At 63.3% G+C, this 57,671-nt stretch carries 46 protein-coding genes (1 of these 46 only partly in view); 14 read left to right on the top strand and 32 right to left on the bottom strand.

The window, feature by feature from the left end; genetic code table 11:
- Positions 1-1,383, bottom strand: partial view of a cation-translocating P-type ATPase gene (locus tag RLO07_RS06560; RefSeq protein ID WP_462291336.1) — the 5' portion only. It extends 1,308 nt beyond the left edge of the window; 1,383 of the gene's 2,691 nt are visible here — the first part of the coding sequence; the start codon lies at positions 1,381-1,383; its stop codon lies off the left edge, out of view.
- Between the two features lie 181 nt (positions 1,384-1,564).
- Here RLO07_RS06560 and RLO07_RS06565 point away from each other — a divergent pair, with 181 nt between their 5' ends.
- The 5 genes from RLO07_RS06565 to RLO07_RS06585 all read left to right on the top strand — a co-directional run bounded on the left by RLO07_RS06565 (position 1,565) and on the right by RLO07_RS06585 (position 8,958).
- Positions 1,565-2,842 (top strand): O-acetylhomoserine aminocarboxypropyltransferase/cysteine synthase family protein, encoded by a 1,278-nt coding sequence (locus RLO07_RS06565; RefSeq protein WP_462291337.1) that lies wholly within the window; start codon positions 1,565-1,567, stop codon positions 2,840-2,842.
- A gap of 145 nt (positions 2,843-2,987) precedes the next feature.
- Positions 2,988-4,709, top strand: coding sequence for an aminotransferase class III-fold pyridoxal phosphate-dependent enzyme (locus RLO07_RS06570; protein WP_462291338.1), 1,722 nt, complete (start codon positions 2,988-2,990; stop codon positions 4,707-4,709).
- A complete protein-coding gene (locus tag RLO07_RS06575; protein WP_462291339.1) occupies positions 4,706-7,417 on the top strand; it encodes a glycosyltransferase in 2,712 nt (903 codons plus the stop codon). Before RLO07_RS06570 ends, RLO07_RS06575 begins: the two co-directional genes overlap by 4 nt.
- 3 nt (positions 7,418-7,420) lie before the next feature.
- Positions 7,421-8,323 (top strand): archaetidylserine decarboxylase, encoded by a 903-nt coding sequence (asd, locus tag RLO07_RS06580; protein WP_462291340.1) that lies wholly within the window; start codon positions 7,421-7,423, stop codon positions 8,321-8,323.
- A gap of 17 nt (positions 8,324-8,340) precedes the next feature.
- Positions 8,341-8,958: a hypothetical protein gene (locus tag RLO07_RS06585; RefSeq protein WP_462291341.1), complete on the top strand. Its 618-nt coding sequence runs from the start codon at positions 8,341-8,343 to the stop codon at positions 8,956-8,958.
- 19 nt (positions 8,959-8,977) lie between these two features.
- Here RLO07_RS06585 and RLO07_RS06590 read toward each other — a convergent pair whose 3' ends face one another.
- From RLO07_RS06590 to RLO07_RS06620, 7 genes are all read right to left on the bottom strand, one after another.
- Positions 8,978-9,853, bottom strand: a complete 876-nt coding sequence (locus RLO07_RS06590; protein ID WP_462291342.1) for a DUF2971 domain-containing protein — start codon at positions 9,851-9,853, stop codon at positions 8,978-8,980.
- Positions 9,854-9,896: 43 nt separating this feature from the next.
- On the bottom strand, positions 9,897-11,888 hold the full coding sequence (locus RLO07_RS06595) for an acetyl/propionyl/methylcrotonyl-CoA carboxylase subunit alpha (RefSeq protein ID WP_462291343.1): 1,992 nt from the start codon (positions 11,886-11,888) through the stop codon (positions 9,897-9,899).
- Between the two features lie 5 nt (positions 11,889-11,893).
- Positions 11,894-12,736 (bottom strand): enoyl-CoA hydratase/isomerase family protein, encoded by an 843-nt coding sequence (locus RLO07_RS06600; protein ID WP_462291344.1) that lies wholly within the window; start codon positions 12,734-12,736, stop codon positions 11,894-11,896.
- A 2-nt stretch (positions 12,737-12,738) separates the two neighbouring features.
- On the bottom strand, positions 12,739-14,373 hold the full coding sequence (locus RLO07_RS06605) for an acyl-CoA carboxylase subunit beta (RefSeq protein ID WP_462291345.1): 1,635 nt from the start codon (positions 14,371-14,373) through the stop codon (positions 12,739-12,741).
- Positions 14,374-14,401: 28 nt separating this feature from the next.
- The gene (locus tag RLO07_RS06610) at positions 14,402-16,228 is read right to left on the bottom strand and encodes an acyclic terpene utilization AtuA family protein (protein WP_462291346.1); all 1,827 of its coding nucleotides are present in this window, start codon (positions 16,226-16,228) and stop codon (positions 14,402-14,404) included.
- Positions 16,229-16,346: 118 nt separating this feature from the next.
- Positions 16,347-17,093 (bottom strand): helix-turn-helix domain-containing protein, encoded by a 747-nt coding sequence (locus RLO07_RS06615; RefSeq protein WP_462291347.1) that lies wholly within the window; start codon positions 17,091-17,093, stop codon positions 16,347-16,349.
- Between the two features lie 26 nt (positions 17,094-17,119).
- The gene (locus RLO07_RS06620; protein WP_462291348.1) at positions 17,120-19,525 is read right to left on the bottom strand and encodes an acyl-CoA dehydrogenase; all 2,406 of its coding nucleotides are present in this window, start codon (positions 19,523-19,525) and stop codon (positions 17,120-17,122) included.
- Between the two features lie 228 nt (positions 19,526-19,753).
- On the opposite strand from RLO07_RS06620, the gene sodB reads away from it, so the two are divergent.
- Complete coding sequence (gene sodB, locus RLO07_RS06625; protein WP_462291349.1) at positions 19,754-20,335, top strand: superoxide dismutase [Fe]; 582 nt, start codon at positions 19,754-19,756, stop codon at positions 20,333-20,335.
- A gap of 49 nt (positions 20,336-20,384) precedes the next feature.
- Here the strand turns inward: sodB and RLO07_RS06630 are convergent, their stop codons facing one another.
- Positions 20,385-20,834, bottom strand: coding sequence for an Lrp/AsnC family transcriptional regulator (locus RLO07_RS06630; RefSeq protein ID WP_462291350.1), 450 nt, complete (start codon positions 20,832-20,834; stop codon positions 20,385-20,387).
- A 170-nt stretch (positions 20,835-21,004) separates the two neighbouring features.
- Here RLO07_RS06630 and RLO07_RS06635 point away from each other — a divergent pair, with 170 nt between their 5' ends.
- Positions 21,005-22,678, top strand: coding sequence for an aminotransferase class V-fold PLP-dependent enzyme (locus tag RLO07_RS06635; RefSeq protein WP_462291351.1), 1,674 nt, complete (start codon positions 21,005-21,007; stop codon positions 22,676-22,678).
- 4 nt (positions 22,679-22,682) lie between these two features.
- Here RLO07_RS06635 and RLO07_RS06640 read toward each other — a convergent pair whose 3' ends face one another.
- On the bottom strand, positions 22,683-24,434 hold the full coding sequence (locus RLO07_RS06640; RefSeq protein ID WP_462291352.1) for an amidohydrolase: 1,752 nt from the start codon (positions 24,432-24,434) through the stop codon (positions 22,683-22,685).
- A gap of 177 nt (positions 24,435-24,611) precedes the next feature.
- On the opposite strand from RLO07_RS06640, the gene RLO07_RS06645 reads away from it, so the two are divergent.
- Positions 24,612-26,219, top strand: a complete 1,608-nt coding sequence (locus tag RLO07_RS06645; protein WP_462291353.1) for an AbgT family transporter — start codon at positions 24,612-24,614, stop codon at positions 26,217-26,219.
- Between the two features lie 222 nt (positions 26,220-26,441).
- Positions 26,442-26,711, top strand: coding sequence for a hypothetical protein (locus RLO07_RS06650; protein WP_462291354.1), 270 nt, complete (start codon positions 26,442-26,444; stop codon positions 26,709-26,711).
- On the opposite strand, the gene RLO07_RS06655 is transcribed toward RLO07_RS06650, so the two are convergent.
- The 3 genes from RLO07_RS06655 to RLO07_RS06665 form a co-directional block, all read right to left on the bottom strand.
- Entirely contained in the window at positions 26,712-26,999 is a 288-nt protein-coding gene (locus RLO07_RS06655; RefSeq protein WP_462291355.1) for a DUF1244 domain-containing protein, read from the bottom strand.
- A gap of 46 nt (positions 27,000-27,045) precedes the next feature.
- The gene (locus RLO07_RS06660) at positions 27,046-28,149 is read right to left on the bottom strand and encodes a helix-turn-helix transcriptional regulator (RefSeq protein ID WP_462291356.1); all 1,104 of its coding nucleotides are present in this window, start codon (positions 28,147-28,149) and stop codon (positions 27,046-27,048) included.
- A 106-nt stretch (positions 28,150-28,255) separates the two neighbouring features.
- A complete protein-coding gene (locus tag RLO07_RS06665; RefSeq protein WP_462291357.1) occupies positions 28,256-29,278 on the bottom strand; it encodes a TIGR03617 family F420-dependent LLM class oxidoreductase in 1,023 nt (340 codons plus the stop codon).
- 136 nt (positions 29,279-29,414) lie between these two features.
- Here RLO07_RS06665 and RLO07_RS06670 point away from each other — a divergent pair, with 136 nt between their 5' ends.
- Positions 29,415-30,242 (top strand): SDR family NAD(P)-dependent oxidoreductase, encoded by an 828-nt coding sequence (locus tag RLO07_RS06670; RefSeq protein ID WP_462291358.1) that lies wholly within the window; start codon positions 29,415-29,417, stop codon positions 30,240-30,242.
- A 51-nt stretch (positions 30,243-30,293) separates the two neighbouring features.
- Here RLO07_RS06670 and RLO07_RS06675 read toward each other — a convergent pair whose 3' ends face one another.
- The 19 genes from RLO07_RS06675 to rpsB form a co-directional block, all read right to left on the bottom strand.
- Complete coding sequence (locus tag RLO07_RS06675) at positions 30,294-31,067, bottom strand: SDR family NAD(P)-dependent oxidoreductase (RefSeq protein ID WP_462291359.1); 774 nt, start codon at positions 31,065-31,067, stop codon at positions 30,294-30,296.
- Positions 31,068-31,081: 14 nt separating this feature from the next.
- Complete coding sequence (locus tag RLO07_RS06680; protein WP_462291360.1) at positions 31,082-32,293, bottom strand: MFS transporter; 1,212 nt, start codon at positions 32,291-32,293, stop codon at positions 31,082-31,084.
- A 13-nt stretch (positions 32,294-32,306) separates the two neighbouring features.
- Positions 32,307-33,098 carry an SDR family oxidoreductase gene (locus RLO07_RS06685; protein ID WP_462291361.1) on the bottom strand — a complete coding sequence of 264 codons (792 nt, stop codon included), beginning with the start codon at positions 33,096-33,098 and terminating at the stop codon, positions 32,307-32,309.
- Positions 33,099-33,256: 158 nt separating this feature from the next.
- The gene (gene dnaE / locus RLO07_RS06690) at positions 33,257-36,745 is read right to left on the bottom strand and encodes a DNA polymerase III subunit alpha (RefSeq protein ID WP_462291362.1); all 3,489 of its coding nucleotides are present in this window, start codon (positions 36,743-36,745) and stop codon (positions 33,257-33,259) included.
- Positions 36,746-36,754: 9 nt separating this feature from the next.
- Positions 36,755-37,363 (bottom strand): ribonuclease HII, encoded by a 609-nt coding sequence (gene rnhB / locus RLO07_RS06695; protein WP_462291363.1) that lies wholly within the window; start codon positions 37,361-37,363, stop codon positions 36,755-36,757.
- Positions 37,347-38,513, bottom strand: coding sequence for a lipid-A-disaccharide synthase (gene lpxB / locus RLO07_RS06700; protein WP_462291364.1), 1,167 nt, complete (start codon positions 38,511-38,513; stop codon positions 37,347-37,349). Before lpxB ends, rnhB begins: the two co-directional genes overlap by 17 nt.
- Positions 38,513-39,283, bottom strand: a complete 771-nt coding sequence (gene lpxA / locus RLO07_RS06705; protein WP_462291365.1) for an acyl-ACP--UDP-N-acetylglucosamine O-acyltransferase — start codon at positions 39,281-39,283, stop codon at positions 38,513-38,515. The genes lpxB and lpxA overlap by 1 nt, the downstream gene beginning before the upstream one ends.
- A gap of 3 nt (positions 39,284-39,286) precedes the next feature.
- Positions 39,287-39,715 (bottom strand): 3-hydroxyacyl-ACP dehydratase FabZ, encoded by a 429-nt coding sequence (gene fabZ, locus RLO07_RS06710; protein WP_462291366.1) that lies wholly within the window; start codon positions 39,713-39,715, stop codon positions 39,287-39,289.
- Between the two features lie 24 nt (positions 39,716-39,739).
- Positions 39,740-40,753, bottom strand: coding sequence for a UDP-3-O-(3-hydroxymyristoyl)glucosamine N-acyltransferase (lpxD, locus tag RLO07_RS06715; protein ID WP_462291367.1), 1,014 nt, complete (start codon positions 40,751-40,753; stop codon positions 39,740-39,742).
- A gap of 8 nt (positions 40,754-40,761) precedes the next feature.
- On the bottom strand, positions 40,762-41,280 hold the full coding sequence (locus RLO07_RS06720; RefSeq protein WP_462291368.1) for an OmpH/Skp family outer membrane protein: 519 nt from the start codon (positions 41,278-41,280) through the stop codon (positions 40,762-40,764).
- Positions 41,281-41,310: 30 nt separating this feature from the next.
- Positions 41,311-43,878: an outer membrane protein assembly factor BamA gene (bamA, locus tag RLO07_RS06725; protein WP_462291453.1), complete on the bottom strand. Its 2,568-nt coding sequence runs from the start codon at positions 43,876-43,878 to the stop codon at positions 41,311-41,313.
- Positions 43,879-43,980: 102 nt separating this feature from the next.
- Positions 43,981-45,336, bottom strand: a complete 1,356-nt coding sequence (rseP, locus tag RLO07_RS06730) for an RIP metalloprotease RseP (RefSeq protein WP_462291369.1) — start codon at positions 45,334-45,336, stop codon at positions 43,981-43,983.
- Positions 45,336-46,547, bottom strand: a complete 1,212-nt coding sequence (gene ispC / locus RLO07_RS06735; protein ID WP_462291370.1) for a 1-deoxy-D-xylulose-5-phosphate reductoisomerase — start codon at positions 46,545-46,547, stop codon at positions 45,336-45,338. The genes rseP and ispC overlap by 1 nt, the downstream gene beginning before the upstream one ends.
- A 2-nt stretch (positions 46,548-46,549) precedes the next feature.
- Positions 46,550-47,386 (bottom strand): phosphatidate cytidylyltransferase, encoded by an 837-nt coding sequence (locus tag RLO07_RS06740; RefSeq protein ID WP_462291371.1) that lies wholly within the window; start codon positions 47,384-47,386, stop codon positions 46,550-46,552.
- A complete protein-coding gene (gene uppS, locus RLO07_RS06745) occupies positions 47,379-48,152 on the bottom strand; it encodes a polyprenyl diphosphate synthase (protein ID WP_462291372.1) in 774 nt (257 codons plus the stop codon). Before uppS ends, RLO07_RS06740 begins: the two co-directional genes overlap by 8 nt.
- A gap of 13 nt (positions 48,153-48,165) precedes the next feature.
- Positions 48,166-48,723, bottom strand: coding sequence for a ribosome recycling factor (frr, locus tag RLO07_RS06750; protein ID WP_462291373.1), 558 nt, complete (start codon positions 48,721-48,723; stop codon positions 48,166-48,168).
- Between the two features lie 29 nt (positions 48,724-48,752).
- A complete protein-coding gene (gene pyrH, locus RLO07_RS06755; protein WP_462291374.1) occupies positions 48,753-49,478 on the bottom strand; it encodes a UMP kinase in 726 nt (241 codons plus the stop codon).
- A gap of 155 nt (positions 49,479-49,633) precedes the next feature.
- Positions 49,634-50,491 carry a translation elongation factor Ts gene (tsf, locus tag RLO07_RS06760; protein WP_462291375.1) on the bottom strand — a complete coding sequence of 286 codons (858 nt, stop codon included), beginning with the start codon at positions 50,489-50,491 and terminating at the stop codon, positions 49,634-49,636.
- Between the two features lie 115 nt (positions 50,492-50,606).
- Positions 50,607-51,365, bottom strand: a complete 759-nt coding sequence (gene rpsB / locus RLO07_RS06765) for a 30S ribosomal protein S2 (RefSeq protein WP_462291376.1) — start codon at positions 51,363-51,365, stop codon at positions 50,607-50,609.
- 361 nt (positions 51,366-51,726) lie between these two features.
- On the opposite strand from rpsB, the gene map reads away from it, so the two are divergent.
- The 4 genes from map to nth are packed head-to-tail and all read left to right on the top strand — an operon-like array spanning position 51,727 to position 57,050.
- The gene (map, locus tag RLO07_RS06770) at positions 51,727-52,500 is read left to right on the top strand and encodes a type I methionyl aminopeptidase (RefSeq protein ID WP_462291377.1); all 774 of its coding nucleotides are present in this window, start codon (positions 51,727-51,729) and stop codon (positions 52,498-52,500) included.
- Positions 52,487-55,192 (top strand): [protein-PII] uridylyltransferase, encoded by a 2,706-nt coding sequence (glnD, locus tag RLO07_RS06775; protein WP_462291378.1) that lies wholly within the window; start codon positions 52,487-52,489, stop codon positions 55,190-55,192. The genes map and glnD overlap by 14 nt, the downstream gene beginning before the upstream one ends.
- Positions 55,193-55,198: 6 nt before the next feature.
- The gene (gene dapC, locus RLO07_RS06780; RefSeq protein WP_462291379.1) at positions 55,199-56,389 is read left to right on the top strand and encodes a succinyldiaminopimelate transaminase; all 1,191 of its coding nucleotides are present in this window, start codon (positions 55,199-55,201) and stop codon (positions 56,387-56,389) included.
- A gap of 4 nt (positions 56,390-56,393) precedes the next feature.
- Entirely contained in the window at positions 56,394-57,050 is a 657-nt protein-coding gene (gene nth / locus RLO07_RS06785; protein ID WP_462291380.1) for an endonuclease III, read from the top strand.
- The last annotated feature ends 621 nt before the right edge of the window (positions 57,051-57,671 follow it).

Raw genomic sequence — 57,671 nt, forward strand, 5'->3', positions numbered from 1 at the left:
GAGCAGCTTTTCCGGGCTACCCTTGACGTGCAGGACAAACGCATGCTCCTCGCCCACATTGAGGCTGCCGCTGAGTGCGCGTTCGGACTCATAGGGAATCAGCTCCAGCTGCGCGCGCTGGGCGCGGATCTCGCTGAGCGACAAGCCCAGCTTCTTCGCCAGAATCAGAAAGGCGACATCGACGATATCGCCATTGGACACCCACTCGCCGCCGGAATAATCGAGATGGCTCTCGTTGGCCAGCAGGCCAGTGATGCACAAGTCCCGCAGCAGCTCGGGATCGTCGCCCAGTACTGCACCGCCCGGCGCAACGCCTTCCCCGGTCACTTCGAAGGTGGCACCGTCCGGAAGCACGGCCTGGCGCACGGTCAGCTCGTTGACCGTCAGGGTGCCGGTCTTGTCGGAACAGATAAAGGTGCAGGAACCGAGGGCTTCGACGGCCACCAGCTTGCGGATGATCACCTTGTGCGCCGCCATGCGGCGCATGCCGATGGCCAGCGCCACCGTCAACGCCGCCGGCAATCCCTCGGGAATCGCTGACACCGCCAGGCCAATCGCCATCAGGATCATGCCCTCGGCGCCATAGCCGCCCCGGAACAGCATCAGCGCCACCAGCAACAGGATGGCGATGCCGATGGCCCCGGCCATCTGGTAGGTGAACAGCCGGATGCGAATCAGCAGTGGCGGATCGGCGGATTCCCGGCCCAGCACATGGTCGGCGATGTGGCCGAGTTCCGTCTCCAGACCGGTTGCGGTAACTACGCCCTGGGCGCGGCCATGGGTGACGGTGCTGCCGGCAAAACACTGGTTGAAGCGGTCCGCCAGGGGTGCATCGTCCGCCACCTGGGCGTGGGCGTTCTTGGTGGTTGCCAGGGATTCCCCGGTCAGCATGGACTCGTCCACGCTGAGGCTGTCACTGGTTTCCAGCAGGACATCCGCGGGCACCTTGTCGCCAGAGGACAACAGGACCAGATCCCCCGGCACCAGCTCTTCTACATCGATTCTTCCGGCCACGCCGTCGCGGACAACATGGGCAACACCGCGCACCATGTTGCGAAGCGCCGCCGCCGAGCGCTGGGCGGAAAATTCCTGGATGGTGCCGATCACGGCGTTCAACAGCAGCACGGCCATGATGAAAACCGCGTTGGCCATCTGGCTCAAGGCCCAGGAAACGATGGCCGCCACCAGCAGGATATAGATAAACGGACTGAGAAACTGGCGCAGGAAAATGACATGCAGGCCGGGCAACGGCGGTTGCGGCAACTGGTTGCGGCCATATTCCTGCAGGCGCTGACGCGCTTCCGCGGACGTCAGTCCGCGGCTACCGCTCTGGAGTCCCGTCTTCCCTGGCAGCGATGGCTGCCCGCCGTCTTCCGTTGTCATCCAGATATCTCCCTGAAGCCAGTGTGAACAAGGAACAGACCGTAGTCTATAAATGAAATATGCAGATTTTTGCGCAGTTGATCGGGCGGCCCCACCTCGGCGGCCCCACCCCATCTTGCCATCCCCGCAGGGTCTGGTACGCTCCCGCGCTGGACAATTGCACCCAGAATGGACCGATACCATGAAACCAGCAACTCTCGCCCTGCACGCGGGCTACGATGGCGACCCCGCGACCAATGCCGCCACTGCGCCTATTTACCAGACCACCTCCTATACTTTCAATGACACCCAGCACGGTGCCGACCTGTTCGACCTCAAGGTGCCGGGGAACATCTACAGCCGCATCATGAATCCGACCAATGCCGTGCTGGAAGCGCGTCTCACTGCGCTGGAAGGAGGCATCGGCGCCCTCGCCGTCGCCTCGGGCATGGCGGCGATTCGCTATGCGGTCGAGGCCATCGCCGAGGTGGGCACCAATATCGTCAGCACCTCGCAACTGTATGGCGGCACCTATAATCTCTTTGCCCACACGTTCCCGCGCCAGGGTATCGAGACCCGCTTCGCCAAGGCGGACGATTTCGACCGCGTCGCCTCGCTGATCGATGACAATACCCGGGCCCTGTTCTGCGAATCCATCGGCAACCCGGCCGGCAATGTGGTCGATATCGAACGCTGGGCCGAGATCGCCCATGCCGCTGGCGTACCCCTGATCGTCGACAATACCGTCGCCACCCCGCTGCTGTGCCGGGCCTTTGACCATGGCGCCGATATCGTGGTGCATTCGCTGACCAAGTACATTGGTGGTCATGGCACGACTATCGGCGGCGCCATCGTCGATTCCGGCAAGTTTGACTGGGCGGCGCAGCCCGAGCGCTTTGCCATCATGAACACGCCGGACCCCTCCTATCACGGCGTCATCTACACCGAAGCCATGGGCCCCGCGGCCTTTATCGGCCGTTGCCGGGTAGTTCCCCTGCGCAATACCGGCGCCGCGCTTTCGCCGCACAGCGCCTTCCTCCTGATGCAGGGCCTGGAGACCCTGGACCTGCGCATGGAGCGCCACTGCAGCAACGCGGAGAAGGTTGCGGCGTACCTGGACCAACATCCGCAGGTGCGCTGGGTCAACTATGCCGGCCTTGAGGACAGTCCCTTCCGGGAGACCTGCAAAAAAATCTGTGGCGGCAAGGCCTCGGGCATTCTCAGCTTTGGCATTGACGGTGGCCGCGAGGCCGGCGGGCGCTTCATCGATGCGCTGCAACTGATCCTTCGCCTGGTCAATATCGGCGATGCCAAATCCCTGGCCTGCCATCCGGCCACGACCACCCACCGCCAGCTGAACCCCGAGGAACTCGCAGCAGCGGGTGTCAGTGAAGACATGGTGCGTATCTCGGTGGGCATCGAGCATATCGACGACATCATCGCCGATATCGAACAGGCGCTGGCTGCCAGCAAGCGTTGATCGCCGTGGCCTGCGCCCGGCGCAGGCCATCCCCACTGCAACAAAAGCTTCCCGAAACTGTAAGACCCCTGCAATCAAACCAGCGCATGGTGGACCAAACCAACGGTAACCGCGTGCTGCGTGGTTACCAATGCGCGGGAAGCCCATGCACAACAGTATCGAGATGTATCTCCTGCTCATACCAGCGGTACTGGTATTCGCCTACCTGCTGTGGATCAGGCTGCGCCTGTCACTGGCAAAACACCCCTCCCTGCGTGGCCACGCCAAATGGTCGCGCCGCATGGCCAGACTGGTTCCGTACTACAGCTTTGGCCCAGAATGTTTTTTCAGCAGCGACGGAGCGCCACCAGAGGTTGCGGACCAACGCCGGGCGGGCATTGACAGGCTTTTGCGTCAACTGCACGCCCGCTCACCCAGAAGCATTGAATTCGGCGCCACGCTGGAAGACAGGATTTCCGATGTAAACTTCACCAGCGCCTATCGGGTACCCTTCCCCTACAGGGAGGGTCTTGCCAAAGCGCTGCGACAGGGTTCCATCGTCGACCGCAGTGAAGGAGTGCGCCTGCGCGATATCGACGGCAACTGGCGCTACGACCTGTCGGGCTCCTATGGCGTGAACGTGTTCGGCTACGATTTCTACAAGGACTGCCTTACCGAGGCGGAGCGTATTGCCGGCCCGCTGGGCCCGGTACTGGGCCCCTACCACCCAGTGATTCGGGACAATGTGGAACGGTTGCAGGCCATTTCCGGATTGGATGAAGTGTCCTTCCACATGTCCGGCACCGAGGCAGTGATGCAGGCCGTGCGTCTCGCCCGCTATCATACCGGGCGCTCCCACCTGGTGCGCCTGTGCGGCGCCTACCACGGCTGGTGGGACGGGGTGCAACCCGGCGTCGGCAACCAGCGCAAGACCAGCGACGTCTATACACTGCGCGACCTCAGCGAACGTACTCTCAAAGTGCTGGAGACCCGCAGGGACATCGCCTGCGTGCTGATCAACCCGTTGCAGGCCCTGCACCCCAACGCCGACGCAGCCGGTGATGCCACCCTGGTGAGCAGCAGTCGCAGCGCGCATTTTGACCGGGCCAGCTACACTCGCTGGCTGCAGCAACTGCGCGAAGTCTGCACGCGCCGTGGCATCATCCTGATCTTCGACGAGGTCTTCACCGGCTTCCGGCTTGCCCATCGCGGCGCACAGGAATACTTCGGCATCCAGGCTGATATGGTGACCTATGGCAAGACCCTGGGCGGCGGCCTGCCTGTGGGGGTGCTTTGCGGCCGCCATCAGTTGATGCAACGATTCAAACAAGCGCAGCCTGCGAATATTGCTTTCGCCCGCGGCACCTTCAACTCCCACCCCTATGTGATGGCCGCCATGAATGTCTTCCTGCAGCGGGTGCAGGAGCCGTATTACCAACGCCTGTATCGCGCTGCAGATGACCTCTGGAACGAGAGAGCAAGGCAGCTGAATGATCAGCTCGCCGCTGCCCAGCTGCCACTGCGGGTAGCCAATATGCACAGCATCTGGACCGTTCTCTATACAGTGCCCTCGCGCTACAACTGGATGTACCAGTTCTACCTGCGCGACCAGGGCCTGGAGCTTTCCTGGGTCGGCAGCGGTCGCCTGATCATGAGCCTGAACTACTCCGACGATGAATTTGCCGCGGTGATGCAGCGATTCATCGAGGCGGCCCGGCAAATGGCCATGGACGGCTGGTGGTGGCAATCGGAGCAACTCACCCAGCGCGGTATCCAGCGACAGCTGGCAACCGAGATGCTGCGAGCGCGCTTCGGCCTGCAGCCGGTCGCCAGTCGCCCACCCGCAACAAGCGACACCATCACTGCCATCACCGGGAGAACGCCATGACTGTCACTCATCTTGATCGCGCCCGCCAGGCTGACTTCCGCCCATCACTCGCGAGCGGCTTCGACAGCTTCCTGCAGGAAGAGGAGAGACGCTTTGCAGCGGAAAACAGGCTCCGCATCGATCTGCATTGCCACGACCTCAACAGCGACCAACCGGATGAGCTCTGGGGGCGGATTCTGCGCCTGCCAGAGACCTGGCTGGAGAGCAAGAAACTGGTGAAATGCCTGCGCCAGCATGGCAGTGATGTCATTACCGTAACCAACCACAACAACGCGCGCTCATGCTGGCAGCTGCTGGAAAAGGGCGAGGATGTTCTGGTCGGCGCCGAATTCACCTGCCACTTTCCCGATCGCGACCTGTTTGTCCATGTACTGACCTATGGCTTCAGCCCCGCCCAGGAGGAAATACTCAACCGCCTGCGTCGCGACATCTACCAGTTTCTCCGTTACACGGCAGAGCACGAACTCCCTGTCATCCTGCCACACCCTCTGTATCTGTATGCCCACACTGGCAAGGTCGATCCCGCGGTATTCGAACTGCTGGCGCTTTTGTTCCAGCGAGTCGAAGTCCTGAACGGCCAGCGCGATCTCTGGCAGTCAACGCTGACGCTCAACTGGGCCCGAGGCATAACCCCGGAAAAAATGCGGGCCTGGGCACGCAAGCATCGCCTCAACCCCGGCGATTTTGCCGTCGACCCCGAGCGCCCTAAGGTATTGACCGGGGGCTCTGACGATCACATGGGGGTCTTTGCCGGACAGTGTGGCTCGTTCCTCGAAGTTCCCAACCTGCAACAGCGCCTGCAACATGAAAAGGCCTCGGTACTGGCACTGGAAGCGATTCGCGAGGGGCGCATTGCGCCGTTCGGCCACGTCGGCGAGAACCAGAAGCTGAATATCGCGCTGCTGGATTATTTTTCCCAGGTGGCGACACGTATCCAGGATCCGGGTTTGCTGCGCATATTTCTGCACCGCGGTGAGACCCGCGACAAGCTTGCCTGCCTCGCGATCAGCAATACCATGCTGGAACTGCAGAAGAAAAAAAACGCGCGCAAATTTTTCGAGTTCATCCACGATGCCCTGCAAGGCAAGAAACCCAACCGCATGCTGAAGTGGAAGGTACCGAAAAAGTATCGCTTCTGCCTGACCCATCTACAGCGCATTGCCGCCAGCAAGCAGGGAACACCGGAGCATTTCGTCGCTACCGTGAACCAGTCCATTGGCGAGCTGTTTACCGATCTGAACCGGCTGATGATAGCCAAAGTCGAAAAATCCGGGCTGCTGACAGCGGACAACCGGGCCCTCAGGTTCTCTACCGAAGAACTGACGCGCAATTTCGAGATCCCGGCACAAATAAGCGCCCTGGCATTCGGTGGCGACAATCCCCACCGCCACACCGATGGTCGCAAAATCACGGACCTGTTGGACAGCGTTTCCTTTCCGCTGATGATCGCGGCGGTTCTGGCGGGGGCGACCGTGGCGAGCACACGCCTGCTCTATCAGAACCGCCAGTTTCTCAACGATTTTTCCCGGCACCTGGGCAGCAACAGCCACAACTGCAGGGCTCTGCACCTGACCGATACACTGTTCGACAGAAATGGCGTGTCCAACTCGTTGACCGGCAAGCTGCGCCAGATCCAGCACAGGGACCTGCCCATCGACCTGCTGGTCTGTGACAGCGAGCGCAGCCCGGAACCTCATCTGCTGGTATTCAAGCCGCTGGCCAGTTACACCCTGCCCGATTCCGGTGGCCAGCAGTTGAGGATTCCCGATCTGCTGCAGATTGCCCGTGCCTTCTACGAAGGTGGCTATGATCGCGTTGTCTGCTCCACCGAGGGTCCCATGGTCCTGGTCGCGCTGCTTCTCAAGTACATGTTCAATGTGCCCTGTTACTTTTTCATGCACAGCGACTGGCTCGAGTACATCAAGGCAACCACCGACGCCACGCTTCACGAGCGCGATCGCATTCGGCGTCTGCTGCGTCTGCTGTACCAACAGTTCGATGGCGTTTTCGTGCTGAACAGCGAGCACAAACGCTGGCTGACCAGCCACGAAATGGAACTCGACCCCGCACGGGTATTCCTCACCGCCCATCAGGCACCCGCCGCCGCGCCGAACATCGTTCCGGTGCAAAAACAGGAACTGTTTGCCGATGCCAGCGCGGAGACTCCGGTCCTGTTCGTAGCCTGTCGTCTCAGCCGGGAAAAGGGCCTGCGGGATTTGCCGCGGATCCTCGCCAGGGCGCGCCAGTCACTGCCGAATCTGCGACTGGTGATCGCGGGCTCCGGCCCGGAAGAGGAGGCGCTGCGAACGCTATTGCCCGACGCCGTGTTTCTCGGCTGGACCGAGCAAACCCGACTGGCGCAACTCTACCAGGGCCTGGACCTGTTCGTGTTCCCCTCGCGTTTCGACACTTTCGGCAATGTGTTGCTGGAGGCGTTTGCCCACGGCATGCCTGCGGTGGCCTACCGCACCAAGGGGCCAGCGGATATTATCGAGCCCGGCGCCAGTGGCTATCTGGCCGCGAACGAGGAAGAGATGGCTGCCCATATTGTCGCTCACTTCCAGCAACCGGGCATGCATGCAGCAATGCGAGCCGGCGCGCGAGCCCGCGCTGCGGACTACGAGGGCACTGCCATCATGGACGAGTACCTGCAGAATCTCGGCCTGCCCACGGCCGCGCCTCCGCTGCGGCAGCGCTCGGTGGCCTGAGACATGAACCAGCTTGTCCGCCAACTGAGCCAGCAGGAGCAACTCAACTTCCTCTTGACCAACCGCATACCGCGTCGGCTTGCGACGCAGTTCATGGGCTGGTTCAGCCGCATCGAGAGCCCGCTGCTGACCCGATGTTCCATCGCCCTGTGGCGCCTGTTCGCGGGTGATCTCGATCTGGAGGAAGCGCAGACACAGCAATTCAACAGCTTGCAGGCGTGCTTCACCCGGGAACTCAAGCGCGGCGCCCGCACCGTGGATACACACCCGGATATTGTCACCAGCCCCTGCGATGCCATTGTCGGTGCCCGCGGCAGAATCATGGGCACGACCCTGTTCCAGGCCAAGGGCTTCCCCTATGAACTGTCGGACCTCATCCCTGACCCTGCGTTACAAGAGCAATACCGGGACGGCGTGTTCGTTACCCTGCGACTCACCTCCGGCATGTACCATCGCTTCCACGCACCGGCGGACTGTACGCTGCAACGGATCATCTACATTTCCGGGGATACCTGGAACGTCAACCCTATCGCGCTAAAGCGTATAGAAAGGCTGTACTGCAAGAATGAGCGGGCGGTACTGCCCCTGGAGACCGGACATGCCGACAGCGCCCTATGCCTGGTACCGGTCGCTGCCATCCTGGTTGCCAGCATCAAGCTGCATTGCCTCGATACGGCACTGGACATGAATTACCGCGGCCCGCAGCGCCTGAATTGCAACGTGAGCCTGCGCAAGGGCGACGAGCTGGGTTATTTCCAGCACGGCTCCACCATCATCCTGTTTGCCAGTGGCAACCATCAGTTCCGCCCCGACACCGAGACCGGCAGCCGCATCCAGATGGGGCAGGCCCTGCTGCAGCGCCATGCTGGCGCTGACCACTTCCCACCCACCCCCAAAACGGCGTAGCCAACGGAGATTGCGTCATGACCTTTGCTGAAGAACTGCACCAGCAGCGCTGGGACGACCATCGCTACTACCACCACAACCGCATCAACCAGTCGCTGCACCTGCTCAGTGCCTGTTGTTTTATCGCCAGCTATCTGCTGCTGTTGATTGATCCGGTCGTGGCGGTGATGATTGGCTGGCTGCTGGCCATGGTCCTGCGCCAGACAGGCCACTTTTTCTTTGAACCGAAGACCTGGGACGAGGTCAACCAGGCCAGCCACGAGTACAAGGAAAGCGTCAAGGTCGGCTACAACCTGCAGCGCAAAGTGGTGCTGCTGTCGATCTGGTTAGCCCTGCCCGTCCTGCTCTCGCTGAGCCCGAACCTCCTTGGCCTGCTCACGGAGCATCAGGTCGGCAAGGGCTTCCTGCACAACACCGCGATTCTCTGGTTCTTTACCGGTGTCGGGGCGGTGCTGGTCCGTACTGTGCAACTATTTTTCCTTAAAGGTGTGCAATCGGGCCTGGTATGGGCGACCAAGATCATCACCGACCCCTTTCATGACATCAAGATCTACCACACAGCGCCGCTGTATCTGCTGAAAGGCGAACTGTACGACGACATGAGCCAGTGGTATCGGGAACGTCCCGCAGAGTAAACGCGACCCCGGGCAGGGTTCAGCGCTTGCGATAGGGGATATCGCAGTAGGTGATCTCGCGGCGCGGGGCTGCGGCGCGGCTCTGCAGGTACAGCGCCAACGAGTTCATCGACAGGTCGATGTTGCTGGTAGGGCCGAGGTAAGCGTGGTCAATCGCCAGCGTGCCCTGTTCGTCCCGCAGGTCGAGGGGAAACCAGGGAATCAGCATGGAGTTGCCTTCGCGGAACTGCACCTTGCCGGTGGCCGCGTCACCGATCATTGGCGAGACGATGCGCCACTCCTGCTCCTCCTCGAACGCGGGGTGCTTGAGCACGGCGGCAATGCGCAGCAAATCGCCCTCGATAGTCTGAAACCGGCGCACCCAGTGCCGACTTTGGCTCGCGGACTCCTCCTCCCCGACGCTGTCCGCGGCCAGTGCCTCCACTGCATCGACAATCTCATCGATCATTTTTTCCTGCTGCGAGGGCGCGTAGACGCAGCGCCCAACCTCGAAGTGCTGGCGCCGGGCGCAGTCCAGGATGTGTTCCGGCGCAAAGCCCAGGCTCACGCCCTTGCCGTGAACGCTGTAGCCACGCCACTGACTCAGCAGGTTGCCGTTGCCGCGAAAGGACGCACAGAACAGCATCGGGCCGCTCACCACGCGGTAGGTGAGCCAGTCGAGAAAGGTCGTCAGCAGCGCCGGCTGGTCGACCCCGGCAACAAGGCGCCGGGTCACCTGCTCCCCCAGCAGGTCCAGGGTGTGGCGCAGCTCGGTGGAGTCGTTCATGTAGCGGATATCGCTGCAGCGCAGCTCGGCGCTGTCGACTATACCCAGCAGGCCGCTCAGGGTCGTGTAGTGATACAGGGGTTCCCGGGGCGGCGTTGCAAACAGGCGCTGTGAAATGACATCGAACATGCTGCTATTGTTGCCAGCAAAGATGACCGGCGCAAGCGCCGGTTCAGGATTCGTTGATCTCCAGCACTATGGCACCTGCCACAGCCTGGGTACCGGCCTGCACATGCACCGCACTGACCTCGCCGCTGACCTGGGCCAGTAGCCTGTGCTCCATTTTCATCGCCTCCATCACCAATAGTTCCTGGCCCGGGCTGACGCGGTCGCCCACAGTCACCAGCACCGACAGCACATTGCCGTGCATGGGCGCCTTGACAATACCGCTGCCGGCTGACGCCTGGTCTCCACGGGTAAACGCAAGCTCGTTGACAAGATCGCAGGCGGCGTCACCCAGTTGCAGGCTGATGGCGCCGCGACCCGCGGGGGCGTGGCAAAGACGGTGAGCGACCCCATCGACCAGCACCTGCGCGGTGCCCGCCAGATCGTCACCCTGCCACTGCAGCCGGTGATGGCTTGCGCCGGTACTGCAGTGATAGTCACCTGGCCCGACCTGCTGCACATGGACGTCGACAAACTCGTCCTCTGTTTTCCGGTAGCGGTAATGCACACTGATGTCACGCAGCCCGGACCAGCCGCGCAGCGCGGTTTCGGCAACAACACGCAGCCGCTCCGATGCGGCCACGCTGTCGCGGTACTGCAGTACCGCGGCACAACAGTATTGTACCAACTGAGGCACTGGCGCCTGCACGCCCTGCGGAAATTGCTCGGCAATAAACGCCGTGGTGGCGGTGCCCGCCTGGAACGCCTCATTCTCAACCACATCCAGCAGGAACTGCCGATTACTGGCCGGCCCGAACAATACCGTGGTTTGCAGCGCCCGCTGCAGGCGCCGGCAGGCGGTGGTCCGATCTTCGCCCCAGGCAATGATCTTGGCGATCATGGGGTCATAAAAAGGTGACACCTCCTGACCTTCCACAAGATCGTGGTCGACGCGGATGCCCTCGCCGTGGGGCGGGTGCCAGCGATACACGGTACCGCTGGCGGGAAGAAAATCGTTGACGGTATCCTCGGCATACAGGCGCACCTCCAGCGCATGCCCGTGCAACGCCACATCGGCCTGGGACAGGGGCAAGGGATAGCCCTGGGCCACCTGCAGTTGCAGCGCAACCAGGTCCAGGCCGGTGACCATTTCGGTAACCGGGTGCTCCACCTGCAGGCGGGTATTCATTTCCAGGAAATAAAACCGCTGGTCGACATCGAGCAGGAATTCCACGGTGCCGGCTCCACAGTAATCGATGCTGCGAGCCGCATTGACCGCCGCCTCACCCATGGCCACACGCAGCTCGGGGGTCATCACCGGACAGGGTGATTCCTCCACCACCTTCTGGTGACGGCGCTGTATGGAACAGTCGCGCTCCCCCAGGTGAACATGATTGCCATGGCTGTCACTGAACACCTGGATTTCAACGTGCCGTGGCTGCAGCAACGCCTTTTCAAGAATGAGCTCGCCACTGCCAAAGGCGTTTTCGGCCTCGGAGCGGGCCGCGGCCAGTGCCGCTGGCAGGTCGACAGGATCGAGTACCAAACGCATGCCCCGGCCACCACCACCCGCCGCCGCCTTCACCATCAGCGGTGTGCCGATCCGTTGTGCGGCCTCCACCAGCGCGGTGTCGGACTGGTCCTGGTCCTGGTAGCCGGGAATGCAGGGGACATCGGCGGCCAGCATCAGGCGCTTGGCGGCAGCCTTGTTGCCCATGAGTTCAATGGCGCGGGCAGAGGGGCCGATAAAGACCATACCCGCATCCTCACAGGCGCGGGCAAAAGCGGCGTTCTCCGACAGAAAGCCATAGCCCGGGTGGATCGCACCGGCCCGGGTAGCCGCAGCCGCCGCCAGAATACGCTCGGGATCGAGATAGGACTCCCTGACCGGAGCCGGGCCGATCAGCACTGCCTCGTCTGCCAGCAGCACATGGGGCGCTGCGGCGTCGGCTTCCGAATACACGGCGATAGTCCGATAACCCTGTGCCTTCGCAGAGCGAATGACCCGCACTGCGATCTCGCCCCGGTTGGCCACCAGAACACTGTCAAACTGTGGCATTGCCCTTACTCCCCTGTGTCACTGTGGCTGCGGGCTTGAGCCCAATAAGGCAGGCGCTTGCCGGCAAAGGCCGCCATGCCCTCGCGCGCTTCGCTACCGAGCATGGCATCGGCAAAGCGCTCGGCGGCAAACTGCACCAGGGCATCGGGCTCCAGGTGTGCACTGGCGTCGATGATTTCCTTGGTCAGGGCAATCGCGCCCGGAGCACCGTGGCGGGCATGCTCGAGCAATGTAGCCAGTGCCTCGTCCAAAGCAGCACTGTCAGCCACTACCTGATGGGCAAAGCCGAGCCGCCGCGCCTCGCTGCCGTCGAAGCGCTGCGCGGTAAGCAACAGGCGGCGGGCCTCGGAAGCCCCCACCCGCTGGATCACCAGCGGGGTGATCTGCGCCGGCGGAATACCCAGCGTGACCTCACTGAGCGCAAAGCGGGCGTTCGCCGTGGCAATCACCACATCGGCGATGCAGGACAAACCGAGCCCCCCTGCCATCGCCGCGCCCTCAATCGCGACCACAAACAGCTGCGGCAGGGCGCGTACGCCGCGCAGCAGGCGACCGAAGCTGGCATTGGAGTCCACGATATCCTCGCGGCTGGCGCCACCCTGGAACACCGTGCGAAACATCGACAGGTCTCCGCCGGAGCAAAAACTGCCACCCTTGCCGCGCAGGACCACAAAGCGCAGGTCCCGCGCCTGTGGCAAAACCTCCAGCACCGCAGCCAGCTCCGCGGTCATGCGCGCCGACAGGGCGTTGCGGGTCTCCGGACGATTGAACCAGATGGTGAGGGTGTCCGCGTCGCGTTCCAGGAGCAGGTCCTGTACCTCCGGCCAGGCTATCGGGGTGATTTCCATGGCTACATCCTCCCCACGCCGAAGGTGTTGGGGAACACCCGGCGCTGGCGCGCCTCCCAACAGGTCTGCAGGACCATGCCCAGTACCTTGCGACTGTCGCGCGGATCGATCAGGCCGTCGTCCAGCATGCGCCCCGAGGTATAAAAAGCGCTGGACTGGCGGTCGTAATGGGCAATCACTTTGGCTTCCTGGGCCGCAATCAGCGCCTCATCCACCGCCACACCCTTGCGCGCGGCGCCGGCCCGGAATACTTCGCTCATGGTTCTGGCCGCCTGCTCGCCGCCCATGACGCCAATCTGGGTATTGGGCCAGCTGAACAGGAAATCGGGATCGTAACCCTGGCCGCACATGCCGTAGTTGCCGGCGCCAAAACTGGCCCCGATCATCAGGGTGATGCGCGGCACCCGGACGTTGGTCACCGCCTGGATCATCTTGCTGCCGTGCTTGATCATGCCGGCCTGCTCGTAGTCCGTGCCCACCATGTAGCCGGTGATGTTCTGCAGGAACAGCAGTGGCGTGTCGGACTGGTCGCAGAGCTGGATAAACTGGGCCACCTTGGTGGCGGCGTTGGGATCAATGGGGCCGTTGTTGGCGACAATGCCAACCGGGATGCCGTAGACCGCCGCCTGCAGGCACAGGGTCGCCGGGCCGTAGTCCGGCTTGAACTGCAGGAAGGCAGACCCGTCCACCAGCCGCGCCACGACTTCGCGCGCCTCGTAGGGCTGGCGGTAATCGACGGGCACGATTCCGGGCAGCTCTTCCGGGCTGTACAGCGGTTCCTCGAAGCTGCGCGGCGCCGGTTGCGGGCAGTGCCGGTTCCAGCCCAGGCTGGCGATGACCTGGCGGCAGATGGCGAGACCGTGGGCATCGTCCTCGGCCAGGTACTCCACCAGGCCGGACACGGTGGCGTGCATGCTGGCGCCTCCCAGAGGCTCATCCTCGGCTACCTCGCCGGTGGCAGCCTTCAGCAGCGCGGGCCCCGCCAGATAGGCCTTGCCGTTGCCCTTGACGCCAATCACATAGTCGCTCAGGCCCGGCATGTAGGCGCCACCGGCCGCAGAGGCGCCGTGCAGCACTGTGACAACCGGCACCCCGGCAGCGCTCAAGCGCGCCAGCCGGGCAAACACGCCGCCACCCTCCATCCACATCTCCACCTGGTATTCCAGCAGGTTGGCCCCGGCGCTTTCCACGAGGTGTACAAAGGGCAGCTTCTGCTGCAGGGCGATATCCATGACCCGAGTCGCCTTGCGGGTGGAGGTGGTGGTCATGGCACCGGCGTTGATGCCGGAGTCATCCACCGTCACCATGCAGCGGACACCGTTGATGTAACCGATGCCACAGATATAGGCGGCGCCGGGCACCGACCGTTCAGGGTCGTCACTGTCCACCAAAAAACCGGCCATGTTGCCGATTTCCAGGAAGGGACTGCCGGGGTCCAGCAGTCGCGCCAGCCGCTCCCGCGGCAGCAACTGCCCGCGCTTGTCGAAGCGGGGTTTGGACGCATTCGACAGGGCCGCAGTGCGCGCCAGCGCCGCGCGCATACGCTCGATCAATTCACCCTGCTGCTGCAGATTGCGCAGATAGCGCTCACTGTCAGGGACAACAGTGGATTCGAAAACGGGTACGACGTCGGTCATGATTCAGGCAGTCCCTTGTTGTCTTGAGTCAGGTTGTCATGTGCAGCAACTCTGCCGGAACCGGCACAGGCACGGTCAGCAGCAACTGGGCATAGCCCTTGCCCTGTGGATCGGTGCGCAGGCTGGCGATTCCGCCACCGGCCAGCACATCGTGCAGCAGGAAGTTCAGGGCGTGGCTGCCGGGCAGATAGAATCGCTGCACCGGCTGCGCCTGTTCGGGGCGCAGGAAGTGGTCGAAGAAAGCGGCCACCCGCGCTTCCGTCAGCGCCGCGGCAATCCAGGGCAGATACTCCGGGCGCCGCGCGATAACGCCGATATTGGCCTTGTCACCCTTGTCGCCACTGCGCCCGAAGGCCAGCTGCTCCAGTGGCACGTCCACCAGCGCCGCATCGGTGTGCGGTGGCAACGGCAGCTGTGCAGGTGCTTGCGGGGCAGGCCTACAAACGTGCGCCTCCACAAATGTTGCGGGCGCACCCGCGACTTCCACGCTCAGCGCCAGTTCCGCCTTCGGCAACAGCAAAGAGAACAGGCGCACCACCGGCGAGGGCTTGGCCCGCGCCCCGGCAAAGCTGCACAGGCCCGGCGGCGCCGCCAGCGCAATCCCCGTCATCTCCTTCAGGAACAGGCCGACGCCGCGAGCGCTTGCGTGTTTCACCGCAATCTTGATATCGACCTCCCGCACATTACTGACCGCGGCGGCCGCGCCGAAATGTGATTCAACGCCACTGATTTCGACGCTGGTTTCGCTGAGATCCGGCAGACCCCGCTCGCGCAACAGCGCCCGGGTACGGGCGAACACGCCCTCGGCAAACACTTCCGCCTTGCGCCGGGCATCGCGCCCGACCATGGTCCAGATATGGCCGGCGCGAAAGCCGTCGGCCCAGGTGAGGCTGACCTTGTAGTTCTCCGGTGCGCCGTGCCCGCGCGCGCCCGCCACCCGCACCCGATCCACGGCGGTCTGCTCCAGGGTCACAGTGGAGAAGTCGCAGCAGACGTCCGGCAGCAGATACGCCTGGGGATCACCGATCTCGTACAGCATTTGCTCCGCCACCGTGCCCACGGTCACCGTGCCACCAGTGCCGGCGGGTTTGCCCACTTCGAAGGCGCCGTCGGCAGAGACCGTCGCCAGCGGGTAGCCGGCGCTGGCCAGGGTATCAGCAACGCTTTCCCAGTCCGTGTAATTGCCACCGGTGGCCTGGGTACCGCACTCGAGGATATGCCCGGCCAGGCTGCCCTGGGCCAGGCGATCAAAGTCTTGCGGCTGCCAGCCAAAAGCGTGGATGCAGGCACCCAGGGTGACTGCGCTGTCCACGCAGCGGCCGGTGATGACAATATCGGCACCACGTCGAAGACACTCGGCTATGGGGAAAGCACCGAGATAGGCGTTGGCACTCGCCACCCGGTCAGGGTCCGGGAACGGCTCACCGGAAAACATTTCCCGGATCGCGCCGCCACCGCTGCGGTCGGCCAGCTCCTGCACGCGCGGCAGCAGATCGTCGCCGAGCACTGTCGCCACCACCAGGTCCAGCCCCTGGTCAGCGATCAGCTTGCGCAAGGCCTCTGCACAGGCCCGCGGGTTGACGCCGCCGGCGTTGGCGATCACCTTCACCCCGCATGCCGCAATCCGCTGCAGATTCGGTGCCATGGCAGCGCTGACAAAATCCGTGGCGTAGCCCTGCTCCGGGTCCGCCGCCCGGGCGCGGGCCATGATCGACATGGTGACTTCCGCCAGGTAGTCGTAGACCAGGTAATCCAGACCCTCCACCGCCAGCAGCTGCGGCGTTGCCAGAGCGGCGTCGCCCCAGTAGCCCGAGGCGCCGCCGATGGTAATGGCCCCAGTTTTCGTGCCGGTCATGCCCTGCCCTCTGTACTGTTATTGTCCGCGCGCCCGCAGGCATCGAACTGCAGACTACCGCCACCGGCCAGTGCCTGCTTGTGTGAACTGGCTGGCGTCTGTGGGAAGTGCTGGGCGCTCAGGCCCGGAGAGAGGGGTCTGTATGCACTGCCAGGCGCCGCGAGCCGGAAAAAATATCCCGGGGCCGCAAGCCGTAAATACGTCTTATGGAATGGCTGAAGTGCGTGGAGTCCGGGTAGCCTATCTGCAGCGCCACTTCGGTGAGGCTGCTGCCCCTGGCAACGTGGGCCAGCATGGCACGGGCGCGCTTCCAGGCACAGAAACTGCGGAAGGTCATGCCCACTTCATCGCGGAACAGGTGCACGAAGCGAGAGAAGGACAGGCCGCAGGCCGCTGCATGATCTGCGGCGGCATGCTTGTCGCCGGGGTTGGCGGCAATGGTCTCCGCGGCGGCGGCAATGCGAGGATCCAGCTGCCGCGCCAGCAGATCGCTGCCGAAAAAGTAGCGGTCTACGGCGCTGTCACTGCACTCCAGGACCTGTGACTGCCGCGGCCAGTCGTCAAACGCCCTCTGCAAACGACGGTGCTCGACGGACCCATCCACACAGGCAGCCCGCCACGAAGCCTCCTCCGGCACCAGCTCCGGCTCGATAACGATCAGGTCGATCACCCGTTCCGGCACCGAGATCGCAACAGGCACGTTGGCAGGCACCAGCGCAATGCGAGTGCTCTGCCGGGGGGCGTCACCAATGCGGATACTGAATGGTTCTCCCGCTGTCGAGTAGATCGACAAGCCGCCGAGGGTTCGCTCCCGGGGCTGCCCCAGCAAGCCGCGGTACACCGTGCGCCCGCGGGTGATCATCATCGCCAGTTCTGGCGGCGGCGCTGCTGTCACAGCAGGGTTTCGAAGTGGTCGGTCAGCACGCAGTCGCGGCGACGGACATCGTACTCGCGCAGCGGCTCCACGTCCTCGCTGCGAATAATCTGCTTGTTCACGGCCGCCTGCAGCGCCTCGTCCAGGGTCTCGGCGTCCAACTCACCCTTGCTCCAGGCCCGCTGCAAGGCCTGGAACGGCTTGTCCACTTGCAGCAGCATCTGGTAGGTCGTCTCCACCCGGCCGACCGCATCCTCGGGATCCTCACTCACGTAGACATGGGTTGCCAGCATCGCGCGCACCGCGTTGGGCTCCATGACCAGTGCACCCAGTTCGCGAATCTGGCGGTCATCCGGCGCCCGGAAAACCCGCCCCAGGGGCAGGCACAGGGCGCGCATGAGCAGGCCCAGGGCGCGCGGCTGGAAGTTGTCACAGTAGGCGAGCAAGGCCTGCTGGGCAGCGTACAGGGAGTTCTGCAGGGCAAAGGCCGCGTGCGCGTCACCCTCCTTGCTGCGAGGCTGGGTGGCGTGGAATTTCAACAGGCTGCTGGCGATGAACAGCTGGCTGTGGACGTCCCCCAGGCGTGCCGACAGCAACTCGCGGCGCTTGAGATCGCCGCCGAGGACGCCCAGGGCGACATCGGCACAGGTGGCCAGCGCCGCACTCAGGTGATTGATGCGCTGATACCAGCGGCGGCTGAAATCATCGGCACCCGAGGGTACCGGGCTGAAGCGCGCGGCACTGACCCCCAGTATCACCAGCCGCGCCAGGTTGCTGCTGATATGGCCGAGGTGCTGCAGAAACAGCGGCTCGAATTCACGCAAACCCTCGTGGGTCTCCTCCGCCTGCAGGGTCTGCATTTCGTCGAACAGGTAGGGATGACAGCGCATGGCCCCCTGGCCAAAGATCATCAGCGAGCGGGTGAGGATATTGGCGCCTTCAACCGTGATCGCCACCGGCAGGGCATGGTAGCCCGCGGCGAGGAAATTGCGCGGCCCGAGCTGGATGCCGCGGCCACCAACAACGTCCATGCCATGGTTGACCAGATTCCGCATCAACTCGGTGGCGTGGTATTTGGCCATGGCGGTCATCACCGAAGGTGTACCGTCCTCCAGGCCCCGGGTGACCATCTGCCGCATCGCCTCCAGGGTGTAGGCGCCAGAGGCAATCTCGGCAGTGGCTTCCTGTACGCCCTCGAACTTCCCCACTTCCATGTTGAACTGGCGGCGGATGCGGGCGTAGGCGCCCACCATCAGGTAGCACATTTCGCCGCTGGCGGTGGACAGGGCCGGCAGCGAGACGCCGCGACCAGCGCCCAGGCACTCGATCAGCATGCGCCAGCCCTTGCCGGCCATCTCCGGCCCACCGATGATCCAGTCCACCGGGATGAACACGTCCTCGCCCATGACCGGCCCGTTCATGAACGGCGCCCCGGGATTGTGGCGACGCCCGATCTCCACTCCCGGGTGGTCGGCCGGCAGCAGGGCGCAGGTAATGCCGTAGTCGACCTTGTCCGGGTCGCCCAGCAAACCCTCCGGGTCCCGCAGCTGGAAGGCCAGCCCCACGACCGTGGCCACCGGTGCCAGGGTAATCCAGCGCTTGTGGAAGTTGAGCCGCAGGCCGATGACTTCCTCGCCCTCGAATTCCCCCTTGCAGACCAGCCCGATATCCGGGATGGCCCCCGCATCCGAGCCCACCTCGGGACCGGTGAGACCGAAACAGGGCAGTTCCGAGCCGTCCGCCAGGCCCGGCAGCCAGCGCTGCTTCTGTTCATCGGTGCCGTACTTCACCAGCAGTTCGCCGGGGCCGAGGGAATTGGGCACCATGGCCGTAACCGCCGCGGTGATGGAGCGGCTGGCGATCTTGCTCATGATGCGGCTCTGGGCGTAGGGGCTGAAATCCCGGCCGCCGAAGGCCTCGGGGATAATCAGGCCAAAAAAGCCCTTCTGCCGCAGATAGTCCCACACCTCCGGCGACAGGTCCTGGCGCTGGTGCACATCCCATTCATCGATCATGCCGCAGAGCTCGTTGGTCTCGTTGTCGATGAACGCCTGTTCCTTGTCGGTCAACAGCGGCGGGTGAATGGCCGCAAAGCGATGCCAGTCCGGCTTGCCACTGAACAGGTCCTTTTCCCACCAGGTAGTGCCCGCTTCCAGGGCCTCGCGCTCGGTGCTGCTCATCGGGGGCATGGCTTTGCGCAGCATGGCGTAGACCGGTGCCACCAGGTAGTGGCGGCGCCACTCCTCGACATTGAGCAGGGCGATTACTGCCACAACCGGCAACAGCACCAGCCACATGCCGCCGTGCAACTGGGTCAGCAACAGTGTGCCAACACCCGTCACCACAGAGCCGACCGGCAATGACGGGCGGTACCAGAGCACCGCGATGACCAGGGCAAGGAAGAGCAGAATAGACAGCAACATGACAGGTTTACCTCGCTGTGACGCTGCCACGACGGCGCGCCCTTGTTTCAATCCACAGCTATAACCTTAGTCCATTACGGTGACTGCGCACAATGCGTTATACTACGGGTCCTTCGCTGGACCTCCACCAATAACAGCGCCGGATGCCGCAACAGCGGGCCGGTGACGCGAAAGCACAAGTCTGGACGATTGCCAACTCACCAATCCTGAAATTTCTGGAGGACTACCATGGCTTTTGAACTCCCCGCCCTGCCCTACCCGCGCGATGCACTGGCACCGCACATATCCGAGGAGACCATCGACTATCACTATGGCAAGCACCACAACACCTACGTCGAGAAGCTGAACGGCATGGTGCCCGGCACCGAATTCGAGGGCAAGTCGCTGGAAGAGATCATCAAGACAGCCTCCGGTGGCGTATTCAACAATGCGGCCCAGGTCTGGAACCACAGCTTCTATTGGGAATGCCTGAGCCCCAACGGCGGCGGTAAAGCCACCGGTGCCGTGGCCGCTGCCATTGACAAGGCCTTCGGTTCTTTTGCCGAATTCAAAAAAGAATTCAGCGAAGCAGCTGCCGGCAACTTCGGCTCCGGCTGGACCTGGCTGGTCAAGAACGCTGACGGCAGCGTGGCCATCGTCAACACCAGCAACGCCGGTACCCCGCTGACCGACAGCGCGGTGACACCGCTGCTGACCGTGGACGTGTGGGAGCACGCCTACTACATCGACTACCGCAATGCCCGCCCCAAGTACCTGGAGGCTTTCTGGGCGCTGGTGAACTGGGACTTCGTGAACAAGAATTTCGCCTGAGTCCCGATGCCGGCGCGGATTTTTGCCGCGCCGGCCCTTCCTCCCCACCCTACACCGGCAACACCGTGGTGGCCTTGATCTCCTCCATCACAAAACTGGCGGACACATCGAACAGGTCCGCGGCGATCAGCTGCTGGTAGAGTCGGTCATAGTCCGGCATGTCGGCGACCACCGCCTTCAGCAGATAGTCGAGCTGTCCACCCAGGCGATAGACCTCGAGCACGCCCTCCACGCCCTGCACCACTTCCCGAAAGCGCTGCACCCAGGCTTCATTGTGTTGATTGGTGCGGATGGTGATGAACACCGTGAGCCCGAGCCCGACCCTGGCGGCATTGAGCAGGGTCACCCGCTGGCGGATCACTTCGTTGTGCTCCAGCTTTTGCAGCCGCCGCCAGCAGGCGGATTTGGAGATGCTCACCCGCTCGGCGAGGTCCGCCACCGACAGCGCGGCGTCAACCTGTAGCAGGCGCAACAATTGTTTGTCGGTCGAATCGAGCATTCGTGTCTCTCGCACCCCAGGAAGGAACGTTATTTCGAAATATAAAAAAATAATGGAACATTGTAGCTATATTATCAAATATTCAAACACAATCAGGCACAATGTTTCGGCTCCCAGACGCTAGAATTCTCACCCGAAATCAACCGCAATCCACCCCGGGAGTATTGCCCATGAGCCACCTGATCGAGCGGATACGCCAGGCCGTCATCGGCCAGCGCCAGCCCATCGCCACGCCGTTCGGTGACAAGCCGCTGGTGTATGCGGACTACACCGCCTCTGGCCGCAGCCTCGACTTCATTGAGGAGTACATCCGCGAACAGGTGCTGCCCTTCTACGCCAACACCCATACCGAGACCTCCTTTACCGGAGCCCATACCACGACTCTGCGCGAAGCGGCACGCAAGCAGGTGCGCGCAGCCGTCAATGGCGGCAGCGAGGACAAGGTGATCTTTTGCGGTTCCGGGGCCACCGCCGCCATCAACAAGCTGATCGATGTGCTGAATCTGCGCCTGCCGGCGGAACTGGATGCCCGCTGCCACTTGTCGGCACAGCTGCCCGAGGCCGAGCGGCCAGTGGTCTTTATCGGCCCCTATGAGCACCACTCCAACGAACTGCCCTGGCGCGAGAGCATCGCCGAACTGGAGGTCATCCCCCTCGATACCCGGGGTGGCATCGACCAGCAGGCACTGGCATCCGCCCTGGGGCGGCACGCACATCGCTCCCTGCTGATTGGCAGCTTTTCCGCCGCATCGAATGTCACCGGTATCAAGAGTGATGTGGCCGCCGTGACCCGCCTGCTGAAGGCGCACGGCGCGCTGGCGTTCTGGGACTACGCCGCCGCCGGCCCCTACGTGGCCATCGACATGAACGGCGCAGACCCGCTGGACGCGGTATTCCTGTCCCCGCACAAATTTGTCGGCGGCCCCGGTACACCGGGTATCCTGGTGGCCAAAAGCGCGTTATTCGGCAACCGGGTGCCGGCCATGGTGGGCGGTGGCACGGTGACCTATGTGACCCCGGAGGACCACGTCTACAGCCGCGATATCGAGCGGCGCGAGGAAGGCGGCACCCCGGCCATCGTGGAATCCATTCGCGCCGGCCTGGTTTTCTCTCTGCAACAGGCCGTAGGCACCGACACCATCCAGGCCCGCGAATCGACACTGGCCGAACGCGCCATGACCCGGCTCCGGGACTGCCCCAACATCGAAGTACTGGGCAGTCACGCTGCTTCGCGCCTGCCGATTTTCTCCCTGCGTTTTCGTCACGGCGAGCGCGACCTGCACTACGGCTTCGTGGTGGCGCTGCTCAACGACCTGTTCGGCATCCAGGCGCGCGGTGGCTGCTCCTGCGCGGGACCCTACGCCCACGCCCTGCTGGGCATGGATATGGCCTACAGCAAGCAGTTGGAAGCGGCGATCACCGCTGGCATCAGCCTGCTGCGGCCGGGCTGGGTACGTTTGAACTTCAACTACTTCATTGATGATGAGGAGTTTGAATACCTGCTGCGGGCGCTGGAACTGGTGGCCGAACATGGCTGGCGCCTTTTGCCCTGCTACCAGGTGGACACGACGCACGGGGTGTGGCGCTTTCAGGGTCATCGGAGCGAGCGTCCGGATCCACTTGCGAATCTGGGCTGGCTGGAGCAGCCGACAACGCCAGCTGCAGGCACCCCGCCACTGACATTGCAGGCACAGCTCACTGTGGCGGAACGGGAATTAACCCGGGGCGATCGCGCTGCAACATCCGTGACCCTGCAACTTCCAGCTGCATACGAACATCTGCGCTGGTTTGCCCTGCCACAGGAGGTAGCGCCCGCGCTTGCTGCCCAGGGCCAGACTGCCTGAGCTGCTAGGGCGCCTCGTCTGCCGCACTGAACACGGTCTTGCCATCCACAATCGTGGTCAATACCCGGGCAGTGTGGATGGCATAGGGGTCCATTTCGAACAGGTTGTCGCTGAGCACCACCAGATCCGCCTGCTTGCCCACCTGCAGGGACCCGATCTGGTCCTCCAGTCCCAGCTGCCAGGCGGCATCCAGGGTATAGCCGCGAATCGCCTGCTCCAGGGTAATGACCTCGCTGGCCAATGGCTGCGGCACGAAGTCCGGGTCCCCGGCTGGCCGTCGGGTCATGCCCATTTCGATATTGAACAGCGGATTGAGGCCGTCCAGGCCAATCCAGCTGGCAGGGTAATCACTGCCGAGGGTAATGCGGGCGCCGCCAGCGGCGATGGAGCGCAGCGGATAGTGCTGCTGCAGGCGCTCTTCACCCAGAAATTCCAGGGCGATATCGTCGTAGACGAACCAGGTCGGTGTTGACTGGGCGACGACATCCAGCGCACCGAAACGCGGGATATCCGCAGGATTGACGATCTGCACGTGGCAGAGGGTAAAACGGGAGCGGGATTGCGGATGCGCGTCGCGCGCAGCCTCCACCCCATCCAGGGCCAGACGTACGGCGCCGTCTCCCAGTGCGTGGAGATGGACATCAATATTCTCGCCGGCCGCGCGCACGATGGCAGCCTTGGCGTCAGCAGCCGGCACCAGCGGCTGCGCAAGATGCCCCTCCGGTTTCCGGTAGGGTTCCAGCATGAAAGCGGTTTGGGCCTCAACCGTGCCATCCAGGGAGATCTTCAGGGTGCGCACATCGAAGAATTCAGAGTGAAAGCGCTGCTGCAAGCGCGCGAGGTCTGTCGGCGCGGCGGCAAGCTTCTCTGCGGTGTTGACATAGAGCGACCCCACCACCCGCAGCGGCAACCGATCCTCCGCCACCAGGCGATCGAACAGGGCCAGGGTTTCCTCACCGCTGCCGATCATACCGGCTTCAAAGGCGCCGGTAATCCCCATCGACGACAGGGTGCCCAGAAACTGGTCGGCACCCGCTTCAAGGCTGGCCTCGGTGATGACACCCAGCTTTTCACTGACCCAGGCAAAGGCAGCACCTTCGATCAGCCAGCCGGTCGGTGTGCCGTCGGGGTAGCGCTTGTAGTAGTGTACGCCGGGCACCGGGTCCGGGCTATCGGCGGTAAGTCCCACCAATTCCATGGCCTTGCTGTTGATCCAGGCCGAGTGGAAACCCTCGTCAAAAATTATTGCCGGCCGGTCTGGCACCGCCCGGTCCAGCTCTGCCGCGGTAGGCCCCTGGTCACCGAAAGCCGCCCCCAGAAAGCCATTGCCGATTACCGGGTTCTGCTCCGGGTACGCCGCTACGTGCTCGGCAATCGCGGCAAACAGTTCCTCCGGGTTCATGCCCGGGCCGAGGGAGGCGGCAAAGACGTAAGGGATGGTTTCGCCGATGTGCATGTGGGTATCGATAAAGCCTGGCAACACCAGCCTGCCGTCGAGATCGGTCTGGCGTGTGGTCGCGGCGAGATGCGGCCGGGCGCCGGCGTAATCGCCCACGTAGACGATAGTGTCATCGGCAATGGCGATGGTGTCCGCCCAGGGCTGTTCCGGATTCAGGGTGTAGATGCGGGCGTTGTGCAGCAGCTGGTCCGCGGGCTGGGCTGACAGAGTCGGCGCCAGCAGCAGGAAAGTGCAGGCCACAATGCAACGTTGCAGACTGTTAAAAAGGAAAGACTGGGGCACGATCGGCTTCTCCATTGCATGCGTGCCTGGGCACGGATGCTCACCAATCTCGCAGACCAATCCTGCAGGAGCAATACCCCCAGAGGGTAAGAAAATCATGACAGCGCAGGATCCGGCCCGCATCATTTCTCCAAATGCACCGGCTGTGATAGCGTCTCCGTGCCGACAAAAGACAACACAGGGTGATGAATAGTGGCGGACAAACCTTCCCCCAAGCATGACCCAACACCGCGACAAGGCTGGTTTACCCGCTTCCTCAACACGGTCGAATGGCTGGGCAATCTGCTGCCGCATCCGGTGACCCTGTTTGCCTGTTTCGCCGTCGGTATTGTCCTGCTTAGCGGGGTGGCAGCCTGGTTCGGACTGAGCGCGATCGATCCCCGGCCGGAAGGCATTTCAGGCCGTTCTGCAGACGGTATCATCCGGGTGGTGAGCCTCGTCAGCGTTGACGGAATCCAGCGCATTGTCTCCAACCTGGTCACCAACTTCACCGGCTTTCCACCGCTTGGCGTTGTGCTGGTGGCCTTGCTGGGCGTCAGCATCGCCGAGCATTCGGGGCTGATCGGCGCGGCAATGCGCGGCCTGGTGCTCGGTGCCGCTCCGCGCATGGTAACGCTGACCGTGGTATTCACCGGGATCATTTCCAACACCGCCTCGGAGCTGGGCTACGTGGTGTTGATTCCCCTGGCGGCAGCGATTTTCCACTCCCTGGGTCGCCATCCCCTGGCCGGTCTGGCGGCGGCCTTCGCCGGTGTTTCCGGTGGCTACAGTGCCAACCTGTTCATCGGCACCGTGGACCCCCTGCTGGCGGGCTTCACCGAGGCGGCCGCGCGCCTGCTCGACCCGACCTATACGGTCGGCCCCGAGGCCAATTGGTTTTTCATGATCGGCAGTACCTTCCTGATCACGATTCTGGGCGCTGTCGTCACCGAGAAGATCGTGGAACCGAAGCTCGGCGCCTATGACAACAGCGCTGCCAACATTGATCTGGATGCTCAGGAATTACAGCCTCTCACCACATTGGAGCGACACGCCCTCAAGGGCGCCGGGCTGACTTTCCTCGCTTTGCTGACACTGATCGCCATCACGGTGGTCCCTGAATGGGGCGTGCTGCGCCATCCGGTCACCGGAGCGGTGGCCGGTTCTCCGTTCCTCAAGGGGGTGGTGGTGTATATCTTCGTCACCTTTGCCATTCCGGGGCTGGTCTACGGTCGCCTTGCAGGAACCATGCGCAACGATCGCGATACCATCGACGCCATGGCCCAAGGCATGAGCTCAATGGGTCTGTACATCGTGCTGGTGTTTTTCGCCGCCCAGTTCGTCGCCTTCTTCGGCTGGAGCAACCTCGGCGCCATTTTCGCCGTCAAGGGAGCCACCTTCCTGCAGGAGCTGGGCCTGACCGGACCACTGCTGTTCCTGTTCTTCATCGCCATGTGCGGCTTCGTCAACCTGATGCTGGGTTCCGCATCGGCACAGTGGGCAATCACCGCGCCCATCTTCGTGCCCATGCTGATGATCATCGGTTACTCGCCGGAAGTGATACAGGCCGCCTACCGCATCGGCGATTCCGTGACCAATATCATCACCCCGATGATGAGCTACTTCGGACTGATCCTCGCGGTCGCCTGCCGCTACCAGAAGCAGCTGGGCATAGGCACCCTGATCGCGATCATGCTGCCCTACTCGATGGTGTTCTTCGTCGGCTGGAGCCTGCTGTTTTTCCTCTGGGTGTTTGTACTCGGCCTGCCGGTGGGGCCTGGCAGTCCCACTTTCTACAGCTTCGAAGGCAGCATCGGCTGAGCCTGGCAGCGTCCCCGTTGCGGTAAAAATCCCAACAGCCGCAGTTGAATTGTCATTTTCAGCCGCTATGATGCTTTCCGCTGGCTGGCACGGAGTTTGCTGCAAACAGTGATGCAGGGGACGCAAAGCCGGTACCGACCGGCACCGCGCCCCCTAAACGCACTGTGGCGGTGCAGGCCTGCACCGCCACAGTGCCACACTACTCCGAGGGAGAGCCCCACCATGCCACAGCCAGATATCGAGCAGGAACCATTGCAGCGCGCCGTCGCCGACCTGGTGGTGGCGGAGATGTTGCTCCTGCACGCGACCGTGGAAAGCATGTCCGTCATCGGCACCGGGGTACGGCAGCTGGGCCGGCACCTGATGGCAGCCCCCTCGGACCCGGATCAGCCGGTCGGCTCCATTGCCGCGCTGCTGCAAACCACGGCTGGTCGCGCCCTGGAGCCCTACAGCACCCGCCTCAGCTACCTGCGGCAGATGCGGGACCTGTAATCAGTCTACCTGCCGCGCCCTGAATGCTGCCAGCTGCTCCTCGCTGGCAGGTTGCTGGAACTTCTCTTTCCACTCGCTGTAAGGCATGCCGTAGATTCGCTCCCTGGCCTGCGCTTCCTCGACCACCTCTCCCGCCTCGGCTGCGGCCTCGGCATACCATTTTGCCAGGCAGTTGCGGCAGAACCCCGCGAGGTTCATCAGCTCGATGTTCTGCACATCCTTGCGGCTGTCGAGATGGGCGAGCAGGCGCCGGAATACGGCGGCTTCAATCGTGTCGGTTTTACTCATGTGTTGCGCTCCGTAACAGGGAATCAGTCGCCCCGATGGACGACAATCAGTCGCCCATCGGGGCGACGCTGCCGAGTATCAACTGTACCAGACGGGTCTGGCGGGTGACGCCGGTCTTGGCAAACACGGCACTGAGATGGGACTTGCCGGTGTTGCGAGAAATCTGTAGCTGCGCGCAGGCCTCATCCAGGCTAGCGCCCCCTGCCAGCAACAGGCTCAGGTTGGCTTCCGCCCGGGTCAGGCTGAACAGCGTCATCAGGATGTCCGCCGGGGCCTCCCGGGGATGCAGAGGGTCCGAGACAAAGATCGCCACCGATGGATTGCGGCTGCCGTCAGGAGCCGCCACCAGCGGCAGCGGACGCAGCAACATGCCGGCGCCAGCGGCATTGCCGGAGCCCAGTCGCAACGCCTTCACCAGCCCGGGCTCACCGCGCAGATGGGCCTGCATCACATCATCCAGGCAGGCGCGAAACGCGCGCTGGTCACTCTGGTCCAGCAGCCGCAACTGGCCGTCCGCCGCCGTCAACCAGCGCCCCTCCTGCAGCAACCTGTCCGCGGCATGATTGCTGTGGCGGATACGCGCGCGCTGGTCGAGGATAAACGCAGCCAGGGCCATGCGATCCACCGCCGCTGCAAACAGGGAACGCTCGCTCTCCACCCGGGCGATGCGCGCCTGCAGGCGGATGGTCTGCTGGATGTGGGGCAACAGACGCAGGCACAGCGCCCGCTCTGCCGGGGAAAAGTTGTCGCGCCCGATGACCCGGGCGAAGCGCAGGCGCGCGCTGTTGCCCAGCGCATCACCGAGGTCCGCCCCCATCAGATGCCGGATCCCGGTGGTTTCCACGTACTGTCGATAGTAGTCGGAATTGTAATAGTCATCCGCTGCCATGAACTCATCGACCGTAAATACCTGTCCCGGCGGCAGGTTGACAAATGGATCCAGCGCGAAATAGCTCTCGTTGTAAGCGGAGTAGACCGCCGGTGACAGCACCACCGAATTGATCACCAGGCCGGCATCGCCCTCCCTGGGTGCGCGCAGGATCAGGGTGACGAAATCCGCAGACAAGGCCTCACCCAGCAAACACAGGAACTCCTCCCAGGGCGGCTCCGCCACGGGCCCCCGGGACAGCGCCAGCAACAGTTCGTTCATGGGTTCAGAAATCTGGTAGTCGCGCATGGGGGACCCGACGTTAAAGCCGCGATTGTCCTGCGTCCATTGATGGCGGTCAAACGGCTCCGCTGAAGGGCGGAGTTGATCAGCCACGCAGGCGGGCAATGGCGGCCGCGGCCAGGGCATCGTCCGCGGGATCCTCGGGCATGGGAAAGGTAATGCTGTGAGCCAGGCCGGCGTAGTGCTCGCACAACACATCGGCAATCCCGGCGTAGCTACCGCGGGGCACGAACTGCTCGAGCATCTCGTCGCTGACGATGTCCTCAAGATCCTGCCAGCGGCCTTCGCGGGTCAGGTCCAGCAGTTGCTGGCCCTTGTCCTGCCAGCCGAACAACTCCAGGCTGGGCCAGTAGGCGGGCGTGGAATACAGAAACCCGAGCAGGCGTCGCTGCTTTTCCCAGGCGCCGGCCACCGTCTGTGCATCCCGCCCGGTGGCGATCAAGGGCCCCAACACCAGGCGAAAGTCAGCGGCGTTGCGTTGCGCCTGCTCGAAACCGCCCTGCAACCGCGGCAGGCACACCTCGCGGATGTAGGCGGGCGGCGTGTTGGTCGGATGGGTGATCATGCCGTCCGCCACCCGCCCCACCATGCGGGTCATGACGGGCCCCACGGCGCCGCAGAGTACCGGAATGTGCGGGTGCGCAATCGGGCCGGGATTGAAAAAGGGCTGCAGACGGGTGAAGCGGTAGTGCTCGCCCTCGAAGCACAGGCGCTCACCGGTCTGGAAACTGTGGAAGATGGCTTGCAGGGACTGCACGTACTCGCGCAGCTGCGGTACCGGCGCCACCCAGCGCGCAGAGTAACGCTCTTCGATGTTTTGCCTTATCTGGGTACCCAGGCCCAGTTCAAAGCGGCCAGCGGACATCTGCTGCAGGTCCCAGGCGGCGATGGCCACCGTCATCGGGCTGCGAGGAAAGGCCACCAGTACCGCAGTGCCGACCACCAGTGTCTGCGTGGCCTGCAGGGCCATGGCCGCCAGCAGCAAACCGTCGTGCACCGCATCCGGCACCTGCAGGCCGTCAAAACCCATCGCCTCGGCGCGCGCCGCATGAGCGCCGATGGCGCCCGGACCCATGGATTCCGGCGTTGTGGCATACACTTTGAACATGACTTGACCTCACTGAATTCAAACAGCTAACGTTGCTGCCAGCTGCAATCACTGCATGCCTGTGAGCAACAGAGCCAATCTGATCCGGCTCCTGCGTCGCCACGGCCTACATCCCGACCTTCACCGGAGCACAGCCATGACCGAGCGCAAAGTCGCCTTCATCACCGGCGCCAGCCGCGGTATCGGCGCCGTCACCGCCATCGCGCTGGCTCGCGCCGGCTACGACCTGGCTTTGACGGCCCGCACCCTGCGGGAGGGTGAAGAGCACGAACACGGGAGCTGGGAGTCGAAAGCCAGTGCCCTGCCCGGCAGCCTGGAAGCTACCGCCGCGGCCGCCCGGGAGCACGGCGCGGATACCCTGCTGTTGCGTTCCGACATCCTCGACACTGCCAGCGTGCTCGCGGCCGCCGACCAGGCCCTGGCGCATTTCGGTCGCGTGGACCTGCTGTTCAACAATGCCTGCTACCAGGGGCCCGGCAACCTGCAGCGAGTGCTGGATGTCACCCTGGCACAGGCGGAGAACGTCTACCGCGGCAATGTGCTGACACCGTTGGCGCTGGTGCAAAAACTGCTGCCGGGCATGCTGGCGCGGGGCGAAGGCAGTGTCATCAACATGGTTTCCGGCTCTGCCCTCGCGGACCCGCCCGCGCCCGCAGACCAGGGCGGCTGGAGCTTTGTCTACCCCTCCTCCAAAGCGGCCTTGATCCGCATGGTACCGAGCCTGCGGGTGGAGCACGCCGGCAGTGGCCTGCGCTTCTTCAGCGTGGAGCCGGGTTTCGTGCTGACCGAGGTCATGAAAGCCAACGGTTTCGGCGTCGACATTCCCACCCTCTACCAACCAACCGAGCCGGAAGCCATTGCCGATGTCGTGGTGTGGCTGGCGGAATCAGCTGACGCCCTTGCCTGGCATGACAAGGGCGTGATTCGTGCGCCACAGTTGCATGCCAGACTGTTCACCCGATAATCGCCGGAATCCGCTTGCAAGCGTGGCATCGGCGTATTGAAGAGCGCTGGTTCAAGGCTTCCAGGGCACGCCATTGATATGTCCACCGCCATCGACATAGAGAGTATTGCCGGTCATGTAGCGCGAGCCCTCGCTGGCGAGAAACAGAACCACCGGCGCAATATCCTCTTCCGGATCGCCACTGTAGCCCATGGGAATCATCTTCTGGATCCCGGCCATCATCTCCGGCATTTCCGCCATCCGCGCCTTGAATGCCGGCGTTGCCGCTCCCGGACAGATCGCGTTGCAGGTGATGCCATCCCTACCCCACTCCACCGCCGCCGTGCGCGTGAGAGTGCGCACCGCTTCCTTGGCACAGTTGTAATCCACCGTGCCGGCGTGGGCATTGACGCCGTTCAGCGAGCACATGTTGATGATCCTGCCCCAGTGCTGCGCCGCCATGACCGGATACACCGCCTGCATGGCGGCCAGCACCGCGTGAAAGCCTGCCGTCATCGAGCCGGCGAGCCGCTCATCGCTGACGCCACTGACACTGGTGGCACCGCTGCCGGTGGGATAGGCGTTATTGACCAGTACATCCACGCGACCGAATTCGCTCAAGGTTCGCTCGACCATGCCGCGCACACTGGCCAGGTCGCCAACGTCGGTCTCGATAAAGCGCCCCTGGCCGCCAAGGGCGGCCAGCGAGTCGGCAACTGCCTGGCCGCGCTGCCGATCTATTTCGGCCACCACCACAGTCCAGCCGGCACGGGCAAAACTGCGGGCAACGCCCTCGCCGATGCCGCCACCGGCGCCGGTAATGATCACGATCTCAGGGTTGTGCATGATTCAGCTCCTGCTCAGATGGATTTCACTGCCGCCGGCATGCGAATCATCGGCAGCAGCACCAGGCCCACCAGCAGCGCCACCACAAAACCGAGAAACGCACCGCTGTAGCTGCCGGTGGCATCGCGCACCAGTCCCGCCAGCGGCGGCCCGAGCAGGGTCATCGGCATGATCACGGGGTTCATCATGCCCATCACCCGACCGTAATTGGCGGCGCCGAACAGCACCGCCAGCAAGGCCCCCCAGACTGGCAGCATGCCACCGGCGGCAAGACCGATACTGATACTGCCAAACAGCAGCATGCTGTAGCTGCCGCCGACGACGTAGAACATCAGCCCGGCGATCACCAGGGTCATGGACGCGGCGAGCCCGGCCCGCAGGTCGACCCGGTCGGCAATGGCGCCGAAACCCAGCTTGCCGGCGATGCCGGCCAGTGCGATAGCGGAAATCAGAAAGGCTGCCCGCTCCGGTGTCGAACCGGCATCCAGGGCAAAGGGCGCCAGGTTGGCCAGCAACGCGGAATAGACGCCGAACAGCAGACTGATGGAGAGTGCCACCAACCAGAAGTTGCGCTCCCGCAGCAGCGCCGCCGTGGACAGGGGCGGCGGCAGCGGCCCGCTGCTTGCCGGTGGCGCATCGCCGTCCGGATGCAGGCCCCGGTCGGCGGGGCGGTTCGCAACCAGCCAGACCGCGGGCAGCGTCAGCAGCAGGGAACCGAGACCGAGCATCCGCAGGGCGCTGCGCCACTCGAAGCTGTCGATCAGCCACTGCACCAGCGGCGGGAACACGAAGCCGCCGACCGAGGTCCCGACGGCAGCAATACCCAGGGCAATGCCGCGGCGACGGCTGAACCAGCGCGCCAGCAGGGTCGACGTCGTCAGCGGCCCCAGCAGATTGATACCCAGCATCATCAGGGCCGCATAGATAATCGGCACCTGCCAGCTGGCGGTGGTGAAGGACAGCAGTACGTAGCCCAGGGCGAGGCCCGCCGCGCCCAGGAACATCATCAGCCGCAGCGACCAGCGGTCGATCAGGCTGCCCATGAAGGGCGACAGCAGGCCGCCCGCCAGGGTCATGCCGGTAATGCCCAGCATCATGGTCATGCGGCTGGCGTCGAAGGCCGCGCCCAGTGGTACCGCCACCACACTGTAGGAATACATGATGGAGCCGCTGCTGACCATCAACACCAGGAACGCAGCACCGACCAGTAGCCAGCCGTAGAACATCAGGACACTCCCCTCACACCGGCATGTACTCGCCGCCGTTCACATCCAGCCCGGCACCGGTGACCACGCGCGCATAATCCGAGGCCAGGAACACCGCGGCCTTGGCACAGTCACCGTCGTCGGGAATGTGTCCCAGGGGTATGTTGCGGGTGACCTCGGCGATAAGCTCTTCCTGCGGGCGCCCACTGGCCTGGGCCTGCCAGTCAAAATAACCCGCGACCGCCGGTCCCCACATCCAGCCCATGTGGCAGCTGTTGACCCGGATATTGTCCTTCCCCAGCTCCAGCGCCAGATGCTTGGTGGCATTGCGCAGTGCCGATTTGGAGGCGCCATAGCCACCCTGGGTCGCCAGCGGCTTGTGCTCCACCATGGTGGCGATCATGACGATGGCACCGCCGCCACCAGCGCGCAGATGCGGTATGCAGGCCTGCGTCAGCTGCATGGTGCCGAAGAAGTTGACCTCCATGCTGCGGCGCCAGCCGTCCAGGTCTGCCTCCGCGATGGGTTCGAAATTGCCTGGGTCATAGGCGCTGTTGAACAGCACATCGATGCGGCCAAAGGCTTCCATGGTGGCGCTGGCGAGTGCCTCGCACTGGCTCTTGTCGGCGATATCCGTCACCACCTTGAGGGTGCGGGTGCCGAGGCCGAGGGCCTCGATCTCAGCCTCGGCGGTATCCAGCTTGGCCGGGGTTCGGGCCGCCAGCACCACGCCCGCGGCACCCTCGCGGGCGGCCAGGGTGGACAGCTCCTGGCCCAGACCCGGACCAATACCGGAAACAATCACGACCTTGTCCTTTAGCAACATGACAGACACTCCTCGGTTTTTATCGTTGGCAGGCAATGAAGCTCGATTCTGGCCGCTGGAGGGTGCGGGCGCAATGCAGGGGCCGAGGTAGCGGGAACTGGTGCAGCAGATCGAACCGGGAATGGCGCCCGGCCGGCACTGGCGCGGAACCGGGGATATCAGGCGTAGTGCAGGGCGACGCGGTCGTTGCCGACACAGTCCCGCAGCTGCTGCAGGAGATCGTCGCTGGGCACCACGGACCAGCGCTCGCCCAGGCGCACCCGGGCGCGATTGCGGGGCTGGCGATACAGCAGCGACACCGGGCAGCTGCCACCACCGGCGCCCTCCAGGGCCCGGGCCAGGCGCTCGGCCAGTTTCTCGTCCAGCATGTCCTGCCAGACCTCGATGGTGAGCTCGGCGGCAAATGATTGCCGCGCCTCGAGCAGGCTGCGAACTTCCTTGGCGCGGACCGACAGGCCGCCGGAGTAATCGTCGTGGGCAACGCTGCCCTCGACAATCACGATCTGGTCCTTGGCCAGGATCTCGCGTTTTTCATTGAAGGTATCGGCGTAGACCGTGACCTCGATACGCGCGCTGCGATCATCGAGTTGGAGGATCGCCATGGTGTCGCCGCGGCGGGTCTTCATGGTCCGCGACGCCACCACCAGCCCCGCCAGCATCTGCGTGCCCTGCTTGTCCGCGCGCAGGTCGGCGATGCGGGTGGGCGCGAACTTGCGCACCTCCTGCTCGTACTCGTCGATGGGATGGCCGGTGACATACAGACCCAGCGTATCCTTCTCACCGCCCAGACGCTCGCGTCCGCTCCAGGGACGCGCTGCACGGAACCCGGCATAGACATCGTCCCCGGCGCTGACCGGCCCCGGCACCACCTCGCCGAACAGGTCCGCCATGCCACTGTCCCGGTTGCTGGCACTCTGCTCTGCGGTCTTCAGCGCATCGTCCAGTGCTGCCATCAGCACCCAGCGCTCCACCCCGAGGCTGTCGAAGGCGCCGGCACGGATCAGCGCCTCGATGGCGCGGCGGTTGACCTTGCGCGGATCCGTGCGGGTGCAGAAATCGAACAGATCGCGGAACGGACCGCCCTCCTGACGGGCCCGCAACAGGTTTTCCACCGGCCCTTCGCCAAGCCCCTTGATCGCCCCCAGGCCATAGATGATGTCGTTGTCGGCATCCACCGTGAACATGTACTGGCCTTCGTTGACATCGGGCAGGCGCAGCGCCAGCTTCATCGCCCGGCACTCCTCCACGAACACCACGATCTTGTCGGTGTTCTGCAGTTCCGAGCTCATTACCGCCGCCATGAAGTGCGCAGGATAGTGGGTCTTGAGCCAGGCGGTCTGGTAGGACACCAGCGCATAGGCGGCGGAGTGGGACTTGTTGAAGCCGTAGCCGGCAAACTTTTCCACCAGGTCGAAGATCCGGATCGCCAGCTCGCCGTCCACGCCCTTGTCGCGTGCGCCCTGCTCGAACACCGCGCGTTGCTTGGCCATCTCCTCGGGTTTCTTCTTGCCCATGGCCCGGCGCAGCAGGTCGGCCTCGCCAAGGCTGTAGCCGGCCAGCTCCTGGGCTATCTGCATCACCTGCTCCTGGTACAGAATGATGCCGTAGGTGGGCTCCAGGATCGGTTGCAGCAGCGGGTGCTGGTACTGGGCATCGGGGAACGAAATGGCCTCGCGACCGTGCTTGCGATTGATGAAGTTGTCGACCATGCCCGACTGCAGCGGCCCCGGGCGGAACAGGGCCACCAGGGCAATGATGTCCTCGAAGCAATCCGGCTGCAGGCGCTTGATCAGGTCCTTCATGCCGCGGGATTCGAGCTGGAACACGGCGGTGGTTTCCGCCGCCTGCAGCAGCTTGAACGTGGGTTGGTCGTCCAGCGGAATATGCGCGATATCCAGCGCCACCTCGCCCTGGCCGCCGCGCACCGCATTGATCATGCGCACCGCCCAGTCAATGATGGTCAGGGTACGCAGGCCGAGGAAATCGAACTTGACCAGCCCCGCTTCCTCGACGTCATTCTTGTCGTACTGGGTCACCAGGCCGGCGCCGGTCTCGTCGCAGTACAAGGGCGAAAAATCGGTGAGTTTCGAGGGCGCGATCACCACGCCCCCCGCATGCTTGCCGACACCCCGGGTAATGCCCTCCAGCTGCAGGGCCATGTCCCAGATTTCCAGAGCCTGGCTGTCTTCCTCAAGGAAGGTGCGAAGTACCTCTTCCTGTTCCAGCGCCTTCGCCAGGGTCATGCCCACTTCGAAGGGAATCATCTTCGACAGCTTGTCCGCCAGGCTGTAGGGCCTGCCCTGCACCCGCGCCACATCGCGCACCACCGCCTTCGCGGCCATGGTGCCAAAGGTAATGATCTGGGATACCGCCTCGCGGCCATAGGTCTCGGCCACATAGTCGATCACGTGATCGCGCTTCTCCATGCAGAAGTCGACATCGAAATCGGGCATGGACACCCGCTCCGGGTTCAGGAAGCGCTCGAACAGCAGGTCGTACTGCAGCGGATCGAGGTCGGTGATCTCGAGCGCGTAGGCTACCAGGGAACCGGCGCCAGAGCCGCGCCCGGGTCCCACCGGGATCTCCTGCTGCTTGGCCCAGCGAATAAAGTCCATCACGATCAGGAAGTAGCCGGGAAAACCCATCTGGACAATGGTTTCCAGCTCGAAGTCCAGCCGCGCCCGGTACTCGGCCTGCTTGCCGGCAAACTCCCCGGACGCTTGATCGAACAGCGTCGCCAGGCGCCGATCCAAACCCTCATGGGAAAGCTGGCGAAAATACTCGTCCATGGTGAGCCCGGCAGGCACCGGATAGTCCGGCAGATAGGGCTTGCCCAGTTCCAGAACCAGGTTGCAGCGCCGGGCGATCTCGACGCTGTTGGCCAGGGCCTCGGGAATGTCGGCAAACAGCTCGGCCATTTCCCCGGGCGTTCGCAGGTACTGCTGCTCGGTGTAGGCGCGAGCCCGGCGCGGATCGTCCAGGGTCCGGCCCTCGCGGATGCAAACCCGCGCCTCGTGGGCCTCGAACTCGCTGGCATCCAGAAAGCGCACATCGTTGGTGGCAACCACCGGGCATTGCAGCCTCGACGCCAGCTCTACCGCGGCGTGCAAATGGGTCTCGTCACCCTCGCGGCCGGTGCGGTGCAGTTCCAGATAGAAGCGCCCGGGATACAGTGACATCCAGTACCTGGCGCGCTCCTCGGCGAGGGCCGGGCGCTCGCCCAGCAGGGCCTGGCCGACATCGCCGGCGGCGCCGCAGGACAATGCAATCAGGCCGTCGCTGCGCTCGGCCAGCCAGGCCTTGTGCACCCGGGCCACACCCAGGTGCTGGCCCTCGGTGTAGGCGCGGGAAATCAGCACCGTGAGATTGCGATAGCCGGTGTCGTTCATGGCCAGCAGGCACAGCGGGTAGGCGCGCTCGGGATCGTCCTCGTCCAGCACCCGCAGGTCGACCCCGAATATGGGCTTGACCCCGGCGGCGAAGGCGGCCTTGTACACTTTCACCAGCGCATAGAAATTGCAGACGTCGGTCACGGCAACCGCGGCCATCCCCAGCGCCGCAACCCGCTCGACCAGCGGCTTGACCCGCACCAGCCCATCGACCAGGGAATATTCAGTATGCAGCCGGAGGTGTACGAAGTCAGTCATCGGGGCAGTTTACCCCGCGGGCGTCCCCGGCAACAGGGCCTTGACCGGCGCAAAGCTGCGCCGGTGTACCGGCGTCACCCCGAGCCTGCGCAACGCCTGCAGATGGGCCGCCGTCGGGTAGCCCTTGTGGGCGGCAAAGCCGTAGCCGGGATACAGGGCGTCGAGAGCCACCAGCTCCCGGTCGCGCTGCACCTTGGCGAGGATGGAGGCGGCAGCGATGGCGGGCACCCTGTCATCGCCGCCGACGACTGGCTCGGAGTGGTAATCCCAGCGTGGCAGCCGGTTGCCATCCACCAACACGCAGTCGGGCTGCGGGTCCAGCGCCTGCACCGCCCGGTGCATGGCCAGCAGGGAGGCCTGGAGGATGTTGAGCGCATCGATCTCCGCCACCGAGGCGCGGGCGACCGCCCAGCCCAGGGCGTGCTCGCGGATCTGTGCGGCGAGCGCCTCGCGGCGGGCGGAGCTGAGCTTCTTCGAGTCACGCAAACCCGGGATCGGTCGAGAAGGGTCGAGGATGACCGCCGCGGCGACCACGTCCCCGGCCAGCGGACCGCGGCCGACCTCGTCGACGCCGGCCAGACCGGGCGCGTGGTAGTCAATGCTAAACAGCATGCTCATGAGAGCGATTCTCCAGCACGGCCGCAACGGCGTCTGCACAACGTTCGCCAAAGCCCAGCGCCAGCGCCTGGTGGATGGAGGCAAAGGCCTGCTGCTGCTCCCGGGTAACGTGGGAGTTGTAGAGCAGTGGCTGCACGGCCGCCACCAGGGCCTCCACCGTTGCCGCCTGCTGGATCAACTCCGGCACCAGCGCCCTGCCTGCCAGAATATTCGGCAGCGCCGCAAAGGGCGTCTTTACCAGCCGCGACACCAGGGCCCAGCTCAGCGGTGACATGCGATAGGCCACAGCCATTGGGCACTGCACCAGCAGTGCTTCCAGAGTCGCCGTGCCGGATGCCAGCAGGACTGCGTCCGCGGCCATCATCACCTCCCGGGAGCGCCCCTCCACCAGAGTCAGGGGCAGCTCGGAATACGCGGGCAGCAGGGCCTGCAACTGTACCAGCCGCTCGGTGCTGGCAGCAGGCAGGACCAGGCGGAGCTCGGGGTCGGCTCGCGACAGGCGAAGGGCCGCTGCCAGAAACAGTGGCGCCAGCAGCCCCACCTCGCCACCGCGACTTCCGGGCAACAGGGCCAGCAGGCGGCCCGTGGCGGGCAGTCCGAGGGCGGCGCGGGCGGCGGCACGGTCAATCTGGAGGGGAATTTCATCGGCCAGCGGGTGGCCGACAAAGTCGGCGGCTATTGCGTGCTGCCGGTAGATGCCAGTTTCGAAAGGAAACAGGCACAGCATGCGGTCGACAGCGCGGGCAATTTTGCGGATACGGCCCCGGCGCCAGGCCCAGACCGAAGGGCTGACCAAATGCGCGGTGGCAATCCCGGCCCGGCGCAGCTGCCACTCAAGCCGCAGGCAAAAATCCGGCGAATCGATGCCGATGAAGATATCCGGCGGGTTGGCGAGAAAGTGCCGGTAGACGCTGCGGCGGATGCGCAACAGCTCAGGCAGGCGCTGGAGCGGCTCCACGAAGCCCATTACCGACAGGCGCTCCATGGGAAACAGGCTGTCCAGGCCCTGGGCCTGCATCAACGGCCCGCCAATACCTTCGATCCGGAGTTCCGGATAGCGCTTGCGCAGGGCGGCCAGGAGCCTGGAGCCGAGAATGTCCCCGGAAGCTTCACCCGCCAGCACACCAATGCGGAGGCTGTGCTCTGCCACTACCGTACGATACCGCGCTCCGAGGCGCGTATGGAATCGATCATGACCTGCACTTCCGGAGTGTCACTGAGCATCGTTTCCAGCCGTTGAATCGCCAGTTCCAGGGTCAGCCCCTGGCGATAGACAATCTTGAATGCGCGCCGCAGCTGGCCGATGGCTTCCGACGAGAATCCCCGCCGGCGCAGGCCTTCGATATTAATGGTCTTGGCTTCCGCAGGTGCGCCGCTGACCGTGACATAGGCGGGCACATCCTTGCCGATCGCCGTACCCATGCCGCTGAAGCTGTGAGCGCCAATCTTGCAGAACTGGTGCACCAGGGTATAGCCACTGAGAATTGCCCAGTCGCCGATCTTGACATGTCCCGCGAGCGCGGTGTTGTTCACCAGGATCGTGTGATCTCCGATTACCGAATCGTGGCCGATGTGTACATAGGCCATGATGAGATTGTTGTTGCCTATTGTGGTCTCGGAGCGGTCCTGCACGGTACCGCGATGGATGGTCACGTTCTCGCGGATAATGTTGTTGTCGCCGATCACCAGATAGGTGGGTTCATCCCGGTACTTGAGATCCGGGGTGGCTTCGCCGATGGTGGAAAACTGGTAGATGTGATTGCCGGCGCCAATCCGGGTGGGTCCCTTGATCACGACATGGGATTCAATCTTGCAGCCGGGACCTATCTCCACTTCCGGACCGATCAGGGTCCAGGGGCCCACCTCGACGTCGTCGGCGACGCGGGCAGAAGGATCGACGATGGCCTGGCTGTGGATCATGGCTCAGCGGTCAGCGCACAGGATCGTGGCGGAAGCGCAGAGCAGGCCATCCACGTCGGAACTGACGGCGAACTTCCAGATGCCGCGCCGATCGGAGAGAATCCTGGCCCGCAGCATGACCTGGTCCCCGGGTACGCAGGGGCGCTTGAAGCGCAGGTCATCGGCGCCGACAAAGTAGTACATCGAACCATCGGCGGGCGTCTTGTTCATCGATTTGAAACCGAGAATACCCGCCGCCTGGGCCATGGCCTCCAGCAGCATGACGCCGGGGAAAACAGGCTGTTCGGGAAAGTGGCCGTTAAAGAACGGCTCGTTGATGCTGAGGTTCTTGCAGGCAACAATTGACTCGCCCAAATTGAGTTCCAGCACCCTGTCCACCAACAGGAAAGGATAGCGGTGTGGCAGATGCTTGCGTATTTCCGAGATGTCCATGATCAAACTGCGGGTCCCCCAAGATCATTGCTGTTGTCGTTTTTCCAGTTCGGCAAGGCGCTTCTGAATGCTGTCCAGCTGGGCAAAGCGGACCGCACTGCGCTTCCAGTCCCGCGTTGAGGACATTGGCGTGCCGGAAGAATAAGACCCCGGTTCAGTAATGGACTTGGTCACCATGGTCATACCGGTGATATGCACGTTGTCGCAGATTTCCACGTGGCCGACTACTCCAACGCCGCCTGCCAGCGTGCAATTCGCGCCTATGATCGTGCTTCCCGCCAACCCCGTGCAACCTGCGATCGCGGTATTTTTTCCGATGTGGCAGTTGTGGGCGATCTGCACCAGATTGTCGATGATGGCGCCGTCCTCCACCACGGTATCCTCCAGTGCGCCGCGATCAATGGTGGTGCAGGCTCCCACCTCCACCCGGTTGCCGATGCAGACACCACCGAGTTGATGGATTTTTTCCCAGCCGGCGGCCGAGGGAGCAAAGCCGAAGCCGTCGGCGCCCAGTACCGCATTGCTGTGGATGATACAGTGCTCACCCAGCTGCACTCCCCGGTACAACACCGCATTGGGATAGAGTCGACTGCCGGCACCTATGCGACAGCCGGCGCCGATATAGACACTGGCACCAACCACGACACCCGCGCCCAGCACCACCCCCGCTTCGACAACCGCATTGGGCCCGACCGAGGCACTGCTGTCGATAGCGCAATCCGGTGCAACCACTGCACTGGGATGCACACCCGCGAGCGCCCGCTCCTCACCGACAAACAGCGCGGTCGCGCGGGCGAAGGTGAGATAGGGGTTGTCAGACAGCAGACAGGCAACCGGACACTGCTGCGCCTGCTCCGGGCGCAGGATCACTGCCGCTGCGCGCGTCTGCTGCAACTGGGTCAGGTATTTGCTGTTGGCCAGGAAGGAAAGCTGTTGTGGACCGGCAAGTGCCAGGGTCGAGAGACCGGTCACCCGCAGCTGCGGATCACCGGTCAGGCGCACCCCCAGGGTTTCCGCCAGCTCTCCCAGGGAGTACACGCCCGCACTTACTCGGTGAAGGCCTGGTTCAGCTTGTCGGTCACCTTGGCGGTAATGCTGTACCCCGCATCCGCGTGAATCACGGAGCCGCGCTGCAGCAACAGGCCAATGCCCTCGGTAGTGATCAATTCCTGCAGCACTTCCTGAACTTTGGCAGACATTTCCTGCAACAGCAGTTGGCCCACTTCCTGCTCCGCCTGCTGCAGTTTGCCGGCCACATGCTCAAGATCCGCCTGCTTGCTGGCCAGACGGCGTCGGGCAGCCAACTGCTGGTCCTGGCTCATCACCGCGACGTCTTTCTGGAAATCCTGAACCATCTTGTCCAGCTCGTCTTTGAGGCGATCAAACTCGGATTTGTCAGACTTGTAGGCATCGCTGTTGCGCTCAGCACTGAGACGTTTCTGCGCATGATCCGTTTGCAGGATAGCCTGCTCCAGATTGACCACGGCGATTTTCCCCTGGGCCCAACCGATGGACGGCAGCAGCAGGGCGGCAGTTATCAGGACAGCTTTAAACACGTTAGACACAAGTATTCTCCAGTAGTGGAAAGAAAAAAATCAGAAGCCCCGACCCAGTGAGAACTGGAATATTTCCCGCTCATCCTGGTCGGACTCGTTCAGCGGCTTGGCAAGACTGAAGCTCATGGGGCCGAACCCGGTAATCCAGGTAACACCGACACCCACCGAGTAGCGCAACTCATCGGCATCAACGTCGAAACAGTTGAGCTGGTTGCGGGCACACTTGGTGTTGAACACGTTACCGGCGTCGATAAAGAACGCCGAGCGCAGCTTGCTGCGATCCTTGAGGAAGGGCAGCGGAAACAGGAGTTCCACACTACCCTCGATCAAGGCGTTGCCACCAAAGGGGTCGGGCTGGGTATTCAGGGTATTGAACGACAACTTGCCGGTTTCCGGATCGACGACATAGCCGAAGAGACGGCCGTCCTCACCACCCACCTGCGTCGGCTGACCGTCCTCGTCAACTGCGGTGGCCGGCTGGCTGATATCGTACAGGCTTGCGGGTGTCCCGCGTGGCCCCAGGGTATTGCTCTCAAACCCGCGTACGGAGCCGAAACCGCCAGAGAAGAAGTGCTCAAAGAACGGCAGGTTGGTGGTACCGCCGTAGCCGTCGCCATAGCCCAGTTCGCCCCGCACGCGCACAATCCACTCGTTGGTAATGGGGAAGAAACGCTCGCCCCGGTAGACCAGCTTGTAGAATTCGGCATCAGACCCCGGAACAGCCAATTCAAACACCAGGGACTGGGAGGTGCCGCGGGTCGCGAGAATACCGCGGTTCAGAGTGGACTGGCTCCAGCTGAGGGAGGTGGTCCAGTTCAGGAACTGGTCACCATTGCGATCAAGGAAACCCTGTTCCGGCGGAATGGTCAGGGCATCCGGCGGCAAATCGGCAATCGGCAGGAAAGTTTCCGGCCCCGAATAGGTACCATCCGGCAGCCGCGTACTTTCATAGAAGCCGTCCACACCATCCACCAGGCGCGGACTCGCCTTGATTTCCTGTACCGCAAAGCGACCGGCGGTGATATCCGTGTTGGCCACGCCGAAGCTGAAGCCCAGACGCTGGGTTTCCTTGATCGGATAGCCAAAATTCAATGAGGCGCCAAGGGTATCCGTGGTATAGCGCGCCACGTTGATTTCGGAGAGATCAGTGGACCGGTAGAACACGCTGAAGCCGCGGCTAACGCCATCTTCGGTGAAATACGGATTGGTGTAGCTGAAATTGTACAGATCCTGAAACCGGGAGGAATTGAGGCCAATCCCGATCCGGCGACCGGTACCGAGAAAGTTGTCCTGTTGCAGGTTAAGACCGAAAATCAGGCCCGCGTCCTGGGCATAACCAAAGCTGGCACCAATACTGCCCGAGGATTGCTCCTCGACGGTGAAGTCGACATCAATAAGGTCGTCGTGCCCTGCCACCTCCGGTGTTTCGACGGTTGCCTTGCTGAAGTAGCCCAGACGCTCCAGCCGAATCCTTGACTGCTCGATGGCCGCGGCGGAAGCCGGGGCGCTCTCCATCTGCCGCATCTCGCGCCGCAGTACTTCATCGGCCGTCTTCTGGTTACCCTGGAAACTGATGCGGCGGACATAGGTGCGCTTGCCCGGGTCCACAAAAAACTTCAGGGCGACGGTGTTATCGTCTTCATTGACTTCAGGAATACCGGTGACCTTGGCGAAATTGTAGCCTTCGTTGCCCAATCGGCGGGTCATGAACTCCTCGGTAGAGGTGACCAGCTGCTGGGAAAAGGTCTGGCCTTCGGAGACAAGGACGTACCGGGTGAGATCCGACTCCGGCAATACCAGGTCCCCGGACAGGTCGACATCACTGACGGTGAACTTTTCCCCTTCGGTGACGTTGGCGGTGATGTAGACCGCCTTCTTGTCGGGTGATACCGACACCTGGGTGGAATCGATGGAGAATTGCAGGTAGCCCCGATCCAGGTACCAGGAACTCAGGGCTTCCAAATCGCCGGTAAGCTTTTCCCGGGAATATTTGTCGTCATTGGTAAAGAAAGAAAACCAGCCGGTGGTCTTCAGCTCAAACAGGTCGGTCAGCTCTTCGTCGTCGAATATCTCGTTGCCGACGATGTTCATGTGCTTGATCGCAGCAACCGTGCCCTCATCGACATCAATATTGACAGAGACGCGGTTCCGCGGCTCGGGCAGGACTTCGGTCTCGATGCTGGCATCGTAGCGGCCCTGCTGCACATACTGCCGCTGCAGTTCAAGCTGCATGCCTTCCAGGGTGGAGCGCTGGAAAACCTGCCCGACTGCCAGGCCGGCGCCGCGCAAGCCGTCCAACAACGCCTCGGTCTCAATCGCCTTGTTACCCTCAATATTGATCTCGCTGATGCTCGGCCGCTCGACCACGATCACCACCAGTACATTGCCATCACGGCCGATGCGGATGTCGTCGAAATTGCCGGTAGCAAACAGGCTGCGGGCAGCAGCGCGGATGGCTTCCGCATTCACCAGATCACCGACCGCCAGGGGCATGGCGGCAAACACCGAGCCCGCCGATATTCGCTGCAGGCCCTCGACCCGGATATCGGCAACGATAAAGGAGGCATCCTGGGACTGGACCAGGGGCGAGAGAACCAGCAAGATCATTGCCAGCATCAGTTGCATGCGTTTTTTCAAAATATGTCCAACCACCGGATAAGGCCCGACCCCAAGGTCATGATTATGTAAGTACCGGCTGAATCCACCGGGCTACAGGCGCGCAAAGTCGTTATACAGCGCCAACGCCATGATCCCGAGGATCATGAACAGCCCCAGCTGATACCCCAATGCTTGTATTTTCTCGGGTACTGGCCGCCCTGCCAGCAACTCCATCGTGTAGTACAGAAGATGGCCGCCATCCAGCACCGGTATGGGCAACAGGTTCAGCACCGCAAGACTGACGCTCAACAGGGCAAGGAAGCCAATCCAGGACTCCAGGCCCGACTTGGCGGAAGCGGACGCCACTTTAGCAATGGTAATGGGGCCACTCAAGTTTTTTGGCGAGATCAGGCCCTGCAACATCTTCTTGATTGAACTGAGAGTGAAGCTGGTAAGCTCACCGGTGCGGGTAACAGCCGCCCCCAGGGACTGCAGGGGACCGCGCTGGAACTGGCGAACCATTTCCGGCGGCATCGCCGGCATGGCTACTGCAACACCAACACGGCCCACCATTGCCCCGCTGGCATCCGCCTCGCCATCGGGAACGATGGTCGTGGTCTGCAGCTGGCCGTCCCGGCTCAGCTCCAGCTCGATCCGCTGTCCCGGGCGCTCGCGTACATACTCCACCCAGTCCATCCACTGGGGCATGGGAATGCCATCGGCGCGCAGCACCCGGTCGCCGGCCTGCAGGCCGGCGCGTGCCGCGGGGCTGTCAGCGACTACTTCGTCAACCACCGGCGGCACCTCCGGGGTGTACATGCTGATCCCCAGCCCACCGAACAGGTCCGGTTCTTCCTGCTCCGACAACCAGCGCTGCAGCGCCGCCTCGGACTGGTACAGCATATCCGACCCGGACTCCCTGACGGTGAACCGAATGCTGCCGGTATCCCCGATCCGGTCCAGCAGGCGGAAGCTCAGGGCCTGCCAGGTCGGGGTTTCCTCACCGTCGACAGCCACGATTTCCTGGCCGACCCTGAGGCCCGCCGCGTCCGCCACCGAGCCGGATTGCACCGACCCAATCACCGGGGCGTAGCCGGATTCACCGCCCATGAACAGAATCCAGTAGGCGACAATCGCCAGGGCAAAGTTGGCCAGGGGACCCGCGGCCACAACGGCAATACGCTGCAGGACGGGCTTGCGGTTGAAGGCGTGCTCCAGATCCGCTGCGGCCACGTCGCCCTCGCGTTCATCAAGCATCTTGACGTAGCCGCCCAGCGGTATCATCGCTATGCAGTACTCGGTGCCGTGCCTGTCGTGCCAGGTATACAGCGACTTGCCGAAACCAATCGAAAAGCGCAGAACCTTGACGCCGCAACGACGCGCGACCCAGAAATGGCCGTATTCATGCACCGCCACCAGTACGCCGAGGGTGATGAGGGTGATGCCGATGGTAAAAGCCAGATCCATTAACGCTCCAAACTCTCAAGGCTACCGGCCCGCAACCGGGCCAACTGCGCGGCCGCCACCTGACGGGCCTCGCTGTCCGCAGCTTCGACCACAGCCAGTGAGGTCGGTTCAACAACAGCGACCTGTTCCAGGGTCGCCTCGATGACCCGCGGGATGTCGGTAAAACCGATACCACCACAGAGAAAGGCCTCCACGGCGACCTCATTGGCGGCATTGCAGGCGGCCATTGCGGTACCGCCGGCGGCAATGGCCTCTCGGGCCAGGCGCAGACAGGGGAAGCGGCCCTCGTCGGGTGCCTCGAAGTGCAGTTTCGACAACGCCACCAGATCCAGCGGGGCCACGCCTGACTCCATGCGCAGCGGCCAGCCGAGGCCGTACGCTATCGGAGTGCGCATATCCGGGTTGCCCAGCTGGGCCAGAACCGAACCGTCCGTGTATTGCACCATGGAGTGAACGATGCTCTCGGGGTGCACCACGATATCAACCTGCTCCGGCGCCAGATCGAACAGCCAGCAGGCCTCGATGAGCTCCAGCCCCTTGTTCATCAAGGTCGCGGAATCCACGGAGATCTTTCTGCCCATGGACCAGTTGGGGTGTGCGCAGGCCTGATCCGGGGTTGCTGCGGCAATCGCCGACGCAGTCCACTGCCGGAAAGGTCCTCCAGAGGCGGTCAGCAAGACCTTACTGACACCCGCCAGTCCGGACCTGCCCTCAGCATCCACCGGCAGACACTGAAAAATGGCATTGTGTTCACTGTCTATGGGCAGCAGCAGTGCGCCCGCGTCCCGCACCGCCGCCATCAACAGGTGTCCGGCCATCACCAGCGACTCCTTGTTCGCCAGCAGGATCCGCTTGCCCGCCCGCGCCGCCGCCAGGGTCGAGGGCAACCCGGCAGCGCCAACCACGGACGCCATCACGGCGTCCACGGCCTCGTGGGTGGCGACCTGCTGCAGGCCCTCCGCACCCGCCAGCACCCGGGTGTCGCAGTTTCCGGCCAGCAGGACCTCCAGTTCGGCGGCCGCATCGGCGTCCATCATCACCGCGTAGCGAGGCTGAAAGCGCAGACATTGTGCCGCCATGGCAGCCACCGAACGATTCGCCGCCAGAGCCCAGGCACGCAGCTTTTGCGGATGGCGCGCTATTACATCCAGGGTGCTGACCCCGATGGAGCCGGTGCTGCCCAGCACCGCCACATTTTGCGCAGCCGTCATCGCTACCACCCCGCCAGCAACAGGCCGAGGGCAAACACGGGTGCCGCGCTGCAGAGGCTGTCAAGGCGGTCCAGCAAACCGCCGTGACCGGGCAGCAGAGAGCCGCTGTCCTTGACCCCGCTTTCGCGCTTGACCATGCTCACGGTGAGGTCACCGAGCACCGATGCCAGCGCCGTCATCAGCACGACTGCCACCACCGCAGCGAGACTGACGTGGGCCATCCGGGCAGGGATAACCCACCACAGTACCAGTGCCAGGGCGATGGCGCAGGCCATTCCCCCCCAAAAGCCCTCCCAGGTCTTGGCCGGACTGACCCGCTCCGCCAGTTTGTGACGGCCAAAGCGGGTACCGGCGAAGTAGGCGCCGATATCGGTGGCCGCAACCACCAGGACCAGGGCAACCATCAACAGGCCACCGCGGGGAAGGGTCAGCAGGTAAACCGCCGCCAGCCAGGCGCTGGACAGGATCAGCAGACCCATCAGGCTGCGCATGACCCGGCTGTGCCAGAGTGCCGCGCTCGCCGGATAGCTCTTGACCCACAACAGGGAAAACGACCACCACAGGCAGGCGACCCCCAGCAGTGGCTGTATCTGCTCGCGCCGGGGCTCGTTGCCGAGCTCCACATAGAAAAACAGGAACAGCAGCATTCCAGCAAGGATCGCGGCAAACAGCAGGCGCGCAGCGGTGGCCTGCCACCCGGCCAGTCGCGCCCACTCCCAGGCTCCGAGAACCACCACCAGCGCAAAGGCCGCAGCCAGGGCGATCAATGGCAGCAGCAGCACCGCCGCGAGGAACAGACCCGCCATGCCGACAGCGGTAATCACCCGCTGCCTAAGCATCGCCGCCCACCCCCGACAGCAGGCCATCGGGCTCTCGCAAGCCGAAACGGCGCTCACGCCGGGAGTAATCCGCCAGCGCCCGGGCAAACTCGAGTTCGCCAAAATCGGGCCACAGGGTATTGGTGAAGTAGAGTTCACTGTAGGCAAAGTGCCAGAGCATGAAATTGCTGATACGGGCATCGCCGCCGGTACGAATACACAGATCCGGCGGCGGCAGGTCACTGATCGAGACCTCCCGGTCGACCGAGGCTTCGGTGATATCCTCCGGCTGCAGGGTCCCCGCCTGCACCTGCTCCGCAAGCCTGCGCGCCGCCTGGGCAATATCCCAGCGGCCGCCATAGTCCACCGCTATCACGACTGTCGCCACGCGATTCTCGCAGGTCAGATATTCGGCATTGGTCATCAGCCGCTGCAAACGCTCGCTGAAGCGACCGCGCTCGCCAATGAAACGCAGACGGACGCCGTCCTTGTGCAACTCCCGCACTTCGCTGCGCAGATAGCGCGACAGCAGTGCCAGCAGTGCCCTGACTTCGGGTTGAGGGCGGCCCCAGTTTTCGCTACTGAACGCAAACAGGGTGAGCACTTCGACCTTGTGCTGGCGACAGGAACGCAGGATGCTGCGCACAGTCTCGACACCGGCACGGTGACCGGCATGCCCGGGCAGGCCCTGGCGTCGGGCCCAGCGGTTGTTGCCGTCCATGATGACGGCAACGTGGCGCGGCACCGCAGCAGGGTTGGTAACGATTGGCGTTTCGCGACTGGCCATACCCTGAACGGGACTAAATTTCCATGAGGTCGGCTTCTTTGTCCGCCAACATTTTTTCGATGCGTTCCACGTAGACGTCGGTCAGTTTCTGCACGCTGTCCTGGCCGCGACGCTCGTCATCCTCGCTGATATCCTTCTCCTTCACCAGTTCCTTGAGCATGTTCATGGCGTCCCGGCGGGCATTGCGGACCGACACCCGGGCAGCCTCGGCCTCGCTGCGGGCCTGACGGATAAAGCCCTTGCGGGTCTCTTCGGTCAGCGAAGGCATCGGGATGCGGATGACCTCGCCGGAGGTGGCCGGATTCAGGCCGAGGTCAGATTTCATGATGGCCCGCTCAATCTGGGGAATCATGGAGCGATCCCAGGGCGTCAGCGCCAGGGTACGGCCGTCTTCCACGTTGATGTTGGCCATCTGGTTGAGCGGTGTCTCGGCGCCGTAGTATTCGATCTTGACCGAGTCGAGAATACTCGGATGAGCGCGACCGGTGCGAATCTTGTTGAAATTGTGTACCAGAGCTTCGACGCTCTTCTCCATCCTGTCCCTGGCTTCGTTCTTGATGTCTTCGATCACTTTTTCTCTCCTTGCAATACCGGTCCGCGCTATTGGATCAAGGTCCCTTCCTGTCCGCCGCGCACAATACTGAGCAGCGCCCCACGATCCTCCATCTTGAACACGCGTACCGGCATCTTGTGGTCGCGGCAGAGACAGATGGCCGTGAGATCCATGACCTCCAGTTTCTTGTCCAGCACCTCGTCATAACTGAGGCGCTCATATTTGACTGCATCAGCCACCTTCATCGGGTCGGCCGAATAGACGCCATCGACCTTGGTCGCCTTCAACACCAGTTCCGCGTCTATCTCGATACCCCGCAGGCAGGCCGAGGAATCGGTGGTGAAGAACGGGTTACCGGTGCCGGCACAGAAAATGACCACGTCGCCATTGCTGATGGCGCGGATGGCCTTGCGCCGGTCATAGTGGTCGACAACCCCGCTCATGGGGATGGAGGACATGACCTGGGTGGCGATGTTCGAGCGCTCCAGGGCATCGCGCAGGGCCAGCGCATTCATCACCGTGGCCAGCATGCCCATGTGGTCACCGGTAACCCGGTCCAGCCCCGCCGCTTGCAGGGCAGCCCCGCGAAACAGATTGCCGCCGCCGACCACCAGCCCAACCTGCACGCCTATCCCCACCAGCTGACCAATTTCAAGCGCCAGCTGGTCAAGTATCTTCGGGTCGATACCAAAGCTTTCGCTGCCGGTAAGGGCTTCGCCGCTGAGTTTCAGCAGAATCCGCTTGTATTTCTTGTCACCCGCAGTCTGTGGCATGTCTGATATCTCCCGAAGTCCAGTTATATTACAGGACAAAGAGCCAGCTCCCTAGTGCCCCGGTCCAGAATCTGTCGCGGCTGCGGACGCCTGCTGCCTGCAGCAGACACAAAAAACGGGGCCTGGGCCCCGTCTCTGCTTGTCCTGCTGCCCCCTCAGCCCTTCAGCTGGGCGGCGACCTCGGCGGCGAAGTCAACCTGCTCCCGGGCAATGCCTTCACCCACCTCGAAGCGGACAAAGGACACCACCTCGGCACCGGCCGCGGCGACCAGCTTGCCGACGGTAATGTCGGGGTCCTTGACAAAGGACTGCTCTACCAGGCTGTTCTCGGCCAGGAACTTCTTGATCCGGCCGCCTATCATCTTTTCGATGATTTCCGCAGGCTTGCCGGAATCCTGCGCCTGCACCGTGTAGATTTCACGCTCCTTCTCAATCACCTCTGCCGGCATCTCATCGGGTGACACGACCTGGGGATTGACCGCAGCAACGTGCATGGCAACGTCCTTGGCCAGGTCCTGGTCGCCACCCTTCAGCTCCACCAGTACCGCGATACGATTATTGCCGTGGACATAGGCGCCGACAACGCCGGCATCGGCGGTGACCAGGCGGATGCGGCGCACACCGATGTTTTCGCCGATTTTCTGTACCAGCGCTTCGCGCGCCGCTTCCAGCTCACCGGCCATCAGGGCCTCGACGTCGGTCTGGCGGCCTTCGAACGCCGCATCGACCACCTTTTTGACGAAGCCCATGAAGTTCTCGTCACGGGCGACGAAATCGGTCTCGCTGTTGACTTCGACTACCACACCATAGCTGCCATCCTCGGCAATGCGGGTGGTAACAACGCCATCCGCGGCGGTGCGACCGGCTTTCTTGGCTGCCTTCATGCCGCTGGACTTGCGCAGCTCTTCAATGGCTTTCTCGACGTCGCCATCAGCGGCTGCCAGTGCCTTCTTGCACTCCAGCAAGCCGAGACCAGTGCGCTCACGTAATTCCTTGACCAATGCTGCAGACATGGCTGTTCCTCCTGCTGCGACCCCACACGGGGCGCTGTGTACTTGAACGTGTACCTCCGGACGGAGGCCGGGATGCCCCGGAGCAGCCGCGACGGCCGCACCGGGACCGGGGTGCTTACTCGGCGGCCGCGGCAGGCGCCTCGGCGGCTTCCACTTCAACGAACTCGTCGCGGACAGCGCTCATGTCGCCAGCTTCAACCTTGCCTGCCAGGCAGGCATCTGCCACGGCGCTGACATAGAGCTTGACCGCGCGAATGGCGTCGTCGTTGCCGGGGATGACGTAATCGACGCCGTCGGGGTTGCTGTTGGTATCGACAATGCCTATCACCGGAATACCGAGCTTGTTGGCCTCGGTGATGGCAATGCGCTCGTGGTCAACGTCAATCACGAACAGCGCGTCGGGCAGGCCACCCATGTCCTTGATACCGCCGATACTGCGTTCCAGCTTTTCCATGTCGCGGGTACGCATCAGCGCTTCTTTCTTGGTGAGCTTGGCGAAGGTGCCATCGGCCTGCTGGGCCTCAAGCTCGCGCAGGCGCTTGATGGAGGCGCGGATTGTCTTGTAGTTGGTGAGCATGCCGCCCAGCCAGCGATGGCTGACATAGGGCATCCCGGCCCGGTCGGCCTGCTCCTTGATGATCTTGCCGGCAGCGCGCTTGGTGCCGACGAACAGGATCTTGTTCTTGTTGCCGGACAACTTCTTGATCAGGGTCAGCGCTTCATTGAAGGCCGGCACCGTGTGCTCAAGGTTGATGATGTGGATCTTGTTGCGGGCACCGAAGATGTAGCGATCCATCTTCGGGTTCCAGTAACGGGTCTGGTGACCAAAGTGTGCGCCCGCCTGCAGCAGGTCGCGCATGCTTACTTGCGACATGGTAAATACCTTTGTATTGGGTTAATCCTCCACATATCCCGTGCGCCAAACCAGCCGGAGCCGGCACCCTGGCGCAGGTGTCGATATGTGTGCGTCGTTAGGGTTTTCTTCCTGCCGGGGGCCACCACACGGCGGCGAGCCCGAAAAGAAGGCGCGCTTTATACCACAACGGGACCAAACTGAAAAGACCAGGGGGCACAAACGTTCCGGGCCAGTGCAGTCACGCCAATGGCCGCCGGGGTGCCGATTACTCACAAGGCACGCAGATGTTGTAGAATACATGCCTTTGGCCGCCAGCACCCTGGCAGTCCGGCTGCGCTCCCTCGCAGTTGCAATAGATCCTGAAGCGAAAAGGCAAGCAATGGCAGTAACCATCAAGACCGAGGCCGAAATCGAGAAAATGCGGGTCGCCGGCCGGCTCGCAGCCGAGGTGCTGGAAATGATCGAGCCCCTGGTTGAACCCGGCATCACCACCGGCGAGCTGGATCGCATCTGCCACGAGCACATTACCCGGGTGCAGCAGGCCATCCCCGCACCGCTGGACTATCACGGCTTCCCGCGCTCGATCTGTACCTCGGTCAACGAGGTGATTTGCCACGGCATCCCCTCCGATACCAAGAGACTGAAATCCGGCGACATCATCAATATCGATGTCACCGTCATCAAGGATGGCTATCACGGCGACAGCAGCATCATGGTGGAAGTCGGGGAGGTTGCAGCCCACGCCCAGCGCCTGATCAAGGTGACCCAGGAGTGCCTCTACCGGGCCATCGAAATTGTCCGTCCGGGCACCACGCTAGGCGATATCGGTGCGGTAATCCAGCAACACGCGGAGAAGAACTATTACTCCGTGGTACGGGAATATTGCGGTCATGGCATCGGCCAGGTGTTCCACGAGGACCCGCAGGTCCTCCACTACGGCCGCAAAGGCACCGGGCTGGTACTGGAGGAGGGAATGACCTTCACCATCGAACCCATGATCAATGCCGGCCGGCGTCACACCAAGCTCAATCAAAAGGATGGCTGGACCGTGTCCACGCGGGATGGTCGCCTGTCCGCCCAGTGGGAACACAGCCTGGGGGTGACCGCCGACGGCTGCGAAGTTTTCACCCGGCGCAGCAATGAGCACTTCTGAGAATACCCCGCCCATGACAGACCGGGATGACAGCCTGCCACCGGAGCTGTTTGATCCGGGCGCCTTTGCGGCCGCAATCGGCCGCGGCGACACCCTGAAGATTGGCAAGCAGGCCCTGAAGGCCGCAGCCGACTATCTGCACGCAGAATTCCGCAGTGGCACCCGGGTGGCGCGGCTGCTGCACCTGCGGGCGCAGTTCATGGATGCACTGCTGGGCGCCCTCTGGGACAGCCGCGACTGGTCCGGGGTAGAGCCGGCCCTGGTCGCCGTCGGCGGTTACGGCCGCGGCGAACTGCACCCGCACTCGGATATCGACATCCTGGTGCTGCTGGGCGAGGACAGCGAGCGCTGCCACGAGCAGCTGGAGCAATTCCTGACCCAGCTCTGGGACCTGGGACTGAATGTCGGTCACAGCGTACGCACTGTCAGCGAGTGCTGCAGCAAGGCGCGCCGGGATATCACCATACTCACCAACCTGATGGAGACCCGGGTCATTCGTGGCCCGGAAGCCCTGATGGAAGACGTCAGGGAGCGGACCAGTCCCGCGCACATGTGGCCCAGCGCCGACTTTTTCCGTGCCAAGCTGCAGGAACAGCGCGCACGCCACGCCAAGTTCGCCGACACCGAGTACAACCTCGAGCCCAATGTCAAGAGTTCACCCGGGGGCCTGCGCGACCTGCAGATCATCGCCTGGATAGCCGAGCGCCACTTCGGCGTTGACTCCCTGGAGTCCATGGACACCGGCGAGTTCCTCACCCCGGACGAACGCAGGATGCTGCTGCACGGCCGGGATTTCATGTGGCAGGTCCGCTATGCCCTGCACCTGAACGCCGGCCGCGAAGAGGACCGGCTGCTGTTTGATCACCAGCGTGAACTGGCCGCCATGTGGGGATTCCAGGATGGCGAAAAGCTGGCGGTCGAGCAGTTCATGCAGACCTACTACCGCTGGGCCCTGGCCCTGGGCGAGCTGAATGAGCTGTTGATCCAGAACTTTGACCAGGCCATCCTGCGGGCGGACACGGTGGATGACGTCAGGATCCTCAACGAGCGCTTCCAGGTCCGCAACGGCTACATCGAAGCCCTGCGCGACGATCTGTTCAGTACTGAACCCGGCGCCCTGCTGGAGATCTTCGTACTGGCGGGCCGGGAGTCGGGTATTATCGGCGTTGGAACACCCACCATCCGTCTGATCCGGGAGCACCGCCACCTGATCAACAGCACCTTCCGAGCGGATCCGCGCAATCGCGCCAGCTTTCTGGAGATCCTGCGCTCGCCCTACAACATGACCCGCCTGCTGCGCAGCATGACCCGCTATGGCGTGCTGGGCAATTATCTGCCCGAGTTCGGGCGCATCGTCGGCCAGATGCAGCACGATCTGTTCCACACCTACACCGTGGACGCGCACACTCTGGAAGTGATCCAGTACATGCGGCGCTTCCAGAAACCCGAGTTCGACGAGCGCTTCCCCGTCTCCAGCCGGGTGGCCCGCCGACTGCCGAAAATCGAGCTGTTGTACATCGCCGGCCTTTATCACGACATCGGCAAGGGCCGGGGCGGTGACCACTCGGAGCTGGGCGCGGTCGACGCCGAGCGCTTCTGCCAGGAGCATGGCCTCGACGAGCATGACACCGGGCTGGTGGTATGGCTGGTGCAAAACCACCTCACCATGTCCGCCGTCTCCCAGCGCAAGGACATCTCCGACCCGGACGTGATCCAGCAGTTCGCCCACCACGTCGGCGACCTCGACCGGCTGGACTACCTGTTTACGCTCACCGTGGCGGACATCAACGGCACCAATCCCACGCTCTGGAACGCCTGGCGCGGCAGCCTGCTGCGCCAGCTCTACACCGGTACCCGCAGAGCCCTGCGCCGCGGTCTCGAGAATCCCGTCGACAAGCAGGTCTGGATTGAGCAGACCCGCAAGACCGCCACGGATCTGCTGGAATACCGCGGCTTCACTGTGGAGGAGCTGGAGGATCTCTGGCGCGAACAGGGCGAGGACTACTTCCTGCGGGAAAAACCCGAGGACATCGCCTGGCATACGGAAGCCATTGCCGGGCACTATGAGCGCGACCAGCCGCTGGTGCTGATCCGCAACAGCTCTGACTCCAGCGTGGCCAATACCACGCAGATCTTCATTCATGCCCGCAGCCACGCGCAGCTCTTTTCGCGTGTTTGCGCCGAACTCGAACAGCTGGAGCTCAGCGTCCATGACGCCCGTATCTACAACGCCCGCGACGGCATGAGCCTGGACACGTTCTACGTATTGAACTCGGACGGCAGCTCCATTGCCGAGGAAAGTGCACGCCTGCGGCATATCAAGGACCATCTGAGCCGGGCCCTGGCCTCCAACCTGGACCGGGCACCCAATGTCCAGCGTCTCACCCCGCGCCAGATCAAGTCCTTTCTGGTGCCAACCGAGACCAGCATGTCGATTGACGAGATCATGAATGTCAGCGTGCTGGAAGTGTCCTCCCGCGATCGGCCGGGCCTGCTGGCCCGCATCGGACGGATCTTCGTCGACTACAACGTGGACCTGCAGGCCGCCAAGATCCAGACCCTGGGCGAGCGGGTGGAGGACGTCTTCTTTATCACCGACGCACAGCAACAGCCGCTGACCGATCCGGTATTGTGCGAGACTATCCAGCGCGCCATTCGAGAACAGCTGGACGACCAGGCAGGGGACACCTGACCACCGATGAATACATTGCTGGACCGACTTCAACCCTACCCCTTTGAAAAGCTGCGGGCACTGTTCGCGGATCTGCAGCCACCTGCGGACCGTCCACACATTCCCCTGTCCATTGGCGAGCCGCGGCACCCTTCGCCGCAGTTCGTGCTGGATGCCGTGGCGGCACATCTGCCACTGCTGGCCAATTACCCGGCCACCCGCGGCGAGGACAGCTTGCGGGAAGCCATTGCCGCCTGGCTGCAGCGTCGGTTCCAGCTCACGGCCGTAGACCCGCAAACACAGGTACTGCCAGTCAACGGCACCCGCGAGGCCCTGTTTGCCTTCGCCCAGGCGGTGGTGACCGCTGGCCCGGAAGCCATGGTGCTGAGTCCCAACCCCTTCTACCAGATCTACGAGGGCGCGACCCTGCTGGCAGGCGCCGAACCCGGTTTTATCAATGCCACTGCGGCCAGCAGCCATCTGCCCGACTTTGCCAGCGTGCCCGAGAGCTGGTGGCGCCGCTGCCAGTTGCTGTACATCTGCAGCCCAGGCAACCCCAGCGGCGCGGTGATGTCGATTCCACAACTGCAGGCGCTGGTGGAACGGGCGCAAAAGTACGACTTCATCATCGCCAGCGACGAGTGCTACTCGGAGATCTACAGCGATGAAGCGGCCCCGCCGCCTGGTCTGTTACAGGCCTGTGCGCGCATGGGCAACGACAGCTACCGGCGCTGCGTTGTCTTCCACAGCCTGAGCAAGCGCTCCAACCTGCCCGGGCTGCGTTCGGGCTTTGTCGCCGGCGATGCCGCAGTACTGGCCGACTTCCTCCGCTACCGCACCTATCACGGCTGCGCCATGCCGCTGCACCATCAACATGCCAGCAGTGCCGCCTGGCGCGACGAGGAGCACGTGCGGGTCAATCGCCAGCGCTATCGGGAGAAATTCGACGCCGTGCTGGCCATACTCTCCGGGCACCTGCGGGTGCAGCGCCCGGATGCCGGCTTCTACCTGTGGCCGGAAACCCCGGGCAGCGACACGGATTTCGCACGCCAGCTCTACGCCCGGCAACATGTGACCGTGGTACCCGGCAGCTATCTGGCACGGGACACCGACAGCGGCAATCCCGGCGCCAACCGGGTACGCATGGCACTGGTGGCCTCGCAGGAGGACTGCGTGGAGGCTGCCCAGCGCATGGTACAGTTGCTGGGGGCGCTGTAGCAGCATGCTGAGCAAACCCGAGCGGGTCGCCTTTATCCTGCAGCGCCTGCAGACACTGTACCCCGAGCCGCCGATCCCGCTGCAGCACAAGGATCCGTTCACGTTGCTGGTCGCGGTCCTGCTCAGCGCCCAGTGCACCGACGAGCGGGTCAACCAGGTCACCCCTGCCCTGTTCGCGCTGGCCGACACACCCGCCGCCATGGCAGGGCTGGAAGTCGACCAGATCCGCGAGATCATCCGCCCCTGCGGCCTGTCACCGCAAAAATCGCAGGCCATCAAGCGCCTCAGCGAACTGTTGCTGGAGGAGCACGGCGGCGAGGTGCCGGCGGACATGGAAGCACTCGAGCGCCTGCCCGGGGTCGGCCACAAGACCGCCAGCGTGGTCATGTCCCAGGCCTTTGGCATACCCGCCTTCCCGGTGGACACCCACATCCATCGCCTGGCCCAGCGCTGGGGTCTGAGCAGCGGCAAGAGCGTGGTCCAGACCGAGCGCGACCTCAAGCGCCTGTTCCCGCGTGAGTACTGGAATCGCCTGCATCTGCAGATCATCTACTACGGCCGCGAGTTCTGCAGCGCGCGGGGCTGCGATGGGCGGGTCTGCGAGATATGCAGAACCTGTTACCCGGAGCGCAAGCACCCGAAACAGACGCGCAAGGCCTGATACTGTTGAGGCTTCGTTCGCGGGGCGGCCTGACGGACTGCGCGTCCCGGCGCAGTGTCGCTCCGGGACTGCCCCGTGGATCGCTTCGTTCGCGTGGCGGCCTGGCGACCGCTGCGTCGCTCCGGGAGACGCGGACTCCGATACTCCATTCCGGGCGCATGCGGCGCGCGTTCCTGCTGTGTTCTTGCGCTGCCAGCTGGCCGCGCAAGGTGTGAGCGGGACTGGCACTTGCCATGGCGTCGGTGCCAGTTGAGTTGACCTGTTCCCACTTTCAGGGCTGGGGGCTGGCAGCCACTAAGACGATTGAGCGGGCGCACCGACGCCCTCCAAGTCCGTCTCGCAGCCCCCGCCCCCCGAATCAACGCGGGGTGCAGGGGCCATCGCTCGTGACTTCGACTCTCGATTGCCCAAGCGAGGCATTGCAGCTTGAAGCCCGCCCACGTTCACCGCAGCACTGACAACGTACCGTGGCTCCAGCCTGCCCGCCGCGTTGATCCGGGGCGGAAGTGTCCTTTTGCGGGCTCGGAGGGCGTCGGTGCGCCCGCCGCCCTCCACTTAGTGGCTGCCAACCTGCAGCCCTGAAAGTGGGAACAGGCCAGATCCAGAACTGCCGCAGCCATG

It is taken from the genome of Haliea sp. (genome assembly GCF_040221975.1).
In the GTDB taxonomy this organism is placed as follows: Bacteria; Pseudomonadota; Gammaproteobacteria; order Pseudomonadales; family Halieaceae; genus Haliea.

Excerpts from the sequence above, each read along its gene's own strand:
- dnaE (WP_462291362.1), bottom strand. The coding sequence starts at position 36,745 with ATGACTGACTTCGTACACCTCCGGCTGCATACTGAATATTCCCTGGTC.
- RLO07_RS06640 (WP_462291352.1), bottom strand. The coding sequence starts at position 24,434 with ATGGAGAAGCCGATCGTGCCCCAGTCTTTCCTTTTTAACAGTCTGCAA.
- RLO07_RS06600 (WP_462291344.1), bottom strand. The coding sequence starts at position 12,736 with ATGGAAATCACCCCGATAGCCTGGCCGGAGGTACAGGACCTGCTCCTG.
- asd (WP_462291340.1), top strand. The coding sequence starts at position 7,421 with ATGAACCAGCTTGTCCGCCAACTGAGCCAGCAGGAGCAACTCAACTTC.
- RLO07_RS06660 (WP_462291356.1), bottom strand. The coding sequence starts at position 28,149 with ATGAACGAACTGTTGCTGGCGCTGTCCCGGGGGCCCGTGGCGGAGCCG.
- rnhB (WP_462291363.1), bottom strand. The coding sequence starts at position 37,363 with ATGAGCATGCTGTTTAGCATTGACTACCACGCGCCCGGTCTGGCCGGC.
- pyrH (WP_462291374.1), bottom strand. The coding sequence starts at position 49,478 with ATGCCACAGACTGCGGGTGACAAGAAATACAAGCGGATTCTGCTGAAA.
- RLO07_RS06635 (WP_462291351.1), top strand. The coding sequence starts at position 21,005 with ATGAGCCACCTGATCGAGCGGATACGCCAGGCCGTCATCGGCCAGCGC.
- RLO07_RS06655 (WP_462291355.1), bottom strand. The coding sequence starts at position 26,999 with ATGAGTAAAACCGACACGATTGAAGCCGCCGTATTCCGGCGCCTGCTC.
- RLO07_RS06665 (WP_462291357.1), bottom strand. The coding sequence starts at position 29,278 with ATGTTCAAAGTGTATGCCACAACGCCGGAATCCATGGGTCCGGGCGCC.
- RLO07_RS06685 (WP_462291361.1), bottom strand. The coding sequence starts at position 33,098 with ATGTTGCTAAAGGACAAGGTCGTGATTGTTTCCGGTATTGGTCCGGGT.
- RLO07_RS06610 (WP_462291346.1), bottom strand. The coding sequence starts at position 16,228 with ATGACCGGCACGAAAACTGGGGCCATTACCATCGGCGGCGCCTCGGGC.
- rseP (WP_462291369.1), bottom strand. The coding sequence starts at position 45,336 with ATGGATCTGGCTTTTACCATCGGCATCACCCTCATCACCCTCGGCGTA.
- RLO07_RS06650 (WP_462291354.1), top strand. The coding sequence starts at position 26,442 with ATGCCACAGCCAGATATCGAGCAGGAACCATTGCAGCGCGCCGTCGCC.
- RLO07_RS06670 (WP_462291358.1), top strand. The coding sequence starts at position 29,415 with ATGACCGAGCGCAAAGTCGCCTTCATCACCGGCGCCAGCCGCGGTATC.
- RLO07_RS06680 (WP_462291360.1), bottom strand. The coding sequence starts at position 32,293 with ATGTTCTACGGCTGGCTACTGGTCGGTGCTGCGTTCCTGGTGTTGATG.
- RLO07_RS06740 (WP_462291371.1), bottom strand. The coding sequence starts at position 47,386 with ATGCTTAGGCAGCGGGTGATTACCGCTGTCGGCATGGCGGGTCTGTTC.
- bamA (WP_462291453.1), bottom strand. The coding sequence starts at position 43,878 with ATGATCTTGCTGGTTCTCTCGCCCCTGGTCCAGTCCCAGGATGCCTCC.
- uppS (WP_462291372.1), bottom strand. The coding sequence starts at position 48,152 with ATGGCCAGTCGCGAAACGCCAATCGTTACCAACCCTGCTGCGGTGCCG.
- fabZ (WP_462291366.1), bottom strand. The coding sequence starts at position 39,715 with ATGGACATCTCGGAAATACGCAAGCATCTGCCACACCGCTATCCTTTC.
- rpsB (WP_462291376.1), bottom strand. The coding sequence starts at position 51,365 with ATGTCGCAAGTAAGCATGCGCGACCTGCTGCAGGCGGGCGCACACTTT.
- glnD (WP_462291378.1), top strand. The coding sequence starts at position 52,487 with ATGAGCACTTCTGAGAATACCCCGCCCATGACAGACCGGGATGACAGC.
- lpxA (WP_462291365.1), bottom strand. The coding sequence starts at position 39,283 with ATGATCCACAGCCAGGCCATCGTCGATCCTTCTGCCCGCGTCGCCGAC.
- RLO07_RS06595 (WP_462291343.1), bottom strand. The coding sequence starts at position 11,888 with ATGCCACAGTTTGACAGTGTTCTGGTGGCCAACCGGGGCGAGATCGCA.
- RLO07_RS06615 (WP_462291347.1), bottom strand. The coding sequence starts at position 17,093 with ATGATGATCACCCGCGGGCGCACGGTGTACCGCGGCTTGCTGGGGCAG.
- RLO07_RS06565 (WP_462291337.1), top strand. The coding sequence starts at position 1,565 with ATGAAACCAGCAACTCTCGCCCTGCACGCGGGCTACGATGGCGACCCC.
- tsf (WP_462291375.1), bottom strand. The coding sequence starts at position 50,491 with ATGTCTGCAGCATTGGTCAAGGAATTACGTGAGCGCACTGGTCTCGGC.
- RLO07_RS06630 (WP_462291350.1), bottom strand. The coding sequence starts at position 20,834 with ATGCTCGATTCGACCGACAAACAATTGTTGCGCCTGCTACAGGTTGAC.
- RLO07_RS06575 (WP_462291339.1), top strand. The coding sequence starts at position 4,706 with ATGACTGTCACTCATCTTGATCGCGCCCGCCAGGCTGACTTCCGCCCA.
- RLO07_RS06605 (WP_462291345.1), bottom strand. The coding sequence starts at position 14,373 with ATGACCGACGTCGTACCCGTTTTCGAATCCACTGTTGTCCCTGACAGT.
- RLO07_RS06585 (WP_462291341.1), top strand. The coding sequence starts at position 8,341 with ATGACCTTTGCTGAAGAACTGCACCAGCAGCGCTGGGACGACCATCGC.
- nth (WP_462291380.1), top strand. The coding sequence starts at position 56,394 with ATGCTGAGCAAACCCGAGCGGGTCGCCTTTATCCTGCAGCGCCTGCAG.
- RLO07_RS06675 (WP_462291359.1), bottom strand. The coding sequence starts at position 31,067 with ATGCACAACCCTGAGATCGTGATCATTACCGGCGCCGGTGGCGGCATC.
- RLO07_RS06590 (WP_462291342.1), bottom strand. The coding sequence starts at position 9,853 with ATGTTCGATGTCATTTCACAGCGCCTGTTTGCAACGCCGCCCCGGGAA.
- dapC (WP_462291379.1), top strand. The coding sequence starts at position 55,199 with ATGAATACATTGCTGGACCGACTTCAACCCTACCCCTTTGAAAAGCTG.
- ispC (WP_462291370.1), bottom strand. The coding sequence starts at position 46,547 with ATGACGGCTGCGCAAAATGTGGCGGTGCTGGGCAGCACCGGCTCCATC.
- RLO07_RS06570 (WP_462291338.1), top strand. The coding sequence starts at position 2,988 with ATGCACAACAGTATCGAGATGTATCTCCTGCTCATACCAGCGGTACTG.
- map (WP_462291377.1), top strand. The coding sequence starts at position 51,727 with ATGGCAGTAACCATCAAGACCGAGGCCGAAATCGAGAAAATGCGGGTC.
- RLO07_RS06620 (WP_462291348.1), bottom strand. The coding sequence starts at position 19,525 with ATGTTGCTGTCTATTCTGCTCTTCCTTGCCCTGGTCATCGCGGTGCTC.
- sodB (WP_462291349.1), top strand. The coding sequence starts at position 19,754 with ATGGCTTTTGAACTCCCCGCCCTGCCCTACCCGCGCGATGCACTGGCA.